This is a genomic window from Raoultibacter phocaeensis (assembly GCF_901411515.1).
In the GTDB taxonomy this organism is placed as follows: domain Bacteria; phylum Actinomycetota; class Coriobacteriia; order Coriobacteriales; family Eggerthellaceae; genus Raoultibacter; species Raoultibacter phocaeensis.
Genome location: NZ_CABDUX010000001.1, coordinates 115344 through 173014, shown reverse-complemented (window position 1 = coordinate 173014; position 57671 = coordinate 115344). Strand labels below are relative to the sequence as shown.

The following is a 57671-nucleotide window of genomic DNA, read 5'->3' as shown; positions in this document are numbered from 1 at the left end:
GCGCACCTCCATTAAGCCGTGGAACTGGGAAGAGGTAATTGACCGTCACCAAAGTGCAGAAAACTTCATCATGCGCATGACGGGAACGTGCACGTACTTGCAGGGGGAGGCCGTCCTCCCACGGTGCTCTTTGCTGTATGAGGAATTCTGCGTTCTTAACGAGTTGAACGGATCACGATGGACGCTTGACGGCGACAAGGAGCCGAGGTTCGACCGCGCTGATCGTGAGGGGATCGTACGCGAGCTGTTCAAGCAGTGCAAGACGGTGTCGTATAAGCGGGTGGCAGACTGGATGTGCCGAACGCATGGGTTTTCGAGCGTGCGCGTATCGGGTGGGCAGGGCGAAACGGGTTTCGAATCGAAATTGGGGTCACATTACTTTTTCTGCAAGGATGTCTTCGGCGTCGACGAGCTGCCCGGCTCCGACATTCCCATGATCGAGGAGATAATCCTGTGGAATACGCTTTTCGAGGATCGAAAGATACTTCGGGAGAAGATCGAGGCAAAATACAGCGACCGGTTGAGCGCTGAGCAGATCAAAACCATCTGCAAAAAACGCTTTACCGGCTGGGGCCGTCTGTCTCGTAAGCTGCTTGTGGGTGTAAGCGTGGATACGAACGACGGGCCCAAAACCATCATGGACGTCCTGCGCGAAGAGCACCCCAATGCGGGGCACGACTCTTCGGGCATGGTGTTCATGGAGGTTCTTCGCAATGATGAGCTGGGATTTCAGAAGCGCCTTGATGAGCTGAACGCGGCGTATATCGAGGGACTCGGTCAGTTTGGCGTGGACGATCTTCCTGGTTCTCCGGCGCTGCGGCGAAGCATTAAACAAGCGCAGCGGATCGTGCGTGAGATTGCATCCATTGCAGGGAAAGCTCCCGAGCACATCTACATCGAGGTAACACGCGATGAAGATCCGAAGAACAAAGGCAAGCGTACGAAACGTCGCTACGACAACCTGAGGGAAGCACTCGAGGCTTTCAAGCACGACGATCCCGATGTATGGAGAGAGCTCAGCGAGCGCGCACCGCAAGACCTCGATGAGAGATTGACGCTCTACTTCATGCAGCGCGGCAGATGTCTGTACTCGGAAAAGCCGATCGATATTGCGCGGATAGCAGGCGATTTATACGAAGTTGACCATATTTTGCCGCAAACGTACATCAAGGACGATAGCTTCGAGAACAAGGCACTGGTGCTGCGGGGCGAAAACCAGAGAAAGACTGATACGCTTTTGATCGATCCGTCCATCCGCCGCGCGCGAAGCTCGTTTTGGAAGAGCCTCCACGATGCCAAGCTCATAGGAGATAAGAAGTTCAAGAACCTCATGCGCACCTCGGTGGGAGAGAACGACATGAAGGGCTTCATCGCGCGGCAGCTGGTCGAGACCAGTCAGGTGGTAAAGATGACTCAGCAGCTTTTAGCGGCGGAATACCAGGATACGAGAATCGTTCCCATCAAAGCGAGTCTTTCGTCTCAGTTGCGCGATGCCAAAAACCTCGTGAAATGCAGGGAAGCTAACGATTTTCATCATGCCCACGACGCGTATCTCGCCTGTCAGATGGGGCGGTTCATCACGGAACGTCATCCCTCCGTCTACGAGAACCCCATCGGGTTGGCCCATGCGATAAAGGCATTGGTGCGTCAGCAGGGAGAGGAATTCCGCAAAACGAGGCAAGCGCCGGGATCGAGCGTCTATCTGGTTGCCAGTTTCCAACATCGCTACATCGATGCCGAGACTGGAGAGATAGTGTGGGACGCAGAAAAGGAAATCAATCGCATCAGAAAATGCCTCAATTACAAAGATTGCTTCATTTCTCGGATGCCCGAGCTCGCTACAGGGGCTTTTTGGGATCAGACGATCTACTCGCCCCGTGGTGGGAAAACTATGGAGTTGCCGGTTAAACAGGGGCTCGATCCTCAGAAATACGGAAGTTTCTCGCGAGAGCAGTTCGCGTATTTCTTCGTGTACGAAGCGATCAACCCCAAGAAGAAGACAAAGCTCTTCCAGTTTGCGCCGGTGCCCGTTCACGTTGCAACGCGATTCGAAAGCGATAGTACTGCTCTGGAAGACTATGCGCGACGCCTTGCTGGGGAAGCAGGACTGGAGTTTACGCGTATCGCTCGAGAAAAGGTATACAAGTACCAATTGATCGAGCTCGATGGAGACAGATTGTACATAACGGGCAAGAAAGAGGTGCGAAACGCCCAGCAGCTTGCATTTTCGCAGAAAGAAACCGCTTTGCTGAAGAGGCTGGTTGAGGGTAAGGAGGCGAGCGAAAGAGATAGGATTGCGCTGTTTGAAAGCGTTGCTGGAAAAATGTTGAAAAGGGCTTCTCGACTCTGGAGGCTGCTTCGTTTCGAGAGTGCTCCGATAGACTTTCGCGATGTTGACGAAACGCAGCAAGCTGGAATTATCCGTTCTCTTATTCAGTCGGGAAACGGGAAAACCAATGCCGTTGACTTATCTTCGGTCGGGTTAGGAAAAATGATGGGGTGCATTCAGCCAACGTTTTCGAAAGAGCTCTCCAGCCCTTCCGTAGAGTTTTATTTCATTGACCAATCGGTAACGGGAATGTTCGAGAGGCGGTGTAGGCTTGAGCTTTAGGACCGTATTCATCGAGAATCCGTGTCGCTGTTCGTACCAAAGCGGATACTTGGTTGTTCGCAAAGAAGACGACACTGCAAAGGTTCATCTCTCCGAAGTGTCGTCGGTGATTTTGCAAACAAACCAAGTGTACATCAGCGCGTATTTGCTCATGGAACTCGCCAAAGCAAAGATATCGCTTGTTGTATCTGACGAAAGCTGCAATCCGATCGGGCAATACTTGCCTTTGTACGGTGCCCACAATGCCGTCAAGCGTATCGGCGAACAGCTGCAATGGGGCGAACCAATAAAGAAGCGCGTGTGGCAGCGGATCGTGAAAGACAAGATAAGCAGCCAGGCACGGTTTTTGGAGGAACGGGAGTATTCGGAGGCCTCCGCCCTCAGGGCGGCTGCTTCTGAGGTGCGTTCGGGTGATACGACGAACAGGGAGGCGCATGCGGCGCGCGTGTACTTTCGCGCGCTGTTCGGCCCGGATTTTTCGAGAGATCAGGATTGCCCTCAAAACGCGGCCCTGAACTATGGGTATGGGATATTGCTTTCTATGGTGAACCGCGAAATCGTGTCGCGCGGGTATCTCACGCAGTGCGGCGTTTGCCATCGTAACGAATTCAACCAGTTTAACTTAGCGTGCGATTTCATGGAGCCTTTCAGGCCGGCGGTCGACCGCCTTGTCATTGACTTTCTTGCGGGTGAGTTCGACTCCGATGTTAAGCATGTGTTGGGTGATCTAGCCGGGAAAGGGGTGTCGTATCGCGGGGGTTCGTACCGTTTGGGTTCGGTGGTGTCTTTGTATGTGCAGGACTGCCTGAATGCTTTGAACAAGAAGATAGCCGTAGAAGACATCGAGGCCTTCGATATCTTATGAGTAAAGACGCGAGGATTCGGTATATGAGATTGATGGTGCTGTTCGACCTTCCTATGGAAACGGATCGGCAGCGAAAAGAATATCGACTGTTTAGAAAGCGCCTTATCAAAGAAGGTTATCTGATGTTGCAGAAATCGGTCTACGCCAAATTGGTGGTGAATGAGGGTGCTGCGAGTTCGGCGATTGTGCGCCTTCGAAAATTCCGACCACCGGAGGGGCTTGTCCAGGTTTTGAAGGTTACAGAAAAACAGTTTGCAACAATGGAGTTTATTGCTGGCAAGAGGGCTGATTTCGAAGAAGTAGACACCATGGAGGAGTTTTTGGTCCTATGAGAATAAGCTTAGCGGGGATGGATCGTCCTATCGATGTGGCGAAAAGCGGTGCCTCCGTTTTGGAGGTGGAGAACACAACGCTCTACGGTCGCATATGTCGATCTTTGATCTCCGGCATGGGTCGAGAGGCGCCTGAGCCGTATTCGCTGTGGGACGAAAACGGAAATGAAGTGCGTGCAAGTAATGCTTTTCTTCCTGTATCGAGTCCATTCGATCTTCCTTGGGATGAACGCACGTTGCAAGCTGGTTGGTATGAGCGTATGAGTTTGATTTTTCTTGAGGACGACGACGTGCGAGCTGAGGTGGAATCCCTTAACGCTCGAATGAATTCTCGAATTGCTGAACTGGGTTTTCAGATGAAATCAGAGTACTCGTTTGCGGTAGAATGGGATGTGGTACGACAGATTAAAGCGCTGGGGTTTGGCGTGCAGCGCTCCGCCAGCGAATCGCTCCTTGACAATCTAATACGGTTTATTTCCTGGACAGTTGATGCAGGGTGTACGAAGACGATCCTTTTCGTTAATCTTAAGACTTTTTTAGCGAAAAAAGACCTTACCGAGCTCTATGAACAGGCATTTTTTCTTGGTTCTGCGTTGCTGTTGTTGGAAAACAAGCGCGATGCTTCGTGCTACGAGCACGAAGTAAAAACGCGGATTGATCAGCACTTTATCGAGTGCTGAAGATGAATGCAGCCAGTATCCCCGTCTTTTTGCAGGAAAGATTTTGCTCCAATAGTTTCGGAGCAGTGGGGTACTGACTGGTAGCAAAACCCAGTTCTGCGCGGGCGTGAACACGGGAGGGTTTCGGAGCAGTGGGGTACTGACTGGTAGCAAAACTTCAGGGAGCACATCAGCATCAGATATCGGTTTCGGAGCAGTGGGGTACTGACTGGTAGCAAAACCTGCCGTCTATGGCTATGCCGTAGCCGGGGTTTCGGAGCAGTGGGGTACTGACTGGTAGCAAAACCGGCTTATAATTTGGATTACAAGGATATGGTTTCGGAGCAGTGGGGTACTGACTGGTAGCAAAACGGTTAGGGCGATACAGTGCTGCCAAGAGGAGTTTCGGAGCAGTGGGGTACTGACTGGTAGCAAAACGCTGCGGTTTTTATACAATCCAAACAGCTAGTTTCGGAGCAGTGGGGTACTGACTGGTAGCAAAACTCCCCGTTGATTCTTCCTCTAACTGCTTCGGTTTCGGAGCAGTGGGGTACTGACTGGTAGCAAAACTCGTGGAAACCTCCGAGCGCATCGAGGGGGTTTCGGAGCAGTGGGGTACTGACTGGTAGCAAAACAAGGTGTTCGGACACAACGTATCGAGCGAGGTTTCGGAGCAGTGGGGTACTGACTGGTAGCAAAACTTTTTTTCCTTTTTTACCAAAGTTTGAAGGGTTTCGGAGCAGTGGGGTACTGACTGGTAGCAAAACAACTGGCTCGGATGCTTCTCGAAGAAATCGGTTTCGGAGCAGTGGGGTACTGACTGGTAGCAAAACGGGGCGCATCTGCTGCGTCCTCACCCGAAGGTTTCGGAGCAGTGGGGTACTGACTGGTAGCAAAACTGCATCGATACCAGCCTATAGCCGTCACCAGTTTCGGAGCAGTGGGGTACTGACTGACAGCAAAACTAAAAGAAATCGCTAATGTCGGCACCAAAGTTTCGGAGCAGTGGGATACTGAGTGGTGGTCGCATATGGTTAGCTGGCGTTATGCTAATACCCGTTTCGGTCTAACGAAATTTAGAACAACGGTCACGCGTACAACGATCAGGGCTATCCAAGGGGCGGTTCGGAAGCCCCATGTAATAGCAATCGTATCGCGGTATATCGTAGTACAACGAAGCCTTGTATCTTGCTTAAGCGAGCCCGCCTTAGGGTATGCATGTGCGTTTATCTTATTGCGCTGCGAAGAAAACGTATGGTAAGAAGAATCCCGTAAACAGCAAAAGAAAACAGTCGAGGAACCGGCGGGCAGGTTGTAAGTCGTATAGGGTGAACGGCTTTACTGCCGAGCGTGGCTACGACGAACGAAGGTCAGACCACAAGCGGTGATCCGGATTAGTGGGGCGATAGGCAGACGGGCAAAGCCTCCTGCTCAATACCTTCAAACGAATTTCAGGTGAATCGCTCGATCCGCACAAGCTATTGTACCGACTTCGGTACTCTCGCAAGGCTAAACCCGACGTAGAATACTACCAACGCTAGATTGTCTGCTGGAAAGAAGCTCGAGAAACCATAAAGTTTGCGAGGCGAAGCATATATGAGACGCGGGTATTTGACCTATGGAACGAAAAATGACGGACAGCTCCTGACGCTTATTGTTGCGACGGACAAAAGTAGTATGAAGATCGTGGAAGTGCGTGGGCTAAAGAAAGTGACGATGAAGGTGTTCTCTTCGCCATCGGTCGAGGTTCTTAAAAGACGCGGTAGCAAACGGAATTGGTTTCGTGCGGGAAATCGTTTCGAGTGGTGGGTGATAATAACCAATTCGGATGGAAGCAGATGGCCTATGAGGTGTCGGAACTCTGGTGACGCCGGGGACATCAAACGGTGGGCCGAAAAACATCAGAAACAATAACTGAGTTTTGGGCTAAATCCATCAGGCTCGTCTCCCAGCAGTTCGCCTTTAGCAGGCAATTGCAGCGAATTCGCATCGCAAGCTGATATTGAGAAATTCGCACTGCTGCGCAGTAGCATTCCCTTGGTGTTCCAACCGCGATACAATGACATAGCAAGTCATATATCGGGGGTGTGCTATGGGTGGCTCTCGCAGGGTGGTGCATAGGCGGCGGGCGGAGTACGGAAGGGCTGCGATTCCCTACCGCTATGCCGTTGCCTCATTGCTGGTTGTTGTTGTCGTGGCAGGCGGCGTATTTGCGCTCACCGGCGTGTTCGGCGGCGAATCCGCTGGCGAACCCACCGGCGATCCTGCGGCTCCCGCAGAGACGGGCGTATCGTTTGAACCTTCCGGCAAACTCGTCGGCGCAACGGAAACGGTGGACGAATACGGCATCGTCCATGGCAAAACGACCGACGGCGTACAGTATCTCTTGTGGGGCCGTGGCTCGCAATCGCTTCAGGCAGATAAGGTCACGCTTGTGGCGGCTGGCGATCAGATAGGCTCCGATCAGGTGCTCGAGCTGACGGATGGCTACGGCGGCACCATGGGCGATGGGGCGTACGATTTCACGCCGTTCTACCAGGAGGTCGCTCCGTTCATTCAGAACTTCGACCTGCGTTTCATCAACCAGGAAACGGTAATGGCCGGTACCGAGCAATACGGCTACTCGGGTTATCCCAGCTTCAACACGCCCGATGCGGCGGCTGACGCCATCTCGGCTACGGGCTTCAACATGGTGAACCTGGCAACGAACCACGTGCTCGATTACGGCGTCGATCTGGCCGATCGCTCGCTCGGCGTTTGGGACAGCCACCCTCAGATCATGACGGCGGGCAGCTATCGCAGCCAAGATGAGCGCGAGACGGTGCGCATGATCGAGCGAAACGGCATGACGTTCGCGTTTCTCGCGTTCTGCTACGGCGATAACTATTACCAGCAAAATCTTCCCAACTCATGGAACCTGTGCGGGTTCGATAAGGCCGCCATCGAAGCCGACGTGAAGCGCGCCCAGCAGGTTGCCGATGCGGTCATCGTGGCCATGCATTGGGGAACCGAATACCAGAGCGAACCAAACGATCAGCAGCTCGACTACGCGTCGTTTCTCGCTGACCTCGACGTCGACCTGGTGTTGGGTACGCACGCCCATACGGTGCAGCCGGTGCGCTTCATGCAGGGCGCTTCGGGCAACGAGATTCCGGTGGTGTTCGGATTGTCTGACTTCATATCGGGTTGGTCGAAGACGGATGCCATCTTAAGCGGGCTTTTCACCTGCGATTTCGTACGTGTGCAAGATGACGGCGCCGACGCGAAGAGCGACCATGCGGACGATAGCGGCTCATGGCATGTCGAGGTGAGCAACCTCGCGTGGCATCCCACTATCGAATGGTCCGATGGCGGCGAAGTGTACGTCCGCTTCCTGAGCGACATGGACGAGCAGACGACGAACGCCAACACACGTACGCCCGACGTGGATAACGATTACGCCTACCTTCGCGAGAGGATGGACGCTATGGGTATGGAAATACCAGTGATCTGGTAGTGCAGCCAGGCGAGGGTGCATCGAACGATAGCTGAGAGCGATACGGGTCGTTACTCGTCCTCTAAGCTGTCTTCGTCGAATTCCAGTATATCGCCTGGCTGGCAGTCGAGCTCGGTGCAAATGGCGTTGAGCGTTTTGAACCGTACGCCGCTCACTTTGCCGTTCTTGAGCTTGGAGAGGTTGCCTTCGGCGATGCCCACCCGCTCTGCCAAGTCTCCGAGCGAGATTTTGCGATCGGCCATCATCCGATCGAGGCGCACTACGATAGCCATGGCCTAAACGATCTCGTTGTTCTCGTTTTGGACGAGAAGGCCGTACTGGAATATCTGCCCGAAGCAGTATACGGTGAATGCGAGGCCGAGGGCGAGGATGCCGTTCTCGTCCAGAATCACGAATGATACTGTGCCGGTCGCAAAGCTTCTGATAGCGTACCCGACCCATTGGGGAAGCACGAAGGCCGCGAACAGAAGGACGCTTGCTGTTTTGATCTCGCGGGGAAGCTGCTTGAAAAACGGCGTTTCTTCTCTGCGTATGCGAAAGAAAACGAATGCCATGTACGCGAGCAGAATCGTGATAAGCGCTTGTCGCAAAAGCCATACGCCCCGGTTGAGCAGTTCGTTGAAGGTGAGTGCCTCAGTGGCGAGGCCCCCTATGCCGTACAGAACAGAGAGGCTCGATACCAGCACAACGAAGGTCAAGATGACCACAATCGCCGTGCTGAGTGCCTTGATCCGACCTTTGACCTCGTTCACGACGCCTCCTTCTCGCTTGGTTGAAATCATACCACGCAATATGACTTAATGCGGCAAATATTTGACGTAAAACGTCATATTCTGAACCTGAATAGAAGCTATCAACGTAATCGGGGTTCACCAAAACGAGCACTCTCAGGCAGGTCGCCATCCTTCGCGTACGAGCGGTCGCGAAGAAAAACGGGCCTTCGATCGGCGCTTCCTTGTGACCGCACCCGCATAAAGTACCCCCCGCTAGTCGAAAAGCGGCCCGATTCGCAAAGAAATATTGGATAATGCACCAGATACGCTTTATTATGATAAAGCGATTGCAACCGTTATAGTTTGCATCTGTGGACTATGCAAGAGGGAGGGATTGGTACCATGAACATCAAGAAGTGGAGTTTGTTCGCCGTAATCGGCATGCTCGTAGCAGCGCTTGCGCTGTTCGGCTGCTCGTCGGGTGGCGATAAACCCGCATCCGACAGCGGCAGCTCCGATAACGCCGGATCTACCGAATCGGGTTACACGCTCATCAACGACGGCAAGTTGACCGTTGCCGCCTCGCTTGACTTCCCGCCGTTCGAGAACCTCAACGGCAGCACGCCCGAGGGCTTCGAAGTCGAGCTCATGCAGGCGATCGCTGAAGAGATGGGTCTTGAATGCGAATACCTGCCGTCGACGAAGTTCGACACGATCGTTCCGCTTATCCAGAGCGGCGGCAAGGCCGATGTGGGCGTATCGGGCCTCACCATCACTGACGAGCGCCTCGAGCAGATCGATTTCACCGAACCGGTTTGCGATGTGAACCAGAGCATCACCGTGCTCAAGGATTCCGGAATCACCGATGTGAACCAGCTCGAAGGTAAGAAGGTCGGCGCCCAGACCGGTACGACCGGCTACGAGTGGGCCGCCGAGAACATCAAAGACGTCGAGATGGTCGGCTTCGACGAGATGACCGCCGTGTATGCGGCGCTCCAGTCGGGTCAGATCGATGCGATTGCCGTCGACTTGCCGGTGGGTAACTACTATGTGAAGACCGCGTACACCGATTGCGAGGTCATCAAGGAAATCCCGACGGGCGAGCAGTACGCCATCGCAGTGAGCAAAGAGAATCCTGAACTCACCAAAGCGCTCAACGAGGCTTTGAAAGCCGTGCGCGACAGCGGAAAGTACGACGAAATCGCGTCTAAGTGGATTCAGTAACGCAGTAACGCACAGATAGGGTGACGATGCATACCGCTTCAGGTTTTTTGCGGAAACGCGTATGGGGCGTTGCGGCGGCGGTTGTCGCTGCAACGCTCGCCCTCTCGTTCGCCTTGCCGATCCAAGCGCATGCCCTCGAAGTGGAGCGCTGGACCGCCAAGCCGAACAAGGACGGCGACAGTACAACGGTTCTCGGCGCTACGGCGACGCGGGTAACATGGCAGGGGCAATCCGACGAGGGAGAATCGGTGGCCAGCGTGACCATCGAGTTTCCCGAGGGGTCGACGGTTGAAGCCGAGAACGTTAAAACAACGGTGCTTTCTGGACTCGATCGTCTCGAGGCGGAAGCCCAGGCGAGCGTCCAGGGCACTGCCGTTGTGGTTACGCTTGCAGAGCCAGCGCCTGCAGGTGCGCTCATCATGATCGAGTGCAACCGAGCTCTTCTACCTGGCGAAGGCGGAACGTTCGGGCTTGCGGGCAGCTACACCACGGCCGACGGGCAGAGCCTCGAAATGCCCGCCACCGATCAGGTTATCACCGTTTCGGGCACCTCGCCGACTGAGCAGGCATCGTCGTGGCTCAGCGAGCAGGAATGGGTCAAGGCGTGGAACTCAAACAAGTTCCTGCACCTTTTCTTCGATCCGTCGCTTATCGTCACCTCGGTTCCGGCTTTGCTCTCGGGCTGGCTCGTATCGCTCGGGCTCGTGATCGTCAGTTTCCCGCTCGCCATTCCGCTCGGTCTCATCTGGTCGTTCTTGCGTATGGCGAAACACCGCCTCCCGCGTGCGATCGGGGCAACCTACATCAACATCGTGCGTGGTACACCTCTGTTCCTCCAGCTCTATATCGCGTTTTTCGGTTTGCCGCTCATGGGCGTGCAGATGGATCCGTTCATGATGGGAGCCATCGTGCTCATCATGAACTCGAGTGCGTATTTGGCGGAGATATTCCGCGCAGGTATCCAGTCCATCAACAAAGGGCAGTCCGAAGCGGCGCGCTCGCTTGGCATGAGCGGCGTGCAGACCATGTTCTTCGTCATCATCCCACAGACCGTGCGGCGCGTCATTCCTACGATGACGAGCGAGTTCATCCTCATGTACAAAGACACCTCGCTTTTGGCCGCCGTCGGCGTCATGGAACTGATGATGTACGCGAAAACCATTACGGCAGCGACCGGCAACGTAACGCCCTACATCGTGGCAGCAGGCTTCTACCTCATCGTAACCATCCCCATGACCAAGTTCATCAACTCGATGGAAGCGCGCATGGCCAACGGGCATCGCAAGCATAAGAAGACAGACGGCGGTTCGGGAGATTCGCCGAGCGCATCGTTTGAGCCCGGTTCCGATGCCGCGGTGGCCCGTTCGATCCGCATGTCCGAGACGTTCGCCGGCCCGGCCGAGGCCGATGCGGCTGCGCAGCTGAAGAAGGAAGCGCAGCTGGGCAGCAACCATATGAGCCATTAGGGGTGAATCGGATATGAGCGAAGAGAACGCCAACGAGATCGTCGTCCGCATCGAAGACTTGCACAAGAGCTTCGGCGACAACGAGGTTTTGCGGGGCATCGATCTGAACGTTCGCCGCGGTGAGGTGGTCGTCATCCTAGGGCCTTCGGGCTCGGGCAAATCGACGATGCTGCGCTGCGTGAACCTGCTGGAAAGGCCTACCGGTGGCCGCATCTTCTTCGAAGATACGGAGATTACCGCCAAGAAAACCGATATCAATGCCGTGCGCGCGAAAGTGGGCATGGTGTTTCAGAACTTCAATCTGTTCCCGCATCTCACGGCCAAGAAAAACGTCATGATCGCGCAGCAGAAGGTGCTGAAGCGCAGCAAGGAAGAGGCGGAACGTATAGCGGTCGACCAGCTGACCAAAGTGGGTCTCGGCGATCGCATCGAGTACAAACCCTCCGAGCTTTCAGGCGGTCAGCAGCAGCGTGTCGCCATCGCCCGAGCGCTTGCCATGGACCCGCATGTTATGTTGTTCGACGAGGCCACAAGTGCTCTCGACCCCGAACTTGTGCGCGACGTGCTCGGCGTTATGAAGGAGCTCGCCCAGGGCGGCATGACCATGATGGTGGTCACGCACGAAATGGGCTTTGCCCGCGAAGTGGCCGATCGCGTCATCTTTATGGACGGCGGCGTGATCGTGGAAGAAGGCACCCCCGAAGCGGTGTTCGATAATCCGCAATCGGATCGCACCAAGGATTTCCTCGGGCATATCTCGTAAGTGCAGGTCGCATGCACGAGGAGGTTTTTCCAGTGACAGAACGCAGCATTCTCGTTGTCGAGGACGATTCCGACATCAACGCCCTGCTCGCCACGATCATGCGGCGGCAGGGTTTCGAAGTCGTGCAGGCGTTTTCGGGAACCGAGGGTTTGCTACGCGTAGAAAGCGGCGTTTTCGACCTTGTGCTGCTCGATATGCTGCTGCCGGGTATGGACGGGGCTGCGTTCATCGAGCGGCTTCGAACCGAGCTCGCATCCAGTGTTCCCGTCATCGTCGTTTCTGCAAAGGTCGGGTTGGCCGACAAGATCGATGCGCTCGCTCTCGGGGCGGACGATTACGTGACGAAGCCGTTCGAGCCCGAGGAGGTTGTCGCACGGGTGCAAGCGGTCTTGCGACGAAGCTGCGGTACCGGGCGCACGGCGGCCGCTGCGGAAGCCGGCGAGGTGTATTCCCATCGGGGCTTGGAGTTAAACGCAACGACGCGCAGGGTAGCGCTCGGCGCCGAGGACGTTGTCCTCACGGCTTCCGAGTTCGATATCCTGCTTGTGCTCATCAAGGCGCCCGACAAGGTGTTTTCTCGCGAATTGCTCTACGAACTCGTATGGAGGAACGGCTACTATGGCGAAGACAACGCGATCAACGTGCATGTGAGCAACATTCGCAAGAAGCTTGCAGCAGTTTGTCCTGACGAGGAGTTCATCAAAACCGTATGGGGTATCGGGTTCAAGCTCGTATGAACGCTTTGGCACGCTGGGTCCCGCACAACGCGCCGACCTCGGCTTCGCCAAGGCATCCCAGTTGGGCTGCGCGTGCTTGCAGGGCGCAATGCGCGTCAGTCTTTACGTTTTCCTTATACTTCCTTGAGGACTTATTTACCGCCCGCATCGTAAAGTTCTCCCATGCAATCGAAAGACATGGGAGAAAGAGAGAATCGGCTGTATGGATGCAGTGATCGAAACAAGGAACCTCACGAAGCGCTACGGCGATTTCGCAGCGCTTCGCCAAGCGAGCGTTACGGTGCGCCGCGGTGATATCTACGGGGTAGTGGGTGACAACGGAGCGGGGAAGACGACGCTGTTCAAGCTCTTGTGCGGGCTTTCGTTTCCAACCGAGGGCGAGGTTCGTCTGTTCGATGCGCATACGCAAAGCGAGCTTGAGCGGCAGCGCTCGCGCATCGGCGCAATCATCGAGCAGCCCGGGTTCTTCCCCAACCTGAGCGTTGAGAAGAATCTGGAGTACTACCGCATACAGAAGGGCGTTCCCGGCAAACAGGCGGTGTCGGAGCTGCTTGAACTGATGAAGCTCACCTATGCGAAAAAACGCTCATGCAAGAACCTCTCGATGGGCATGAAGCAGCGGCTGGGGCTTGCGATGGCGCTTTTGGGCGAACCCGAGGTGCTTGTGCTTGACGAGCCGACGAGCGGGCTCGATCCGAGCGGTATCGTGGAGATGCGCGAGTTGTTGCGAAAGCTCAATCGCGAGAAAGGCATCACCATTGTGCTTTCGAGCCATAACTTGGCCGAGCTTGAACAGCTGGCGACCACGTACGCGTTTGTGAGCCACGGACGCATACTCGAGCAGGTAAGCGCCGAGCGGCTTGCCGCGCGGTGCGCCGATTGCATCGACATCGGCGTATCGGATGCCGAACGCTACACTGTGCTGCTGGAAAAAACGTTCGGGCAGGTGCGGTACCAAGTGCTTCCCGATGCCACCGTACGCATTCTCGATCCGAATCTCGGCATCGAAGCGTACAGCGCGCTCGCTGCCGATGAGGGCATGACCCTTTTCAAACTCGAGCGAAAGCGCATGTCGCTTGAGCAGTACTATCTGGATTTGAAAGAACAGGGGGTTGCGTAATGCTGAACTACATGAAAAGCGAAGGGTACCGCATCGTTCATGGTAGGGAGTTGTACCTGTTAACCGGCATCCTCTGCGCTGTCGTCCTTGCGGCCAACATGATTTTATACGGGATGACTTTCGTGGACGATACGTTTCCCTATGCGACCGTGAAGTTCTCGCTCAGCAACCTTCTGGGCATGCTTCCTTTGCTGTTCGCTTTGGCGGGGCTGCTGGTTGCGCTGCTGTACGCCGACGATCGTAAGAATGGCACGCTCAAAAACGCGATCGTGCACGGGTGCTCGCGTACGAGCGTGTTTGTGGGGAAGTGTATCGTTTCGATTGCCGCAGGATTCGTTTCGATGGCGATCGTGATGGTCGTGTACCTTGCGAGCGCTATGCTTTTGCTTGAGGGGCCTGCTGGTGAACCGGCCAGCATGCTGCTTACGGCAACGGTAGCGGCGTTGCCCTCGATTGTGGCTGCCGTAGTGCTTGCGGTGGGCTTAGACGGGTTCTTCCCGAAAACTACAGCCGCCATTGTGGCGTTCGTCGTCATCGTGTTTGCGATTCCTCAGGTGCTTGCGCTCATCGGATTGCGCATCGAACCCGTGGCGGCATTCGCGCAGTGGTTGCCGGGCAACATATTCGGTAGCGAAGTGAACGAAGTGTTCACCGGCGGGCAACTGCCATGGGATAAGCCCTTCGGGTGGGCACGGTGTTTGCTTGCAGGTTTCCTAGGGTTGGTGCTGTTTGCTGCTATTGGCTTGCGGCGGGCCCGAAAAACGGAACTGTAGGGGGTGTGTATGGCAGACGTGCCGATGATCGTTGCGCTTGTGCTGGCCCTTGCGGTCGGGGGGTACTTCTGCCTACGCTACTTCCTGTTGAAACGTTCGATACGGAGGGCCGATCGCGAATTGCGGGAGATCGTGGAAGATTTGGGCGAGAACCGCATCGTCAAGCTTGCGGCACCTGACGGCGATCTCGAGCGGCTGCTGGGCACCGTAAACCGAGCGCTCGGTTCCATCAGGCGCGAGGCGGTGCTCTACGCGCGACATGAAGCGGAGCTGAAATCCCAAGTTGAACGTATCAGCCACGACTTACGCACCCCGCTCACTTCAATGCTCGGCTATCTGGCGCTTATCGACGAGTCAGGTTTGGACGAGGGTGCCCGTGAATCGCTCGCCATCGTCAAGCGCAAGTCCGAAATGCTGATGCGTTTGATCGGCCAGTTCTACGATCTATCGACGGTGAGGAGCGCGGACTTCGTGCTCGAGCTGACCGAAGTGGAGCTTGGGAGGCTGGTGCGCGAATCGGTCGCCGCCCAATACCGCCTGTTAGACGAGGCGGGATTGGATGTACGTCTTTCCCTGCCGGAGCATGCGGTGGTTGTTCTAGCTGATAGAGATAGCGCTGAGCGGGTGATTGCGAACCTTTTGCATAATGCGGGGAAGTACGCGAAGGGTTGTCTCGAGGTGGGGCTATCCGAGGATACCGAAGAGAGATGCGTGCGAATGACCTTCGCCAATGATACCCAAGCGCTCGATGAGAGCGAGGTTGCCCGGCTGTTCGAGCCGTTCTACACGGTCGACGGGTCGCGCTCGCAGGAGCAATCGGGCCTCGGTCTTGCGATCTCGCGGTATCTCGTCGAGCACATGGGCGGTACGATCGAAGCGCACGTCGAGCAGCGCGACGGGCGGCCATGGCTCAGGTTCGAAGTTGTGCTTTGCCAAGCCGCCCGTCCTTCGCGCTGAGGGCGCTTTGGCTCGTGCGATGATGATGCGCGGATGGGCATGCTCATACCGCAATCCTGCACAAAGGTATTTGCGCAAGAAGGATGGAGGCTCGCCGGATTGCAAGGTTTTCAAAAACACTGCGAGCAGTACGACGGGCTTTTACTGCTCGCGAACAAGAGCCTCGACATCGGGATGGTCGCATTGTTCGAGCATTTTAACCTGATAGGTCGTTTGAAGTCGCAGCCAGAACTCAGGGGTGGTCCCGAGTGCCTTGCCGATGAGGTAGGCCATCTCGGGTGTGATAGAGCGCCTGTTGTGGATAATGTCCGAGACGGCCGACTGGGGTTTGCCGATGGCTTTGGCAAGACGGTACTGAGAAATGCCGAGTGGTTCGAGAAACTCTTCTTTCAAAATTTCTCCGGGATGCGATACATATGCGTTAATGGTAGTCAACAAGCTCAACTCCTTCGATGCCGCTGCTCGTCCATGTGAAGCATAGACGCCATTGCTTGTTCACTCGTATACTGCACTGTCCTAAGCGGTCGCCACCAAGGTGCTCGAGGTGATTGCCCGGAGGTGTGCGAAGGTCGTTCAGACATCTTGACGCATCGGCAGCATCAAGCAACTGAAGCTTTCGGTAAAGCGTCTTTCGTAGCTCCGAAGGTACACGGCGCGGCTTGAATCTCGAACAGTCAAACCAGAAAGCTTCGATATCGCGATCTTTGAACCGCATGTCTACCCCAATACTACTGCGAAACAGAATGCTACTGTATAACGGAAGTAATTGCAACAGCAACAAAGGAAACTGTTTATGACGGCCTTATCGTTTTAGGCATAGAGCACCAAGTGGATTGCTCGTTTGCCGCAACCTACCGCGAAGCGTCGCCGAAAAGCGAGCGATGGAGCGCCCTTCTTTTCGCGCGGAAGGTGGGAGTTTCGGGTGGAAGATCAGCTCCAAGGTGGCATGCGATTACGCGCGACAACTCGTCGAGCGCTTCGGGGTCGCGTATCTGCGCGCAGGTAACGCTGAGTACTGTGGCGTCGGGGTGCGCTTCTCTGTCGAACGGCGATCTTCCGGGATCGTCGATGATGTCGAGCGCGAGGTTTGCTTCGGGCCAGTAGAGGCTCATGGTCTGCTCCTTCGTGAGGGTTCGTATGGTGCAGCGAGCTTACCATGCGCGTTTTGACCGTTCGTCTGCAGGATTTGACGCCGAGTATGCGCAAACCTTGCAGATTTCGGAAGCGAACCTTACGCGGATGGGAAGCGATAGGGAATTGCGGGCGAGCGATGTGGGAATTGCGTTGGAAGGCCGCGCGAACCGCGGGCGACGTGCGAACGAGCTAGCTGCTCCCCAGCGCGGCCAATTTGGCTTAAAGTCGGCGATCCGAGCCTTTGCGGATAATTCGTATAGGCAAAGTAACAAATATATGAAAGTTTGCCTATGGTAACAAAAAAGCGTGCTTTAGACGCTACGATGGCGCAAGACATCCCGAAGAGACAAGGAGCTACCTATGTCTATGATCAACCGCGAAATCGACGATTTCTCCGTGCAGGCTTTCCATGAAGACGACTTCGTTACCGTAACGAAGGACGACGTGCTCGGGGGCTGGTCGGTATTCTTCTTCTATCCCGCCGACTTCACGTTCGTGTGCCCGACCGAGCTAGAGGATCTGGCTGCGCTCTACGACCAGTTCCAGGAGGCGGGTTGCGAGATATACTCGGTTTCGACCGACACGCACTTCGTCCACAAGGCGTGGCACGACACGTCCGAGAACATCGCCAAGCTGCCGTTTCCCATGCTTGCCGATCCCACGCACAAACTTGCCGACATCTTCGATGTGTACATCGAGGAAGAGGGCGTTTCCGAGCGCGGCAGCTTCGTCGTGAACCCCGAGGGCAGGATCGTGTGCTATGAGGTGAATGCAGGTAACATCGGCCGCAATGCTGCAGAGCTTCTCCGTCGGGTGCAGGCGAGCCAGTATGTTGCCGAGCACGGCGATGCGGTGTGCCCCGCGCGTTGGATGCCAGGTGCCGAAGTGCTCCATCCGGGCATCGATCTGGTCGGGAAGCTGTAGACGCCGCCACGCGCCATCCGCTTTTTTGCCACGCTGCACTGTCGGACAAACAAGAGAATAGCGGTTTGCGGCCTGGGCTTGCCCTGGGCCGCAGTACAATAGCCGCGAGAGAAAAGGAACGCCATGTACGATGGAGAACCACTACCTGGACGCAACGACGAATGCTGGTGCGGCAGCGGCAGGAAATACAAGAAATGCCACATCGACTTCGATGAGCGCCTGGAGCTGCTGTACGAGCAGGGTTTCGAAGTGCCCCCGCGAAGCCTTCTCAAATCGCACAAGGATATCGAGGGCATCAAGAAAAGCGCCATTGTGAACATCGGCGTGCTCGATTATGTAGCCGAGCGAATCGGTCCGGGCGTGACGACCGGCGAGATCGATCGATGGGTGCACAACTACACGGTCGAGCATGGGGCCGTTCCCGCGCCACTTGACTACGAGGGTTTCCCGAAAAGCGTCTGTACCTCCATCAACGAAGTTGTCTGCCACGGTATTCCTTCGGATGACGAGGTCCTCGCCGAGGGCGATATCGTCAACGTCGATTGCTCCACGATTCTCGACGGCTACTTCTCTGATTCGTCGCGTATGTTCTGTATCGGCGAGGTCGATCCTGAGAAGAAGCGCCTCGTCGAGGTGACGAAGGAGTCGATCGACAAGGCGCTTTCACAGGTAAAACCTTGGGGCCTGCTCGGCGATGTCGGCCATGTCGTTAACGAATTCGCCAAGGAGCACGGCTACTCGGTCGTACGCGAGTTCGGCGGTCATGGCATCGGGATCGAATTCCATGAGGATCCGTTCGTGAGCTTCGTGGCAAAGCCCAACACGGGCATGGTGCTCGTCCCCGGGCTCGTCTTCACCATAGAGCCGATGATCAACGCAGGTAAGCCCGAGATCGACATGAGCGATCCGAACGGTTGGACGGTTCGCACGAAAGATGGCAGCGCGACGGCCCAGTGGGAAATACAACTTGCGGTGACCGAGGACGGCTACGAGCTGCTTTCTTGGTAAGCGATGTACCATTTAAAGGGCAGCGCTGATGGATGCTATCGTCTCGCGAGATACTTCGGCGTTCGGGGGCCTTTCGATACCGAAATTCGAACCGCAAGAGCTCATCGCTCATCTCGTGTACCAGGAGATCGATTTTTAGGGGACTCCTGATCAGTCAAGCCCGTATCGGCTCTTCGGACCTTTTTCGACCGCTCTATGCTGCGCAAGCCTTGCGATTGCTGAAACGTCGTCGAGCCAAGCCGTACGTTCTCGTGCGAATCATCCCGATTCTCGACTTGCTGGGATGTACGTCATGCTATTATATTGAATATAAATTCAATGAAAGGGCATTCAATGAACAGTATGCGTCAGGAGCAACGGGAGCAGCGCCGCGAGGAGATTCTCCGGGCTGCGCTGCGCCTGTTCGTGCGCAAGGGCTATGCGGGTACGAAAGTGGGCGACATCGCCGAGGCCGTAGGCATGAGCGCCGGACTTATGTTCCATTACTTCGAATCGAAGGAGGCGCTGTACGAGGAGCTGATTGATCTCGGCGTCAAGGGGCCGATGGGCATGGTGGACGACAGGTTCGAGGGCGATGCGATTGCATTCTTCGAAGAGGCTGCAACGAGCATCCTGGCCTTCTTGCACGAGGATCCCCTCATGGCCGATATGTTCGTGTTTATGGGAAACGCGTTCATGGACGATGCCATTCCCCCGCGTGCAAAGGATCTGCTCGCGGGGCTCGACGTGAACACGCCCACAGTCGAGATCATTCGCCGCGGCCAGCGTGAGGGCACTATCCGCCCAGGCGATCCGATGGCCCTCTCTATCGCGTTTTGGGCTGCTATCCAGGGTATCGCTGAAGAATTGGCCGTATATTCCGATATGCCGAACCCGGAGCCAGAATGGATCGTCGACATTGTGAGGAAGAGGTAGGACATGAACAAAAGTGAGAGCGCAGCCGAGCGAGCGAATGCAGTATGCGAAGCATCGGGTGAGCGGGCATCCAACAACTCCCGAAGAAGCATCGCTATTGTGGGAGCCGGCATCGCGGGACTCGCGGCGGGGGTATACGCGCGTCAGAGCGGCTTCAATGTTACCGTCTACGAATCGCACACCGTTCCTGGCGGCGCGTCGACCAGCTGGAAACGCAAGGGCTACCTCTTCGAAGGCGGCATGCACTGGCTCACGGGGTCGTCGCCGAAGACGGCGCTCAACGCGGTGTGGACGGAGATCGGCGCGCTTAATCCGGAGGTTCCCATCTACGTGCGCGATCCCTTCCTCGCCTACGAGTTCGAGGGGCGGACCATCTATCTGTACCGTGACGTCGACCGCCTCGAGGCGCATTTGCTCGAGGTCGCGCCTGAGGACGAGCGTGCGATCCGGCGCCTCACCAAGGACGTGCGCAAGTTCATGAAGGTGGACATGCCCATCTCCGACATCAAGGGAGTGAAGGCGGCCGTGCCGCGCAAGGCGGGCCTGGGGGAGACGCTGGCCATGCTGCCGGCGATGGTGCGCATGCCCTTCTACGCGAACCAGACCGCCCGCTCGTTTGCGGAGCGCTTCTCCAACCCGCTTTTGCGCACCCTGTTCGCGAGCATGGTGGGCGAGGACATGAGCGCGGTGGGGCTCGCGTTCACGCTCGCGACGCTTGCCACGGGTGACGGCGGCTACCCTCTCGGCGGTTCGCTCGCCATGGCGCGGCGCGTCGCAGATCGGCTCGAGCAGCTGGGCGGCCGGATCGAATACCGCAGCCTCGTCGAACGTGTGGTAGTGAGGGACGGCCGCGCGACGGGCGTGATCGTGGACGGCGTGGAGCGGGCGTTCGACGCTGTCATCGTGACGCAGGATCTGCGCATGGCCGTCGACCAGCTGTTCGACCCGCCGCTCGCCGAAGGGTGGGCGGAGCATCTGCGCGAAAACGTGCACCCGATCCTCGACACGTTCGTGAGCCTCGGCATCACGGCCGACCTCTCCGATGTGCCCGAGAACGTCGGCTTCCCCGTGGACGAGCCCGTCTTCTGCGGAGGACAGCGCCACGACGCTCTCGCCTTCAACAACTATGCCGCCTACGAGGGCTACGCGCCTGCAGGCTGTACGGCCATGACGCTGTTCATGAACGGCGACACCTACGACTGGTGGGCCGCCCGCAAAGCCGACGGTACCTACGCCGTGGAGAAGCAAAAGCTCGCCGAAGCGGTGATCGCTGCGGTGTCGAAGAAGTACCCGCAGATCGAGGGCAAAGTGGAGGTGTGGGACGTGGCTACGCCGCTCACCTACGAGCGCTACCTGCGCTCGTACAAGGGTTCGTGGATGTCGAACATGCTCCCCGGCGAGAAGATGCGCAGCTACCCGGCGAAGCCCGAGGGTGTCGCGGGCGTCTACTTCGCCGGCCAGCGCCTTGTTGCCCCCGGCGGCCTGCCCACCGCGGTGGAGACCGCCCGCACCGCCGTCCAGCATCTGTGCAAGGACGAAGGCGCAGTGTTCCAGGGGGCGCAGAACTCGCCGAGGTGGTGAGCTTTCACGCTGTCCTACGCGAATTTCAGGCAGGTGTTGAGATGCGGGTTACGCGAAAGGATAGGATGCGCTTGTATGAGACGGGTGCCTCGGGCGCGAAAGGTTTTCGGGGAACGTTGTGACGCGAAACGAAGCCATGGATCCTACGCCATGCTACACTGATCAGGTCAGATGCCAGAGAGAAAGGATGATCCGATGATCGACCATATGAGCGTCAAGGTGAAAGACTTCGATAAAGCGGCGGCATTCTATACGGCTGCGCTTGCGCCGCTCGGGTATGTGAAGGGCATCGAGTATCCCGGTGGCCTGCAGCTGCACGTCGAAGATGAGCCCGGGGATGTGTGGGTGATGGCGCTCAAGGACGACGAGGCGCAGCTTCCGACCCACATCGCGTTTACCGCGCACGATGCGGACGAAGTGAAAGCATTCTACGAGGCGGCGCTTGCCGCAGGCGGGACCGACCACGGTGCTCCCGGGCCGCGCGATTACCATCCCGGGTACTACGCGGCGTTCGTGTACGACTTCGAGGGCAACAACATCGAAGCGGTAATCCACGACTTCGGCGAATAGGTTCTGCTCGCACGCAAGCGCCCGTCGAAATTGAGGTGCGATCCGCTTGCATGGCTAACGGGCTGCGGATGGCGCGCGAGATCGACGGGCGCTTCGTCTTGTGCGCCGGGTGGCGACTCGCGGAGTATCCTCCCAGGTTACTCACTGTGCGCGGGGCACGTGACTTCCATGGTTGCGAATGCGGCGGCCACGCGGGCGAACCTGTCGGCGTCGTAGCCGATCCGATCCAGTTCGGCGAGGTCCGCAAGGTCTTTTTCCCGATCGGTTGCGACCTTTGCGGCACGTACGGCCTCGATCGTCGACATGCCGACTCGGCTGCCGTCGGGAAGCTCGCGCATCTCGACGAAGTCGTCTTCTTCGAGCCCAGCGGCAGTGGCGAGCAGCAGCGCGTCGTATCCGGCGAACGAAGCGTGGAGCGCGTTGCGCTGTTCGAGCGCGCCGTTCTCGATCGAAAACGGCGCGAAGCTAACCATGACGCTGTCGACGACGGCATGAACGCCGAAATCCGCTCTGCTGGAATTGCATTCCAGGTTCAGGGAGTCGAGCGTTTCGTCGTAGAACCCGCGCATCGCAAGCCAGCTCCGAACCGCCGGCATGTCGGCTGCCCGCACCGAAAAATCGACGTCGTCATGGCAGCGCCCCGAATCGTTGCCCGAGATGATCCAGGGTACCAATCCTCCCTCGAGAAACACGGTGCCGATAAGCTCTGGCGCGCGAAGCACGGCGAGGGCTACCGCTTTCGCATCGGTGAAGCTCGTTGTTTCCATGGGTGCTCCCATCTTTCGAACGGTTGGGGCTCGCGTCGGTGCACGACGGCTGGCGGCGCACATCCTCGGATCGTTTCGGTGTACTATGCGTCGCTCTTCGGACTTGCCATGCGTAACAAGAAATCGGCTTTCTTCGCCGCCTCTTCGGCGCTCAGTTCGGGTGCCTCGAATAGCCATAGGCGGATGATCCCGACGAGGCCCGACGCGACGAAGTGAAAGAGAAACGTCACATCCTGCTTCGGCAGGTTCGGATTGGCGCGCTCCCAGTCGCTGTGGTAAGCGTCGTACAGGTAGGCGATGACTCGATCGATGAAGTTGCCCTGCCCGCGGTTCTCGAATGCGGCGCGCACGAGTACACGATGTTCGGAGGCGAACTCCATGAGCGCAGGCACCATGTCGAACACGTTGTGCGGAAGCTTTTCGACGTAGCGTTCGAACCCGGCGAACAGGTCGTCTTGCATGGCGAGCAGCAGCGCGAACTGATCGGAATAGTACTTGTAGAACGTTTTGCGCGATATGCCCGCTTCTTCGCAGATCTCGCTTACCGTGATATCCGATACCGGCTTCTGCTCGAGCGCGCGCAAAAACGAATCGAAAAGGCACTGCTTGGTGTAGCGTTGCCGCGAGTCTTTCGGTTCGATGAACATAGAGCTCCTTGCCGTTCTCGGTGCAATTGGTTTCTTCAATCGCGCGGTATCGTCCATTATAAGCGCATGCGCAGAGATGCTCGGCGCGTTTTCGGCATCGGTTTCGCACCGGTCTTTCAGCGAAGCTTGTGCGATTGCTTCCGTGATTGCGAGCGCCCTATGCCGCGCAGCAGCTTCGCCTGGGCAAGAAGAAGGCGGGCTTCGTCGTGTGCAGCCCAAAGAACGTATCTGAGCATGCGTTCGCGCTCGACGATTCTGAGGGTAACAGCTGCAGGTGGCTTGCCTGCGCCGATCCGCTTGCCGTATTCGGTGATCGAGTACGCGTTTACCCCGAACGTTCCTTGGGCGAGTGTCGTGGTTGCACAGCCGAACTCCACGAGCTGAACCGGCTGCGTGCGGTGCCCCGCTTCAAGCCGTTTGGCTTCGCGGCTGTTGAACGGTTTGATGGCTATGTGGTTCGCTCCGCTCGCAAACGCGGCTTCGATGCTGTGTTTGAGCTGGTGTGAAGTCTGGCCGGGCTGCGCGAAGGCGAAGGTAAGCGATACGGTTTCGAAGGGGGCTTCTTTGAGGACGCTCAGCATGCCGCATGCGGCTGCATCGGGTGTGTCTACGGGCTTCTGGACGCAAGGCCGGGATGCAACCGTTACGGCGAGGTGCGATATTCCCGCCTCGTACAGCATGCGGAGCTTTTCGCTCTCGAGTTCTGTCGAGGCGAGTTCGAAGCCTATGCCGTGCGTGATGGTGAATCGTTCGCGCACTGCGCATACGATCGATTCAAGCGCAGGGGCGTCGAGCAGGGCCGTGTTTCCTTTGATGAACAGCGTAGTGATGGTCTTGCGGTCGCGCGGGGCGGCCGAGCGCGAATCTTTCCACGCGGCCGAGCCTGCTGAGTGGATAGCCGAAAGCAGGTGCTCGAGAACGGCGCGGCAATCGCTCGCATCGGATTCGCCTGCGCGATCGCTGCCCTCGGGCGCGCACGCGGCAATGCGTGTGGGAATGTGGAGGTACATTCCCAGGTTGGAAACTCCTGCGTAGTCGAAGCGCGAACCCCGCTCATTCGAAAAGCGCAAGGGCTTGATCGAGCTCAGTTTCGTAGAGCGGGCTAGGCATGCATCGACGAGCGAAACGATGGTTCCCATGGTTCCTCCTGCAGTCGGTCGGCTGTGCTGTAGCTATATTATAGACAGATGTTACTAAATATACAAGAGACTACGAAATAAGGACGGAGACGAGTTGCCGAGGCATGCGCGTACTACTCTCGTGTGCGCACGACGCACTTGCCAGCGGCTTCGGCTGGCTGCGTTACCCGAACCGCGCTTTGCCCGGGATCATTTCTTGTGCGGTGAGGCGTGCCATCCCGGCACGTTCGTATGCAGCTCCCATGCACGCGACGCCTCTCGCACGGGAGGTTTCTGTCCGCTGGTATACTTGCCCTCATATACGGCTCCGTTGAGCGCATGGGCACGCGGCGAATGAGAAAGATGGAAGCGAATGAAAGACGTTGGATTCGATACGGCAACACGGCGCATCGCGCTCGGTATGAGCGGGGGTGTGGATAGCGCCGTGTCGGCGGCTGTGCTTATGCGGGCGGGCTACGAGGTCGTCGGTGTGACATGCCTGTTCACCGATGACGAGAAGTCCCGTGCGGCTGCGCGGGATGCAGCCGCCGTGTGCGAGCTGCTCGGCATCGAACATGCGGTTTGGAAGTGCTCGGAGGCGTTCGAGCGCGAGGTAGTCGGCCCGTTCGTGGACGGCTACGCACGCGGCCTCACGCCGAGCCCGTGTGTTTCGTGCAACGCCCGCTGCAAGGTTCCCCAGCTCTTGGCGGCGGCAGACGAGCTTGGATGCGAGAAGGCGGCAACCGGGCATTACGCTCGCATCGCGCGTCTCGAGGAAAGCGGGCGCTTCGTCGTCAAAGCCGCCCTCGACGCATCGAAAGATCAGAGCTATATGCTCTCCCAGCTCACGCAGGAGCAACTCGAGCGCCTCGTGTTTCCCCTGGGCGCTGCGACGAAAGCGGATGTTCGGGTGTTGGCGGCGGATCTCGGCCTCCCGGTTGCCGATAAGCCCGAAAGCCAGGATATCTGTTTCATCGAAGGTGACCATAGAGTGTTTCTCGAGCAGCGGGGCGTCTGCGACGAACCGGGGACTATCGTCGATGCGCACGGCACGGTGCTCGGTCGCCATGATGGTTTGGTTCGCTATACCATCGGGCAGCGCAAAGGCATCGGCATCGCGGCCCCCGAGCCGTACTACGTCATCGGCAAGCGGTTCGATCGCAACGAACTCGTGGTGGGTTTCAAAGATGAGACGCTCATCGATTTCGTTACGGTGGCGAACCCGAATTGGCAGGCGTTCGACGCGTTGGCCGAACCGCTCGACTGCATGGTGAAGCTTCGGTATCGAAGCACGAAGGTTGCCTGCACGGTGCATTCCTGCGATGGCGGGTCGGTGGAGGTCCGCCTTATCAGCCCGCAGCCGACGACGGCACCGGGCCAGCATGCGGTGTTCTACTTGGGCGAGACTGTGCTCGGAGGCGGTATGATCGTTGAGGTCGGAACCGCAGCTCTTTCCGCCTCGGCACGGTAGCCTCGAGCGCTCTCGCCTCCTTCCGTGCGCTTCGCCGTACCGTCGGCTGAAGCAACGCGAAAGCGACGGCAGCAGCACTGTTCTTTCGATGCTCTGCGCGCTGTGATATGATGCGCGATGGAATGATGAGACGTGCAAGGAGGTCATACGATATGAAGAAGATTTTCATCATCGGCGGAATGGGTGCCGGAAAGTCAATGGCCACCAAGGCGCTCGTCGAGCAAGGCCTTCCGTTCATCGACCTCGACGAGGTGGGGCATGAGGTGCTTACGCGCGACTATGTGAAAACCGATCTCGTGGAAGCGTTCGGCGACGATATTCTCGAGGAAAACGGCGAGGTCAACCGTGCTGCGCTCGCTGCGAAAGCGTTCGTGGACGATGTGCATACGAGCCTGCTCAACAGCATCACCATGCCCCGTATCGAGGAAACGTTCTCCGATCGCATCGATGAGCTCGAGAGCGAGGGCCACGAGGCGGTTGTCGTCGAGTACTCGGCTTTCAAGAACCGGGATATTTCGCTTGCCGCGAAAGCCGACTGCATCATCGCCGTGCTTGCGCCGCTCGACGTGCGCATCGAGCGTGCGGTAGCTGCCGGCTGGGACGAGGAAGACGTGAAGCGCCGCATCGCTCAGCAGATCACCGATGCCGATCGTATCGAGGTGGCCGATGTGGTATTCCACAACGACGCCGCGCCCGAGGACCTCAAACAGCAGGTTGGCTCATGGTGGGACGAGTTCAAGAAAACCTGCTAACGGCTCACTTGCGCTGCCATGATGCCGACGGCTTCGATTGATGGTGCTTTCGAAGAGAACTGCTGACGGTTCGGTACTATTTTTACGAACATCTGTTCACTAGACGTGGCTTGTGCTACGATGATTCCCTTATGCGAATGTTCACCTGATCGCTCGGGTGCATGTGCGTCGTGCGTCTTCGGATAAGCTCGCAGCGCGCCGGCCGAGTCGTTCGGTTATTTCAGAAAAGGAGGAGCGATGGCTCACCTTTCGAATATCGAGGGAATGGAAATGGAAGGCAAAACGTCGGAGGTTCGTCTGGCTTCGACGCCGTTTCGCGTGGTGTCTCCCTTCGAACCCGCGGGCGATCAGCCTCAGGCGATCGAGCGGCTCGCGCAAAACGTCGAGTCGGGTATGCGCTACGAGACGCTTCTGGGCGTGACGGGCTCGGGCAAGACGTTCACGATGGCGAAGGTCATCGAGGCCGTGCAGAAGCCTACGCTCGTTATGGCCCCCAACAAGACGCTCGCCGCGCAGCTTGCAGCCGAGCTCAAGGAATTCTTCCCCGACAACTCGGTTGTGTACTTCGTGAGCTACTACGACTATTACCAGCCCGAAGCCTATGTTCCCTCAAGCGATACGTTTATCGAGAAGGACGCTTCGATCAACGAGGAAGTCGAGAAGCTGCGCCATGCGGCAACCTCGGCTCTGCTCTCGCGGCGCGACTGCATCGTCGTGGCGTCGGTATCGTGCATCTACGGCATCGGCTCGCCGATGGATTACGCGGGCATGGCGGTGTTCGTCGACAAGGAAAAGGAGATGGACCGCGATAAGGTCATCCACGAGCTGATCGATATCCAGTACGACCGCAACGATTACGAACTCAAGCGCGGAACGTTTCGCGTGCGGGGAGATAACCTCGATGTGTTCCCGCCTTACGCCGACAACCCGATCCGCATCGAGTTCTGGGGCGATGAGATCGAGCGCATCGCCGAGGTTGACAACGTGACGGGCGAGGTGCTCAACGATTTCGAAGCGCTTCCCTTGTGGCCGGCCTCGCACTACGTGACGGCGCGGCCGAAGATGGACAAGGCCCTCAAAACCATCGGCGAAGAGCTGCGTGACCGTCTTGCCCAGTTCAAGTCGGAAGGCAAGCTGCTTGAGGCCCAACGCCTCGAGATGCGGGTGAACTACGACCTCGAAATGCTTGAGACGATGGGCTTCTGCTCCGGCATCGAGAACTACTCGCGCCACATGGACGGGCGTGAGCCGGGCGAGCCGCCCTACACGCTCATCGATTACTTCCCGAAGGATTTCCTCTGCATCATCGACGAGAGCCACGTGACCGTGCCGCAGATCCGCGGCATGCACGAAGGCGACCGCAGCCGCAAGATCACGCTCGCCGAGCACGGGTTCAGGCTTCCGAGCTGCCTTGACAACCGCCCGCTCCGCTTCGACGAGTTCGAGGAGCGCGTTCCGCAGTTCATTTACGTGTCGGCTACCCCAGGAGATTACGAGCAGAAGGTATCGCAGGATCAGGTTGAGCAGATCATCCGTCCCACGGGTCTGCTCGACCCTGAGATCATCGTGCGTACCTCGGCTTCGCAGATCGACGACATCATCGACGAGGCTAAGGAGCGTGCATCGCGCGAGGAGCGCGTGCTCATCACGACACTCACGAAGAAAATGGCGGAAGATCTGACCGATCACTTGCTCGACCAGGGCGTGAAGGCGCGCTATATGCACTCCGACATCGCAACGCTCGAACGCGTCGAGATTTTGCGCGACCTGCGTCGTGGCGAATTCGACGTGCTCGTGGGCATCAACCTTTTGCGTGAGGGGCTTGACCTGCCAGAGGTCTCGCTTGTCGCCATCCTCGATGCCGACAAGGAAGGGTTCTTGCGCAACCACCGCTCGCTCATCCAGACGATCGGACGCGCTGCCCGTAACGTTTCGGGCCAGGTCATCATGTACGCCGACAAAGTAACCGATTCGATGCGCCTTGCCATCGACGAGACGAGACGCCGTCGCGAGATTCAGATGCAGTACAACCAAGAACACGGCATCGAGCCGCAGACCATCCGCAAGGCCATCAACGACATCATGAATTACGTGAAGGACGAGGTGGGCAACACCACTGCCGAGCAGGTGAACCTCGAACTTGCGGCGCTGTCGCGCGAAGAGGTGCTGCGCATCATTTCTTCGATGGAAGACGATATGGCTTCTGCTTCTAAGAGCATGGACTTCGAGGAAGCAGCCCGCCTGCGCGACCAGGTGGTCAAGCTGCGCGCGCAGGTGGAGGGCTCGAGTGAGGATGACGTGCTCAAGCGGCTCAAGAAGGACGCCCGCAAAGGCAGCGCGTTCGGCAACCGCAAACACGCCGCCTACGGGTCGAGCCAGCGGGCTTAGGCTGAGTCGCTTTGCGTGGACGAAGCCGTTTGCGCAGACGGGGCGCAGTGCGCGGCACAAGGAGCCCCCTGCGTTGCCGAGCGGCCTTGTGCTTGTGCGGAGGCGCTGGCCTGCGCGGACGGAGCGGAGCAAGCAGCTTCGTCCGTCACGTGAGGCTCAAGGGCGCATGGCGTCTGGTTCTGTGAGCCAGGTGCAGCCGGCTTCGGCAGTAAAGCGAACTCCTTGAGGAAATAGCGCACGAGGTCGGAGCGGCTTACCGTGCCCGAAAGCTTTCCGTTCGATACGACGGGCACTTTTTTGATGCGCGGATTCGAGAGCGTCAAGCACACGTCTTCGACGGGTGCATCCGCCTCGATGCAGACGACTTTCTTCGTTGCAAGCTCCATGACGTTCGTTGCAAGGAGGGCGGGTACGCGCTTCGCGAGGTCGCCCTGCTCGGCAATCGCCATGTAGGCATAGAGCGGGTCCATGGCCTTGCGCTCGCCGCCGGTGAGATAGCGCATAATATCGCCGTCGGTAACGAAGCCGACCACATGCCCGCGGTCATCGACGACGGGAACGCCGCCGGTTTGGGTTTTCACGATCGTCTCGAGCGCCTCGAGGACGGTTGCGGTGCTGCCGATCCGGTAGGCGTCCGCCTTTCCGATAAGGGAGAGGATCGGCTGCGGCGAGGTGCGTTCAGGTTCGTCTGCGGATCCTTCTGCAAACGGCTCAGCCTTGATCCGCACGTAATATACCGAGATCAGAAAGCCGATGACGGCGCACACGGTGGCAGCCAGAACGGCGGTCGAGAAGCCTGCGCTTCCGCCCCGACGCGCGTTGAGAAAATGCCGACGAATAAGGCTGGTCCGATACAGGCGGCAATCTGGATGAACAGATTCATGATGGTGACTCCGTTGCCGTTTTGGGAGCGTTCGAGGCTTACCAGCCCAGCGGTTTGCGAGGGGGAGAAGATGAGGCCGACGCCTGCGTATACCAATACTGAACCGATGAGCACGGGAGCCAATTCGATGTTTACCGAAAGCGCGGCGATAGCCGCAAGCCCGACAACGATAACGGCAAAGCCGATCGGGATGAGCGGCCGCGGGCCCTTGCGGTCCATAACCCTCCCCCCGACAATGGCGGTAACCGAATTGACGAGTACCGGCACGAGTATGAAGAGTCCCGAAGCAAGCGCGGTGGCTGCAAGCGATCCCTGATAGTAAAGGGGCAGAAGCACGCTCATCGAAAACGTGGTCATCATGGCAACGATGACGAGCGGACAGGCGAGCGCGAAGCGGGGATTCAGCAAAGGCGAAAGGTCGATCAGGGGATTCGCAAGTCTACGCTGCCTGAGAACGAATGCCGTGATCACACCTGCGCCGACGAGCAGCCCCGCAAACCCGATGACGATATCCGACGTGAACGATGAGAGGCCGAACACGAACGCCGTCAAGCCGAATGCGGCGAGCGCAACCGAAGGCGCATCGAGCGCAGCTTTTTCGGTGTCGAGGATGTCCTTCACGGTGAATACGCCGACGATTGCCGTTGCCGCGATGACAACGGTTGGTAGAAGAAAGATCGAGCGCCATCCCAAATACGTGACCATGAGGCCCGAAACGACCGGTGCGAATGCTGGTCCCAGCGTGATGCAGCAGCTTCCGATGGAGAGATAGGTGCCGAGTTTCTGCTTCGGCGCGATGGCGAGCACGCACGCCATCATCAAGGGGATGAAGATGCCCGTTCCGACAGCTTGCACGAGACGGAAGACAAGCAGCAGCGGAAAACTCGGTGCGACGAGGCAGGCAGCTGATCCGATAACGAGGAACGCCGAACCGGTGAAGAACAACGCGCGTACCGTAAACCTCCTTTGGAGGTAGGCCATGCAGGCGACGATGATCGCCGTAACGATCATGTAGCCGGTGACGAGCCATTGCGCGAGACCCGAATCGATGCCGAACGCAGCGATGATGTCGACGAGCGCGACGTTCACAATGTTCTCATTGATCGTAAGCGCATTTTGTGGAGATTCGCATGGGTTTCGACAGCTGCAGGTCCTGCGCTACTGCGGCGGCTGTGACCGCAGCCCGATCCCGTCTATCGCGGCAAGCGAACCTGGTGCTCAGAGCTACAGCTGTGAGCACCTACGGCAATTCTGTGTTCCCGAGAGGTGAGATTCTGGCACAAAATCCGAGGTTTGACAATTATACAACTAGTTACATATAGAAAACTTGATAAGAGGGAAACAAAACGCCTGTTCGCAAAACTTCAAATCGCCCAAACTAAAATGTATGATGTTCTACAATTGTCAAACCGGAGGTGCGGCAGGAAGTTGGACCGCCGGCAGGCGGTCCACGACCGATCGAGCGGCCCCCGCGGGGGCCGCGAGGAGGGAGCCGCATGTACACGGAAAGGGAGAAGGTCCGCTACGTCGAGACGATGTGGGCCGAGGGGCTCACGCCCCGCGCCGCCGAGCGGAAATGGGGGACCCCGTCCAGGGAGTCGCTGAGGCGGTGGCTGGAGCAGGCCGAGGAGGGCTCCCTGCCGGCGGAGATGCCCAGGGTGAAGGGGCGCGCCGAGCACGCGCCCCACTCCCGCTACCCCGAGGCCACCAAGGCGGAGGCCGTCCGCCTCTACGGCCTCGGGGAGAAGCCCGCGCACATCGCCCGCCGCCTCGGCATCGCCGAAGCGAGCATAATATCGGTCTGGAGCAGGAAGGCCCGCAAAAGCGCTATCATGTCCGAGACCGGCGCGGAGGGCGCGCCGCGCGAGGACGAGGGGGCGAAGCCGGGCATGGGGCAGGCGGCGGGATCGGACGACAGGCGGATCGAGGCCCTCCGGGCCGAGCTCGAGGAGGCGCTCTTCGAGGTGAGCGTCTACAAGGAGCTGATGCGCGACCCAAAAGCCGCAAGCCCGGCGAGCCTGTCGAAGAGGCGGCTCGTCGGGTTAGGCGAGAGGCTGAGGCGGGACTGCGGGTGCTCCCTGGCCCGGATCTCGACGTTCTTGGGAATCTCGAAGAGCACCTACCTCTACCACCGGGCGAGGCTCGATAGCCCGTCCGGCATGACGGACGGGGGCTTCGACGGGGCCGTGGCCGCGGCCTTCGCGGAGAACGGCGGGATCTACGGCTACCGCCGCCCCAGAGCGGCGCTGGAGGCCGGCGGCGTCCGCGCGCCCGAGCGCAGGGTGCGCGAGTCGATGGCGCGCCAGGGGCTCGTCGCCCGGTGCTCCAGGTCGGAGAAGAGATGGAGCTCGTACGCGGGCGAGGTGTCGGACGCGCCCGGGAACCTGCTGCTCGGCGAGCACGGGAGGCACGACTTCTCGGCGGACGCGCCCAACGAGCTGTGGCTCACCGACATCACCGAGATGCGGGGGCGCGACGGCAAGTGCTACCTGTCCGCCGTCGTCGACTGCTTCGACGGCAAGGTCGTCGCCTGGCGCGCCTCGGAGAGCCCCAACGCCGAGCTCGCGAACTCCACGCTCGCCGACGCGATAGCGACGCTTCGGGAGGGCCAGCGTCCCGTCATCCACTCCGACCGCGGCGGGCACTACCGCTGGAAGGGGTGGATCGCGCTGTGCGAGGGGGCCGGCCTCGTGCGCTCGATGTCGCGCAAGGGGCACAGCCCCGACAACGCGGCGTGCGAGGGCTTCTTCGGCCGGGCGAAGGTCGAGGCGTTCCATTCGCTCGTGCGCGCGGGGGCGCCCGTCGCCGAGATATTCGAGGCCGTCGCGCGCTACATCACGTGGTACAATGACGGCCGCCTCAAGACGTTCAGGGAGAACGGGAAGAAGGCCACCTGCGAGACCATCGAGGGCCGCCGCAGGAGGCTCGGGCTGGCGGCCTGAGCAGTCCAAGAATCCTGCCGCACCCCCAACCTCCAATTTTGTGCCAGATTTCGCCAAGTCCGGAACATAGATAAAGGCGCCCTCGTGTCTTTGGTGACAACAAAGCTGCAGCGAAGCGCGGCGCACCTGCGCCTGCAGCCCGATGCAGCACGTCTGCAGCGAGCCCGCAGCGCAATGCAGCTCGGTCAGCAGCCTTAGGTACGAGTGCGCCGCATCGGGTCGATACGGCGCACTCGTACAAATATCGTGTCGGCTTCCCGCGGGCCAGACCGAAGCGCTGCACCCTGCAGGTTGAACGGCTTCCGCAGCTACCCAGCGGCTTCTCGGGTAGCCTCTGCGAGCTGGTTTTCAGGTTGCTACTCTGCCGGAAGCGCGGCGGGTTGTTCGGGAGCAGTAGCTTCGGTGTGGACCTCGCCCGGTTCCGCTTGGTCGAGCGCGCGTACGCTCTTGGGTAGGTAGAGCAGCAGGCCAAGGGCCAAGCACAGAATGCCGTCGACGAGGAAAAACGGTGCGATCCCGATCGCTTCTGCGGCTACGCCGCCTATCGCCACGCCGAGCGGGGAGGCGAGGCCGATGGCAGCTGTGGTCAAGCCGAGCGCGCGGCCCATCTTCTCCTCGGGCACGTTGCGTTGGACGAGCGTAATGAGCGGCCCGTTGAACCAAGCGCAGGCAACGGCCATGACGGCGCAGAGCGCAACGAAGATCCAAAACATGTTCGGGGTCAGCAGACCGCATGCCGCAGTGGACGCTCCCACGATAACTGCGGCTACTGCCATGAGGCCGGCGAGCCGCTTGCCGCCGCCCCAGGCCATGAGGATGCCCGAACCGACGAGCATGCCCACACCGAAGGCCGCTTCGGTGATCGAGGCGGCAAAACCATCGCCTCCGAAGTGATCGTAGGTCATGAGCGGGAACATCGCGCCTAAGGGACCGAACACCATCATGCCAAGCGTAACGCCCACGATGAGAATCATGAGGCCTCGGTTAATAGAGAGCGCCTTCCATCCGTCGCGCATGTTCGCGAAGACATTCTGGTTTTCGGTCGTTTCGTCGTGGACGGTCGGAATCTTCGCGAGCGCAAGGCCCAGAACGGCCATGCATGCCCCGAAGAAATCGAGGAACATGACCGAATGAAATCCGATGACGGTATAGAGGAAGATGCCGAACGCCGGTGCACCGATGCTCGCCATGCTCATGAGCATCTGGCTGAGCATGTTGATGCGCAACAGGTGCTTCTCCGGTACGAGCAGGGGCATGGCCGCCATCATAGCGGGACCATGGAACGCCTGTCCGATGCTGCGTACGATGATCATGACGATGATGAGCGCGAACGATGCCTTTCCGAGCAAAATGAAAATGCCGAGGATGAGCGAGATGATGCCCACGCTCATGTCGGCGACGATCATCACGGTCTTGCGGTTGAACTTATCGGCTATGACCCCGCCGAAGGGAGAGAGGAGCCCCTGGGGGAGATAGGCGCAAATGGTGGCGGCGGCGAGCATGAGGGCGCTGCCGGTTGTTTCGGTGATGTACCACACGGCAGCGTATCCCGCCGCGTAACTCGTTACCATCGAAACGGCTTGGCCTGCCCAAATAGTCGCGATGATCGCGAGCCAGCGCTTCGGGAGCGGTCGGCCCGCTGCGCTGAGTACGGTTGATGATTCCGTCATGGGGTGAAACTCCTTGATCTTGATAGGGGACGAGCGAACTTTCGTTTTCAGTGTGGGGTTGCGGATGCGTCCGTGCCAGCTATTCCGGTTGGAATTTTCCGCAACTATTGGGTGCGAACACGCTGCGCTGCACTGAAATGGTGGCGAACGACCGCAAAACGAGCTTCTGAAATACCTGATTTCGAAGCATGGTCTGGAACCGAAATACGGTAGGGCCGAGGTAGTGCAGGTGATTCGCGCTTGCACGACAAACTGTGCGTCTGGGCGCGGGCAAGTATCCGATAACCCGTTAGGCTATAGAAACAAGCGAAACATCCCTGCCATAATCTCCTCGATTCGTAGTATCGGCACAATGCGTTGCATGCAGCCGAAGGGTGAAATGGATTCAGAGTGTACCATGTCGAGCCGACGGGGAATAGGAGAAATGTCAAGTTGCCTCGAAAAATGTACTGGGCGAGGGGTTCGCATCCTAGAAAGAAAAATGGAAAGCAAGCTTTACATTTGCATGAGATATGCCTATACTGTATGGAAAGCAAGCTTTCCATTTTGCATCGCATGAAAAGGTGCTTCCGCAGCGGTGGCATCCAAAAGTAATCGAAGGCATCCGTGCCGAAGGAGGAATACCCGATGACCGCAAAGAAAAGCACGAAGACGACGGCCGTTGTAACCCTATCGCTTGCAGCTGCATTTCTTCTCATCACCGTGGTGTTCGGTTTCAACATCGGCGGCATAGCCGGCATTCTTCCTACGGCAGGCAAGGCGGTATGGGGCTTTGCCGGATGCACAGTGGCGCTTGCGATATGCGGGGTTGCAGCTCTCTTGCACAAGCCCACGTCGAGCGAATTGGTGAGTGAGGCCGACGAGCGCAACGTCGCTATACGCAGCCGCGCAGCCGAGCGCGCGTTTAATGTGCTCTCTGTCCTCGTTCCCATCGGTGCGCTTGCCCTGTTTGCCTTCGACCAGATCACGATGGCGGGCGTGTTGATCATGGTTGCCGTCGAAGTGATTGCGTTCGTCGCATATCTTGCATGGATCGCAAACCTGCAGAAGAGCATGTAAGGCATAGGCAAAGCCCGGTCTGCGGTTGAGGGTCCGCAAACCGGGCTTTGATTCGAGCAGATCGCTTGGCTGCTTGGCTTATACGGGCCTGCCGCCAACGCGGTTCCCCTTGAGGTCTCGTTCGGGTTTGGGTCGTCGCCCTTACGCGAAGGCGTGCTCCTGCTCGGCCTCGTGAGCGTCGTGCTCGTGGATGTCGGTCTTGGGCTTCTCGAGACCCTTGATCACGATGCCTTCGCGCTCGGCATAATCCCAGAGCGCTGCATGGATCGCCTCTTCGGCTAACAGCGAGCAGTGCACCTTTACCGGCGGCAGGCCGTCGAGCGCCTCCATGACTGCTTTGTTGGTTACCTCGAGTGCTTCCTGCACGGTCTTTCCTTTGACGAGCTCGGTGGCCATCGATGAGGTGGCGATGGCGGCCCCGCAGCCGAACGTCTTGAACTTGACGTCGCGGATTCGCTGATCGTCATCGACGTCGAGGTAGATGCGCATGATGTCGCCGCACTGCGCGTTGCCCACGGTGCCGCAGCCGCTGCAGTTATCGATCTCGCCGACGTTTCTCGGGTTCGTGAAGTGGTCCATTACCTTTTCGCTGTATGCAAAAGCCATAATCTGGCTCCTTCCTTTGGTCGTGCGTGCGCGCTCGAGGTTTCTAGCTCGCCTTCTTGTGAGATTTGACGAAGTCCTCGTACAGGGGGCTCATTGCACGGAGGTTCTCGATAGTTGCTTTCAAAGTATCGATCGTGTAATCGATGTCCTCGCGGGTAGTTTCGCGTCCGAGCGTGAGCCGAAGCGATCCGTGCGCGATTTCGTGGGGCAATCCGATGGCCAGAAGCACATGGCTCGGATCGAGTGAGCCTGAGGTGCACGCCGATCCGCTCGATGCACTGATGCCCTTGAACGCGAGCTGCAAAAGCATGCCTTCGCCTTCGATGAATTCGAACGAGAAGTTCACGTTGTTGGGAAGCCGCTCGCTTCGATGGCCGTTCAGGCGGCTATGCGGAATTTCGCGCTCGATGCGCTCGATAGCGTGATCCCGCAGTTCGGTAAGACGTGCGGTTTCCTCATCCTGCTCGGTAAGAGCGAGCTCGGTTGCCTTGGCGAACCCGACGATTCCCGCCACGTTTTCGGTTCCCGCGCGCAAACCGCGTTCCTGCTGTCCTCCATGGATGAACGCTTTCGTCTTCACTCCTCGCTTGAGGTAGAGAAGTCCGGTGCCCTTGGGCCCGTAGATCTTGTGCGCCGAAGCGGACAAGAGGTCGACGCCCAGCTCTTTCACATCGATCGGCAGATGCCCGAACGCTTGGACGGCATCGGTGTGAAAGAGTGCACCATGGTCGTGTGCGATCTTTGCGAGCTCGGCGATGGGTTCGACGGTCCCGATTTCGTTGTTAGCGAACATGATCGATACGAGGATCGTGTCGGGTCGCATGGCTGCTTCGAGGACGGCGGGCGAGACACGTCCCGTTTCGTCGACGGGAAGGCGGGTGACTTCGAACCCGCGCTTTTCGAGGTATTCTGCGGTATGGAGAATCGCGTGGTGTTCGATGGCGCTCGCGATGATATGTTTGCCCTTCGCCTCGTAGGCTTCGGCTGTGGCGATAAGTGCCCAGTTGTCCGATTCGCTGCCGCCCGAGGTGAAGTACACCTCGCGGTCATCGGCGTTGATGGCGCTCGCAACAGTATGACGTGCTTCGGCGAGTGCTTCTGCGGCTTCCTCGCCGAGCGGATAGATGGAACTTGCGTTGCCGTACGCCACGGTCAGATGCGGCATCATGGCCTCGAGCGCCTCAGGCCGCATCTGCGTAGTAGCTGCGTTATCGAGATATATCTGCTTCATGAGTTGCTCCTTGTGCTTTTGTTCGCGGGGCCGGTTTTAGTCGAAACGATCGCCGCGGCCAACCTCGGTGGTCTAATCCGTCTGAATCATGGACAGGTATCGCTCGCCGGTGTCGGGAAGCACGGTGGCGATGGTTTTGCCGGCAAACTCAGGTCGTTGTGCGACAATCCGTGCTGCTGCTGTGGCTGCGCCCGACGAGACGCCGACGAACACCCCGAGCTTGCGGGCGAGTTCAGCTTGGGTTGCGAATGCATCGGCTGTGGAAATGCGGATGATCTCGTCGTAGATGCTGGTATCGAGGGTGTCGGGAACGAAACCGGCGCCGATCCCCTGGATCTTGTGGGGCCCCGACGATCCGCCAGACAGCACCGGTGATTCTTCCGGTTCCACGGCAATGATCAAGAGGTCGGGGTTCTTCTCCTTCAGGAATCCGCCAGCACCCGAAATCGTACCGCCCGTACCGACGCCAGCTACGAACACGTTGACCGCGCCGCCCGCATCGCTCCAGATCTCGGGGCCTGTGGTTTCGTAATGCACGCGCGGATTGGCGGGGTTTTCGAACTGCCGAGGCATGAACGCCTCGGGTTCGGCCTCAAGGAGCTCCTCGGCTTTCGCAATGGCTCCGGGCATACCTTTTGCGCCCTCGGTGAGCACGAGTTCGGCACCGTAGACGGCCAAGAGCTTCCTGCGTTCGATGCTCATCGTTTCAGGCATGACGAGGGTAAGACGGTATCCGCGCGCGGCGGCTAGCATAGCAAGTCCGATACCGGTGTTTCCGCTCGTCGGTTCGATGATACGTCCACCCGGAGCGATAAGCCCCGCCGCTTCGGCTTCGTCGAGCATCGCTTTGGCGATGCGGTCCTTGATGCTGCCGCCTGGATTGGCGGCCTCGAATTTCGCGAGAATCGTCGCGTTGGCGTTTTGACCCTCGATGCCCGAGATGTCAAGCAGGGGAGTATTGCCGATAAGGCTTTCTATGCTGGATGCTTTCATTGTTCGTGCTCCTCGTCGTTTCTGCATTCGGTCCCGTCTATAAATCCTAGTAATATACTAGGAATAAGATACTCGATCGGGAGATAAAGTCAAGAGGTGTTACCGAATGGATATAAAACCTAGTTGTATAGTAGGGTATTATAAACCTCTGTGTCGGGAATTCGTGCCGTATACGTGGTTTGTAAGGGAGCCGACACGCGATATGAGTACAATGTGCACATGCGAATTACGCTTTCCGAAACGGTCGGGGTGGGCATATCCGGGCGACTGGGAGGCGTCGGCGCACTACGAATTGACGACGACGGAGGTCTGCCATGATGATTTCGACCAAGGGCCGCTACGCCCTTCGTTTGATGATCGATATCGCCGAGCAGGGCGAGGGGAGCCGCGTGCCTCTGCGCGAGGTAGCCGAACGGCAATCCATCTCCATCAAGTATCTCGAGCAGCTTGCAGGAAGCCTTGTGCGGGTTGGCTTGCTCAAGAGTATGCGCGGTGCGCGCGGCGGGTACGTGCTCACCCGTCCCGCTCTTGAGATAACGGCAGGCGATATCCTGCGTGCCGCCGAGGGCAGCTGTGCCCCCGTGGCATGCCTCGAAGACGATTTCGGCGTCTGTCCTCGCAGGGACGAATGCAACACCATCTCGTTTTGGGAAGGCCTCGACCGTACGATCGAGGAGTACGTCGACGGTGTGTCGCTTGCCGATCTTGTGAAACGCCACGAGTGCCACGCGTGATCCTATAAAAATCGAACGGATGTTTCACGTGAAACATCCGTTCGTTTAGATGCGCTTTTGAGCTGAGAGTATCCCGCATCAAGCGAGAGTGTCGTTATTGCGCTAGAACGGCGCAATCATTGCTTTTCACTTAGACCCTATATCGCAAACACGCTCTGAGTCTTTCCAGATCCTGATGTACAAGATGCGTCGAATGTCCACCCTGCTCTATTGCTTACGGATGCAATACTGCACTCAGGATTGCATCGCGATTGAGCACTTCAGAAGAAATTGCCTTTTCCATCAGCATTTCAAGCGTTTCCACGAGGTCGACTGCGCAGAACAAGCGATGTTTCGAGAGGTGCGAGATCTCGCGGATGATCCCCATATCGGAAAGTTCTTTCATGGCGTTGTTCGTCGCAGAGAACCCGCGTCCGATTTTTTCCGATGCAATTGCGATCGTGAGGCAGGGCCATCCGAGAAACAGTTTGGCGAGACTCAGCGTTGCTGAGTCGCTCCGCGTCTTGCTGAGGCTTTTTTGCCATTGCTGCCAATAGGTTGTAAGGATGCTTTGACAGAGGTATGCGGTTTTTGCGGCAGCCTCAGCGCAATAAGAGCTGTGGCGGAAATCGGCTTGTAGGTTCGGTTCGGAATCTTTATTATTCACGAGGCCTTCCATATTTGAGACGAGCGATTGGACGTGGCGGGTAACGTTTCTTGCGGGCCCGATAGCGAGCGGGACGACGCTGTCGGTGAGAACGCCTCTTCGGTAGAAAACCAAGTGCGAGAACACTCGCTCGTAGGCGTCAAGATTGCCCTCGTAAGGTTTAATTAGCTGTAGTTGAGCGTGCGATATTTCTGCTTGGGCCGAAGGAGTGAGCACGTTCGAATTCAAAAGATCGATGTAGTCGTTGATGAGGAATTCTTTTCTGGGTGTTTGCCGTCTCGTTCCTATGAGTTCTTCTTTGGTGCGCAGCGCCTGTCGGCGGGGATGGCCGGTCGGTTCGGGGTTGGCAATCGCTTCGATCTCGTTTTCGTTATACAGGTTTCGTATCGTTTCGAATATGCTTGAGCTGATGACGGCGTCCTTTGTGATGGTGCAGGCTATCCAATCAACGGTTCGCATATACCGATACGACACGACGGCTCCAGAAACGTCTTCAAGCTCCAGCTTGCTTGCGAGGCGGTAGAGCCGAGTGCAATCATCGTCGGTGAACGGTGCATTGAGTATTGCTGCCTCTAGCTTAAGAAGGTCAAGGTATCGTACGCGTCTTCCGTCGATGCTCGCAGAAGAGAGGGCTTCGACTCGTAAAAGCTGCTGTCTGATTTCGCGTGCACAGTGGTTTTTCGAGACTAGTGCGTCGAATCTCACCAAATCCATCTCCGAGGATGAGAGGAGGCCTGCTGTGTACCCGTCGATGCAAATAGAATCATACCGAGATGAAGAGCGCGTCTGCATTGGCTTTACCCCCTAAGACAAATGCATGCGAGCATGGTCGTCCGCATCCGCTCGCATCATTATAGTGCTCCTTAAGGTAATAAGCTACAACATTGCAGGTTATGCCCCGTTTCTGCAATGTAAACCGCAAGGTCACCATTATTCCAGAATTGCTATAAACAACTCTTCTAGATGGGAATATATGCTCCGCACTGTAATGGAAAACTCGGAGTAGATAAGGGGGAATAATGTCAAAAGAACGCGTAATCGACGATCTTTCTGCACTGCACGACAACACTGCAATCAAATACACCTGCTGTGCACAGAACGGATGTTGGGACGCAAGCTGTATTGTCCGATGCGAAACGAAAGACGGGAAGCTCGTCTCGCTTTCTGCGGACGACAGCATTAACGCTGGCTTGGCTCGCGAGGATGTGAGCGAAGAAGCGCTTCGACAAGGTATGGTGCAGATGAGGCCGTGCGCTATGGGCCATGCTTGGAAGGGGGAGCTTGAAGCTGAAACGAGAATTCTGCATCCGCTGAAGCGCGTTGGTGGAAAAGGGCCGGGGAACGGTCACTTCGTGGAGATACCATGGGAAGAGGCCCTCGACACCGTTGCCGACAAATTGAAAGAGTTCAAGGAGAAATACGGCCCGTATTGTATAGCCCATAGCGTTGACGATGTATTCGAGGACTGCGGTTTCAAGCTTGCTCCGTGGTTCGGCATGGGTATGGCTGCTTGGGGGGATAGCTCCTGTTCGGGAACTACGTGCGGCGAGAAAATGCATCTTGGCTTCGATATGGTGGGAGCGTTTCACGGCAATACCGACGTGTGCGTGGGATTCGAGGCTCCAGACCTGTTCAATTCTAACCTCATTGTATTGTGGGGTTTGGATCCGCTCGTTGGATGGTATGGATCCGTTTCCTACTACATGAAGCTTGCTGCGGAGCGCGGGGCGAAGGTCATCGTTATCGACCCTCGGTACACCAACAGCGCCGAAACGCTCGCCGACCAATGGCTTCCCATCCGTCCAGGTACCGATATCGCCATGCTCCTTGCTATAGCTTACGTGCTTTACAGCCAGGACCTTTACGACCACGAATACGTCGAGACATTGGTCGAGCCTGAAGGATTCGAAACGTGGCGCCGCTATGTTATGGGGCAGTCCGACGGTATCCCGAAAACGCCGGAATGGGCGGAGCCTATCACGGCTCTCCCCTCCGAAACCATACGGGGTTTCGCGGAGCTGTATGCGAACAGCAAGCCTGTGCACCTCCACTTTTACTATGCTCCCGCAAAACGACATCTTGGCGAGTACGCTGCGAATGCGGCAATGCTTCTTCAGGCCATGACGGGCAATCTCTCCATCCCGGGGGGCTGCGAAACCGGATGCAGCCTGATTACACCTCCGAGAATGCCGTTTCCCGCCGTCGATTGGCGGCAAGCGGCACCTGAATACAATCCCCCCGTCTGTTACAACATTCAAAAAATCGCCGAAGCCATCATCCAGCGTCCGAATTTTGACAAGGGGATAATCGACGAGGATACCTATCGCAGTCTCATTGGCTCTCCTCCAGGGTCGCCTCTTCCAAATATCAAGATGATGATCGTCGAAAATCAATATCCTATAAGTCACCATGAAACCAACAAGCGGATGAAATCCCTTGAAATGTGCGAGTTCAACTGGGGATTTCAGTGGCATTACGGTCAGGCGTCGTTGGACTTCATGGATATCGTCTTTCCGGGCGTTAACATGATGTTCGAGTCGCGTGACAACTACCAGCTTGGTTCGGAGCGGTTCATGTATGGCCCTAACGGCATGCGAAATTACTTTCTGTACGCCGATAAGGTATGCGATCGTCCAGGCGACGTTCGCCCGATACACTGGGTACATACCGAAATCGCGAAACGGCTCGGTGTTGCGGAGAAGTTCAACCCCCGCCTTGCGCATGTTTCTCTCGATGAGTGGGACGATGCGGTGCACGAGCTTTACCATGAGGCGTATGACACTTGGGCGGCCGATCCGACTGGCGAGCTGAAGGCGCTCGGTATCGAACCAAAACCCTGGGACGAGTTCTTGAAGATGCCCGTCGTACGTATTCCGATCGACGAACCCTTTTACCCCTACAAGAACTACATGGAAGCGAGCGAGCCGAAGAGCCCGTTTGCCACCCTGAGCGGCAAAATTGAATTTTCTTCAAAGACCGTCGAATTGCTGGACATGAAGACGCAGTCTTGGTACAGGGGAGGCCTTGAGCCGATTCCTGTGTACGATCCGACCTATATGGAAGGTAAACCGGCAAACGACAGCTTCTACAATCCGAAAGCCGAGCGCTATCCGCTCTCGCTCGTGACGCCCGTCTCCGCGTACCGCCAACATGCGTGCCTCGATGCAAATCCCCAGTTACGCGACGAGTGCTACCGCCATGCGATTTGGCTAAGTTCCGTTGATGCGAAGAGGCGAGGCCTGAAAGACGGCGACAGCGCCCGTGCGTACAACGAATTCGGGGAGGTTCGCATGCCCGTATACGTGACTTCGCGCATGATGCCGGGTACGGCCGCCGTGTTCCATGGTGCGTGGTATGCGCCTAAGTGCGAAGAGAAAACGGAAACCATGCCCTACGGCCTCGATATGAGGGGAACGCCCAACTTCCTTATCGGCGACGAACACGCTCCTCACATCGTTGGAGCGCTTCTGACCGCAGGCCTTATCGAGGTCGAGAAAGTTGGGAGGTAGCGATATGACCCAGTATGGATTTTTCTTCGATCAGAGCAGGTGCTACGGTTGCCAGGCATGTGCGACGGCGTGCAAAGACTGGAACAACATAGCTCCCGGCCCCGAGAAGTGGATGACGGTCTACGAATGGGAGACGGGAGCGTTTCCTCTCACGAGATTGCACACCTTAGCATTTTCCTGCGGGCATTGCGAGCATCCCGCCTGCATCTCCGCGTGTCCTGAAGGGGCAATTCTCAAAGAAGAGCAGTTCGGTGCCGTTCTCGTTGACGGCGAGAAGTGCGTCGGTTGCCGTGAGTGTGCCAAAGCATGCCCTTACGGAGCACCGAAGTTCGCTTCAGATAGGGAAGGCGAAACGATGAGCAAGTGCACAATGTGCATAGATAAGCTCATTAAAGGAGATCAGCCGCAATGCGCGCTCGCCTGTCCAATGCGCGCGCTCGATTTCGGCCCCCTGGTCGACCTCGTCGCGAAATACGGTGACGGTCGAGCACTTGAGGGGATGCCCGATACAAGCGAGCTTAAGCCCGCCATGGTTTTCAAGGCGATGGCCGAGCGCAAGGAGCTTGTGCCGTTCGATGTCGGAAAGATCATCGAGCTCAATGCGAATCGAGGGGATTTGCCGCGTCTCTTCGAGGAAGGTGTCGAGGTTACCGAGATACCAGAGGGGATCGTGCTTCGTAACGATCTCAAGATGAAGCATAGCTCGGCAGACGACCTGATGCGGGCGACGAGAAACGATTTGGGATAGCGGTCAAACACGGCCAGCAAATAAGCAGATTTCAACGTTGAAAGGGGAGTACGTGGAAACATCGAAGAATATCACTCATGGGTATAATCCGCGGGTTGCATGGCTTGCGCTGATAGGCGGAGCTGCGATTTATTTCGTTAATAGCGCCGCCCAGTACAAAATTCCGCCCATAATGCTCGAACTCAACCAAGCTTTAGGCCTTACTTTATCGGAATCCGCCTGGCTCATGTCCGTTATGAGTCTCTTCGGCTTGATTTTGGCATTGCCGGCTGGCGGCATTATCATGAAGCTCGGCGTGAAATGGACGACGGTTATAGCCGCCGGTTTTCAGCTCGTGGGCTCTCTGATCGGCACGTTCGCCACTGGTTTTGAGCTTATGCTGGTCAGTCGCGCACTCGAGGGTGTTGCCCTCGGCCTGTGTAACGTCGTCTCCTTTGCAGTTGTAACGTCGTTTTTCCCAGCGGAAAAACGCGGTGTTCCGAACTCGTGTATTACTGCGCTATTCACTATTTCGGTGTTCATGATGATGAATGTCGCCGTTCCGTTGGACATCAGTTTCGGCTGGCAAGGCATTTGGTGGTTTGTAAACATTCTCAGCGTCCTTGCGGTTTTAGCGGCCCTGTTTCTGATCCCCAGTAAAGACAAGGAGGTCAATTTCGACGACGATGCGGAAGTGTCGGATTTGAAGGAAAAGATAAATTACAAAAAGCTTCTTTCGACCCCTGCGATCTGGATCCTTCCCCTCGTGTTCATTGCATTCAACATCGGATACTACGGAATATCGACGTACATGCCGACGTATCTTGTCGAAGGCGTAGGTGCCGATCAGGCTACGGCGAACTTTGCGGTGAGCTGGAACTCGCTCGTTGGCCTTCCCGCCGCCCTTATTATTGGCGTGGTTTTGAACAAGGTTAAAATCGAGCATCGTAAGTACGTGACGGCGGTTACCATGTTCGCATTGGCTGTGTGCTACTTTGTAGCATTTGGCATGCCAACGGTTGAATCCGCTGCGTTTCTGCTCATTTTCATGGGATTCATCTGCACCTTTGTCCCCATCTCGCTCTATACGATCGGGCCTGACGTCATTCCTTCGGCGGCCTACGCGGCAATCATTCTTGCTATCGTCACCTTCGGCCAGAATCTCGGTATGACTCTTGGTCCGCTTGTTGTCGGATACATCGTCGACGCAGCTGGGACCTTCGCAGCTTGCTCTATGCCTCTTGCGGTTATCGCCGTGATAGGCGGACTCATCATGTTCTTCGTCAAGGTGAAGAAAGCATGAGCTTGATTCGATGCTTGGCGCGAACTGTTTATCCGTACGGTTACTGACGAAAGGATTTCCTTGTGTGCTTCAGACCTTCAAGCGTTTCAGCGGCGGAGTCAAACGTCTGCCCCGAATGCGGAAAAACCATTCCTCTGCTCGGTGGTGTCGTGCTGATGGAATGTCCGTTTTGCAAATGCGATTTCTCTCCTTACATTAACCCCGATGGGACGCCTAAGATGGCTGTTCCGGAAGCGCCAAATGCGCCGGGTTCGCCAGGCATGCCGAAAGCTCCGGGCGCACCTGGCGCTCCGAAGCCCCCTTCCGCCTAAAAGTGTATTACTCGAGGTTAGTCGATAGATGGGTACCGTCGGAAGTGAACGCTCGTACTAGGTCATCCTGCGCGTTGCGTTGAGGGTGTATTGAAACCAAAATGGGGAAGCTCGATTCGCAATCTGATGAATCGAGCTTCCCCTGTTGTGTACGCGGAGGAGCTCCTGCTTGTTGGATAAAAGTGAATATGCGAACCGCTCTTCTAATCTGTCGAACGTTGCATGGACATAATCGGATTCGCCCTAGAACTCCCGCTTCGCGTACAGCTTCATCGAGAGCACGCAGGAGAGCGCGTAGATGACGGTGCCTACGGCAATGACGACTCCTGCGATCGCGAGCGTTCCCGGGATGGTTTCCATCATCGAGGCAACCGTAGAGAGAAACGGCATGACGGCGGTGAAATCGAAGGTGAAAATCTGACCCGAGCCAACTACGAACAGTATGATGACGAGGAAGAACACGGGCACGTAACGCACGGCCTTCGTCATGCCGAACCGTGCGATGAGCGGCAGCGTGATAGACAGCATGACGGCGATCATGCCGATGGGCGCAACCGTGCTGAGGATGATTTCCTGTGCGCTGAAATTCGCCGAAAGCCCGAAGCGCTCCGGTATGCCGGGCACGAGCGTCGATATCCCGATCACCACCAAGCACGCCGCCAAGCCGAGCACGATGCCGAACAGCAAGACGATCGCCAGGCTCGCATACCTGCCGGCGATGACGTTTTTTCGGGACAGCGGCAGTGCGAGGCGAAACTGCTCCCAGTTGTTGCGCTCATCGTAGGCGAGCAGCGTGAACGCGAGGGAAAACGGCATCATCACGCCGAGGAACGGCACGATCATATAGAGGTTTCCCATGAATACCGAAAGCGCGATGACGATGACGGTGTACAAAAGCGCCTGCTGCCTCATGTATTTCTTCACCGTGAGAAGGTCCGAGAGGATCATTGCTTTCATCGGGTTTCTCCTTTCAGCATCAAACCCATGTAGGTGTCGATGTCCGCCTTGTCGAGTGCGATATTCTTGAAGTTCTCGGCGAACGCGAACCGGTCGGGTACAAGCACGGAGATCCCGTAGGTATGGTGCAAAAAGCGCATCTCGCCAGGGGCGAAGTATCCGCTTGCTTGAAGGGTTTCGAACTCGGAGGCGCGGCAATGCGCCACACCGGCGACGTCAGTAATCGCGTCCTTTTCAATCGAGAACACGACGCGTCCCCCGTCGATGCAGACGATGTAATCGGCGATCTTTTCGAGATCGGAGGTTATGTGGCTTGACATGAGGATGCCGTGACGTTCACTTTTCATGAAACCGCGCAACACATCGAGCGTCTCCTCGCGGGCCAGTGGATCGAGTCCTGCCGTTGCCTCATCGAGGATGAGCAGCTCGGGGGCATGCGCAAGGGCGCAGGCGAGCGAGAGCTTCATGCCCATGCCGCGGGAAAGATCCTTGACGGTTTTGGTGCGGGGAAGCTCGAAATGGTCGAGGTAGCCTTCGAATACGGTGGGGTTGAAGGCGCTGTAGCAGTAGCTCATGAGCTTACCGACGTTTGCGACGGTCATCTCTTCGGGAAACGAACAGGTATCGAACACGACGCCGAGGCGCTGCTTCACGGCGACGGTTTGGCCGGAAGGGGTGCGCGGTCCCATGCGTTGGCCGAACACGTCGATCGAGCCGCCGTCGGTATCGATGAGGCCGAGTATCGCCTTGATCGTAGTCGTCTTTCCCGCGCCGTTCGAGCCGACGAATCCGACGACGCTTCCGGCGGGAACGCTCAGGCTGACGTTCTTAAGATCGAAGCCATCGTAGTGCTTCGACACGTTTCGTATGTCAAGCAGGTTATTCATGGTCGTTGCTTTCTATCAAGAGGGCGAGCATGTCGTATAAGTCGGCAGGATCGACATCGGCGCTGCGCGCTTCGTCGATCGCCTGGGAGAGAAGCTCTTCGATGTGCCGGAGCCGCTCTTCGCGCAAAAGCTCGAAGTTGCCGCCGGCAACGAAGCTGCCCTTTCCCTGCACGGTCTCGATGAAGCCTTGGGCTTCGAGATCGGCGTAGGCGCGCTTGGTGGTGATTACGCTGATGCGCAAATCGCTCGCAAGCGCGCGGATGGAGGGGAGCTGTTGGCCTTCTGCGAGGACACCGCTTACGATGAGATCTTTCATCTGCGTGGTAATCTGCTCGTAGATAGGCTTGTTGCTCGAATTCGATATGATGATGTCCAATAGTGCTCCTCGGGTACCGTGTGCGGTGAGACGACTGGCGTCCCCGCCGTCTCGGCGGTCGGTGGCAGCGTCCTGCTTCCGACCCGATGGCGCCGACCACGTTCGCCGATGCCATCAACGAGTATAGTGTATATACCCGATATGCACACTATACCCACGATATGCACAGCCGTCAAGACACGCTGCGGGACATTTTTCAGAAAGCGTCTGACGGTTTGCGTGCTTCCTTGACAAACGAGCTCGATTTGTTTCTAATGTGCCTACGTGAGCGCGCTCGGGCGCGCATTTCGCTCGGCCGTGGGGTACGTTCGGGCGCTGCCGATCTCACATGATCGGTCGGATGCGCGTTTCTGACGGGCGCCTGTTCCAGACGATTCGCTTTCGCTTGCAAGGGGGAAACCATGTCCACCGCTACCGATGCCGACCAACAGCAGATGCTTTTCAGCAGAAGCGGCGTAACGCTGATCGCGGGCGTACTTTCGCTTGCCGCTTATTGGGGTTGGATATTCTCGATGTTCTCTTCGACGGTTATCAACCCGTTCGGCCCCGCGGGGATTCACGATTATCTCGCTCTGCTTGTCGTCGCGGCGGGATCGTCTGCGCTCTGCATGCTCATGACCGCACTCGTTCCCGATAAAGTGGAAGCGTTCTTCCGCGGCACGAGCGGCACGGTCATCCTCGCGGTGCTGTCTCCCATCGGCTGCATTCCTGCGTTTTTGGGCAGCGTCGGTATCGAGATCACGTTTGCGCAAGCGGTCGTCCCCTGGTTCGTTTCGACGTTCGTATCGTCGCTCGTGTTCCTGCGCACCGGCGCGTTTTTCGTGTGGCTCAGGCGCGCCAAGCTGTCCCGTTGCATTGCGCTCAGTTTTCTCTTGGCGGCGATGCTGTACGCGACATCGCTTCTTTTAGAGCCTGCGGCGGGCGTGTTGTTGGTGATGGCGCTTCCCGTTGTTTCCTGTATCTGCACCTTTGCGGCTGATCGCTACATGGCCGTCGAGAAGCCCGCGGACAAAGGCAGCCGTGCCGTGGTCGATAAAAGGAAGGAATCGTTCGGCTCGCGCATAGCCGAGCTCAAGCACTTCGCTCCGTTGACACTCATCTACACCGTTTCCTTCGGTATCGTGTCGAGTGTCGTGCTCTACCTTGCATCAGCGAACGGCCTGATCATAGTCATTGCGCTTTCCATTTTCGTCTCTTCGGTATTCGCTGCCGTGAGCGCGTTCGTCTTCCGTGCGAACTTGGCAGCCGAGCGCGTTCGCAGGATGTTGCTGCCACTCATCGCGGTGGCACTGCTGCCGTTTCCGTATCTGACGCCGGTTATGAAAGTGGTGTTCTTGTCGGTTGCCGTGTTCGGGTTCACGTGCTTCGATGCCATCGGGTGGGGCGATTTGGCCGATGAGGTTCGCGATCGGGGGCTCAAGCTCTTCGGCTATCTCAGCGCAGCGTCGGCTATCAACTTCGCGGGCATTTTCGCGGGATGGGCGTCGGGGTATCTGCTGCTTTCGCTTTTGGGCGATCAGGGCTACGAAACGGGGTTCGGCATCATTTCGATCGTGCTCGTCATCCTCCTCATCCTCAACCTCGTCATGGACCGAACGGAGGGCGGCGAGGGCGGCGGCGTTGCGAAGTCGACGGAGTTTCGCGACTCGTGGAAGGAGCGCTGCGAAAGCGTTGCGAAAAGCCATACGCTCACCAAACAGGAAGAACGTGTATTCGTCATGCTCGCGCGCGGTCGCAACTACCAGCATATCTCGGATGAGCTCTACGTTTCAGTCCATACGGTGAAGACCCACGTGTACCACATCTACAAGAAGCTCGACATCCATTCTCAACAGGAACTCATCGACATGGTGGAAGCTGAGCTGTGAAAACGGTTTCTCATACTCGGTGTCATACCGCGGTTTAAGGGGAAAATGGCGACGGCGGTTCGATGCGCCGCATGCGTTTCGCGTCCCATACTTGCACGCAAGGAAGTGTTGCGGAAAGGGGAGCAGTATGCGTCGCAAAGCTTGGATACCCGTATGGGCGATCATCATCGCCAGCATCCTGATCGCCACCCAGTATGGGAAAGTTCCACCGTCACAGCCGTCGATGATCGAAACGCTTGGCCTCTCGTACACCATGCAGGGGCTCTTAATGACGGCGTTTTCGGCGTCGGCACTCGTTATGGCGCTGTTCGGGGGAGCACTCATCGATCGGTTTGGGGCGCGCAAGGTGGTGAGCGCGGCGCTTACCGTATCCGTTGCGGGAACGGTCATCGGCATGTTCATGGCAAGCGATGCCGGTTTGCTCGCATCGCGTGTGCTCGAGGGCGCAGGTTACGGTGTGACGATGACTGCGGGACCGGTGATCATCGCCGCGTGGTACGAGCCCGCGAAGCGCGGCCTTGTTTCGGGAGTATGGGGAGCGAACGTGGGCATCGGCATGCTGATCTCGCTCGGTGCCGCGAATCCTATCTTGTCGTCGGCCGATTGGACGGGCATGTGGGTGTTCTCGCTCGTGTCAACGGTTGCCGCCGCCCTGCTCGTTATCATCTGCGTGCGCATGCCCGTCGATGCCGAAAGGCGTGATCGAGCGGAAATGGAGGCCGAACGTGAAGGCAGGAAGCACGGTGTGCTGTGGGGCTACATGGCACCGCTCGCCATGCTTACGGCGTTCATGTTCTTTCTGGTCGGCGGCGCTACCGATGCATTCAACAGCTTCACCATCACGTATTTGAACCTCGATCTCGGGCACAGCTACGAGGATGCCAACATGGCGTCGATGATCGCCTCGTTCGGTATGCTCGTCGGGTCCATCATCGTCGGTGTCGTGTTCGCGCGCGTGCGCGATAAGGGTATGGTGCTCATCGTGAACATCATCCTCTGCATCATCGTGCAGTTCGCCTGGTTCAACCTCGACGCCTCCCTGCCCGTCATGTACGCAGTCGCGTTTTTCGCCGGATGCGCGCTCGGTGCCGCCCCGGCGATCTTCTTCGCCATACCGCCGTTTGTCGCACGTTCCTCGACGACGGTGGGTGCAGCTGTTGCGCTTGTGGTGCTCGGTCAGAACCTGGGGACGCTTGCCGTACCTACGCTCGTTGGCTCGGTGCTCGACACCGTGGGCTACTCGGCGGCAGCGCTTGTGATGGGCGGGCTTTCCTACATCGCGCTCGTGGCGGCGTTCGTGTTCAGGGCGCAGTTCCGCAAGCGCGAGCTTTCGGGAGAGATCGAACAAAACCGCTGATCAAGCGTATTCATACCAGAGGTCATACCGCGCGCTCCGTATACGATCATCACCGGATTCCGTTCGAAATACGAACGTTGGCCGATTTCAAACAGCGCAGCCTTGCGGCAGTATCCGAAGCGCACGCCAGACATGATGCAAGCAAGGAGTTCAGAGGAGGAGACATGGAAGACAAAAGGGAATACGCCCTCGTCGATCATCAGAAGCCGTTCAAATACGACGAAGACGGCCTGCATGTGACGCGCGGAAGCGCATGGTCGGGACCGGGGTGCCATCTCGGGTGCGGCCTGCTCATGTATACCGATGACGAAGGAAGGCTCGTTAAGGTGGAGGGCGATCCAGAGAATCCCTTCAACGAGGGAAGGCTCTGCTGCCGGTGCCTCGCGCTGCCTGAGGTCGTCTATCACGAGGATCGCGTCCTCTACCCGATGAAGCGCGCTCGGGAAGACCGCGGTAAGGATGCTTGGGAACGCATCTCGTGGGATGAGGCGCTCGACACCATCGCCACCACGTTTCTGGATCTCAAAGAACAGTACGGGCCTGAGTGCATCGCGTTCTATTCCGGCACCGGTCGCGATATTGGGCAGTACATCACGCGTTTGAGCTGGGGATTTGGTAGTCCGAACTTCGTGTTCGCCATGAGCGGCCAGTCATGCTATTCGCCGCGTGTTGCGGGATGCTTCGCAAACACGGGTGCGTTTTGGCTCGGCGACTACTCGCAGCAGTTCCCCGATCGCTACGACAATCCCAACTGGGTGCTTCCTGAATGCATCGTCGTGTGGGGCAACAACCCGCTCGTCTCGAACTCCGACGGCCTGTACGGTCACTGGGTCGTGGATTGCATGAAACGGGGAAGCAAACTCGTGACGATCGACCCGCGCCTCACGTGGCTTGCTGCCAAATCGGAGATATTCTTGCAGATCAGGCCTGGTACCGATGCGGCGCTTGCGCTCGGCATGATCAATTACATCATAGAGAACGATCTGTACGATCACGAGTTCGTCGATCTGTGGTGCTACGGCTTTGACGAGTTGGCAGCCCGTGCGGCCGAATTCCCGCTTGCCGAGGTGGCCGCCATCACGTGGGTGCCCGAAGAGGACATCGTAGCAGCAGCCCGTTTCATCGCCGAGGCGAACAACGCGATTCTCCAATGGGGCGTCGCGATCGACCAGACCAAGGAAACCATCCCGACCGCGCAGGCGCTTCTGGCCGTCTTCGAGATCACCGGCAACATCGACAAGCCAGGCGCGATGGTGAACCCGCCCTCCATCCTGTACTACGCTGCTGGCTGGGGCGCCGAGTTCCTGACCGAAGAACAGTACAACAAGCGCATCGGCCTGCCCGAGTACCCGCTTCTGAACCTAGGCTTTCAGGAGTGCGCCACCGACGTGCTCATCGAGACCCTCGAGACAGGCAAGCCTTACAAACTGCGGGCGGCGTGGCTGCAGACCACCAACATCCTCGCATGCACGAGCCCCGATCCCGAGCGCACGCTCGCGGCTCACAACGCCTACGAGTTCATCGTGTGCGTCGATCTGTTCATGACGCCGACCGCGATGGCGCTCGCTGATATCTTCCTGCCCGCGACGACGTTTCCCGAACGCAACGGCCTGCGCATCGGCGACGGCATGCAGCGCGGCGAGACCATCAACCAGGTGATCGAGCCGCTCGGCGAGTGCAAATCCGACATGGAGATCGACCTTGAGATCGGAAGGCGCATCTCGCCCGAGGCGTGGCCCTGGGAGAGCGTCGAGGATATGTACACGAGCATTCTCGCCGAAACCGGCTACGATTTCGAAGAGATGCAGAAGGTCGCTCCCGGGTTTCCGCCGTTCGAATACCACATGCACGAAAAGGGCACGCTGCGCGAAGACGGCCAGCCTGGATTCCAGACGCCGACGGGCCGCATCGAGCTGTGGTCGCACTACTACAACCACGCCGACCTCGACCCGCTGCCGTACTTCGAAGAGCCCTCGCCGGGTCCCGGCGCGACGCCCGAACTGCTCGACGAGTATCCGCTCGTGCTCACCACGGGTGCCCGCATCTGGAGCATGTTCCATTCCGAGCATCGCCAGATCCCGCATCTGCGCGCACTCCATCCCGATGCGATCATCCAGATCAATCCCAAGACGGCGGCGAAACACGGCGTGAAGTCAGGCGATTGGGTGTGGGTCGAGAACCAGCGCGGACGGTGCAAGCGCCGCGTCGTCGAAACGCCGGTCATGGACGAGCGGGTATGCAGCACCGACCATGCCTGGTGGCTGCCTGAAGCGCCCGGCGAACTCGAAGACGGCCTGTACGGCATGTTCGACCTCGATATCGGCAACCTGATCGAATACAAGTGCGGTAAATCCGGCTTCGGTGCCAACTACAAAACGCTGCTCTGCAAGATCTACCGCGTAGAGGAAGGGGAATAGACCATGAAAGCGTACGGTTTGCTCATCGATTACCAGTGGTGCACCGGCTGCCATACCTGCGAAGTCGCGTGCCAGATGGAACACGGCTTTCCCGTCGATCAATGGGGGATTAAGCTGACTGAAGTAGGGCCGTGGGAATACGCCCCGAAAACGTGGCAGTACACCTACCTGCCCGTACCCACCGACCAGTGCGACCTGTGTGCTACGCGCACGGGCAAGGGCAAGCCCCCGACGTGCGTCCATCATTGCCAGGCGAAGTGCCTGTCATACGGCCCGATCGACGAGCTCGCGCAGAAGCTTGCCGAGAAGCCCAAGCAGTCCCTGTTCTGCCCGACCGAAGTAAGCGAGGGGTAGCCGCCATGAAAAAGCACGCGTGGATTCCCGTGTGGGCGATCATCGTCGCCAGCATTCTCATCAGCTTCGAATACGGTAAAGTGCCGCCGTCGCAACCCTCGATGATCGAAGTCTTGGGCCTTTCCTATACGATGCAGGGCCTTCTCATGACCTCGTTCTCCATTGCGGCTATCGTGATGGGCCTTGTAGGCGGTACGCTCATCGACCGATTCGGCGCTCGCAAGATCGTGAGCATCGCGCTTGTGGTATCGGTGATCGGAAACGTGCTGAGCCTGTTCTGGACGTCCGATGCGGGTCTTTTGGTGTCGCGCGTTATGGAGGGCTTCGGGTACGGTGCCGTGATGACGGGCGGGCCGGTGATCATATCGGCGTGGTACGCGCCTGCTAAACGCGGGCTCGCCTACGGCGTGTGGGGCGCGAATGTGGGCGTGGGCATGCTCATCTGCACGGGTGCCGCAAACCCGATCCTTGCGGTGTCAGACTGGTCGGGCATGTGGGTGTTCGCGCTTATCGGCGCCGTCCTCGCTCTGCTCATGGTTGCCATCTGCGTTTGCATGCCGCCCGACGATCAGCGCCAAGACCTCTTCTTGGACGATGGATCGACAGCGGAAGCAGGCGAAAAGCACGGAGTCTTATGGGGATACCTCGCTCCGCTGCCCATCCTTGCTGCGCTCATGTTCTTCCTCGTAGGCGGCGCGACCGATGCGTTCAACAGCTTCACGATCACCTATCTGAACGTCGAGCTCGGCTACGACTACGGCGCGGCGAACCTCTGCTCTTTCATCGCATCGATCGGCCTTTTGGTGGGGGCGGTCATCATGGGCTTCGTGTTCGCGAAGGCGAAGGACAAGGGGCTCGTGCTCATCGTGAACATTGTGCTTGCGGCCATCGGCTTGTTCGTATGGTTCAGCATCGATCTTCCCCTTGAGGCGACGTACGTGATTGCGTTCTTCATAGGCTGTGTGCTCGGTGCTGCACCTACGGCGTTCTTTGCGGTTGCGCCCATGACGGCGCGGTCGAAAGACACGGTTGGATCGGCGAACGCCGTGATCGTGCTCGGGCAGAACATGGGCACGCTGATCATTCCCACCGTGGTCGGCATGGTGCTCGATGCCTCGTCGTTCATGATGGCGGCGATGGTGATGGGCGGCGTGTCGGTTGTGGCCCTTGGCATATCGTTTGCGTGGCGCAGCATCTACCGCAAGAAGATGGCGGCTGCGAAATAGTGCGAGTCTGATGCGCCCGCGCGTGCGCCCTGCATACGGGCGACCGTGCGTGCTTGCCGCGCATGAAGAAACTGGAAATCGGGCAGGCGTTTCGGCGCCTGCCCGTATCGATGCGAGGAGCGAACATGTGCTACCCCTGCCGTGGGTGCGGAAAGTGCCGGCCCAAGTTCACGATGCAGACCTGTCCCAGCTGTTGGAAGGAAAACGAGGTGGGCGCAACCGTGTGCGCCTTCTGCGGGTATGCGTATCCGCCCATAGCTGGATCGTCGGCTCGGGAGGCGAAGGGGATAGACGGGCGCGCAGCGGTTCGACTACAGGTATTGCAAAACTTGTAATACTGTATTACAATACCAATAAGATGAAGCTCGTTATTTCGAGACGGAGGTAGGCATGGATGCAACCGTGACGGCACGGGTTCCCGTGGAAGTAAAGGAGCAGGTAAACGGCATTCTCAAGGATATCGGATCAACTCCCACGGAACTCATAAATACGGCGTATCGTTACGTGCTGCATTCAAAACGACTTCCGGATACGCACGTTCCCGCTGGGAAAAAGATTCTCAATCTAACGGACGATGAAAAAAGTAGTCTGAAAGCTTTTCTCGATCGTTCGGCAGTAAAAGCCCCTGCTTCTTGGGAAGGCAAAACGTATAAAGATCTTCGAGAAGAGGCAATGCGGGATCGATACCCCGATTTCCTCGCTGAGGCGTAAGGGGCAGATATGCGGCTTATGCTCGATACGAACGTCGTGCTCGACATGCTTGCCGAACGGGAGCCTTTCCGCCGAACCGCGTCTCTCATAAAAGCGCTTGGGTTTGTCGGGGAAATCGAAGTGTGGGTTTCGGCTAAATCGTTTACCGACATCTTCTATATCATGCGGAAAAATTTTACGAGCGAAACGATTCAGGAATTATTCCTCGAAAACCTTCTCGCTGTTAAGGTGTGCTCCATCGATGGCGACGATATTCGGACAGCTTCGAAGCGATCTTGGCCCGATTTCGAAGACTGCCTTGTTTCAATTGCCGCCGAGAAAGTCAAAGCGGACTATCTTGTGACTCGAGACCGGTTGGGGTTCGCGCAGGCGAAAACCGCCGTATGCTCACCAGATGAGTTTTTTGATATGCTCGAAAGAGACCATGGATTGAGCTACGAGGAAATCGACTTTTAAACCTTACAGCTCGTCGGTATCAAGCCACACCGTGAACGGCCCCTCGTTCACGAGCGCAACATCCATCATCGCGGCGAATATGCCGGTTGCAACGTGCGGCACTTCTGTGCGTGCGAGGCCCACGAAGTACTCGTAGAGTCGGTTGGCCTCATCGGGCTTTCCCGCATCGGTAAACGAGGGGCGGTTGCCCTTTTTACAAGAGGCGAACAGCGTGAACTGCGAGACGACGAGCACGTCTCCGCGCACATCGGCAAGCGAAAGGTTCGTTTTCCCTTCGCTGTCCTCGAATATGCGGAGTTTTGAAATTTTGGTCCAGAGCTTATCGGCCTGCGCTTCGGTATCTTCTTGGCCCACGCCGAGCAGGATCACAAGCCCCTTTCCGATGGCCCCGACCGTTTCGCCGTCGATATCGACCTGCGCGCGCGACACCCGTTGAATGAGAGCCCTCATGCTTTTGCCTTCCTCGTCGTGAATCTGCGGTGCTTTATTGTGCCACAACGCACACGCCGCGCCGCCGCATACCCCCGCATTCGTAAGGTACGCGCGCTCATCGCCATGCGGAACGCGCTGTGCCACCGCGCCTATCTACCGGCAAGTACGGGGTTGACGTAGCGTCCGCGCGCCTCGGTTTTCTTGCCGTACTGGATGGCTTTGAAGGGACAGCGATGGAGGCAGGCAAGGCATTGGGTACAACCCATTTCGGCCCAACGGGGGCGCTCGTCGATGATGGTGATCGTATTCGTCGGGCAATTTTCGGCGCACCGGCCGCAGCCGATGCAGGTATCGAGCGTATAGAATTCAGCCGTCGAACGAGGCTTCTCGTCGCTTTCGGTGAACTTCGATAACAGCATGCCGATCGGATTGCGTTGCTCCTCGTGCACGACAGCTCGCTCTTTCACCTGTTCGGCGATGCGGTACGATTTCGCAAGCGCATCTTCCAGAAGCTTCTCGCGTTTTTTGCCCTCGGCGGGAGCGTACAGGTACGTGCAGTTTCCTACCGATTTCACGCTGAACGACGCGTCGAGGTTGATGGCTTGGGTTCGTCTGAGTTCGTCGGCGAAGAACCGCGCGGTATTGCCCACGAATGCCCCACACGTCAAGACGACGTAGCAATATCCCGGCATGAACGGCTTTCCATCGCGTCCGGTAAACCGAGCGCGCTTGAGGAACGCATCGATGATGGGAGGCGTGGTCCAGGCGTAGACGGGAAACACGAACCCAAGGTTCTGCCCCTGGATCATCGTAAAATCGAACTGCTTATATTTGTACGACGCGCCGATATCGACGATTGCGTCATTCGTTTCGTCGCCGAGAATCTGCGCCGTGGCAAGCGAGTTGCCCGTGCCGGTGAAATAGAAGATCATCGTTGTCCTTCCTGGATACTTGGTATCAGTATAAACACCGGCACCGGATGCGGCGTTTCGTGTGACCTACTTGTTGAAAAGGCAAAGGGCCGA

The 57671-nt window shown here is 57.7% G+C and carries 53 protein-coding genes and 1 CRISPR repeat array (1 of these 54 only partly in view); of the genes, 33 read left to right on the top strand and 20 right to left on the bottom strand.

The window, feature by feature from the left end; all coding sequences use genetic code 11:
* From cas9 to FJE54_RS00735, 5 genes are all read left to right on the top strand, one after another.
* A protein-coding gene (gene cas9 / locus FJE54_RS00755) for a type II CRISPR RNA-guided endonuclease Cas9 (protein WP_139650642.1) crosses the window boundary here: on the top strand, positions 1-2611 show its 3' portion. It extends 1517 nt beyond the left edge of the window; only the last 2611 of its 4128 coding nucleotides appear in the window; the start codon falls outside the window, past its left edge; it ends in the stop codon at positions 2609-2611.
* Complete coding sequence (gene cas1, locus FJE54_RS00750; RefSeq protein ID WP_139650641.1) at positions 2601-3476, top strand: type II CRISPR-associated endonuclease Cas1; 876 nt, start codon at positions 2601-2603, stop codon at positions 3474-3476. Before cas9 ends, cas1 begins: the two co-directional genes overlap by 11 nt.
* A 23-nt stretch (positions 3477-3499) precedes the next feature.
* Positions 3500-3808: a CRISPR-associated endonuclease Cas2 gene (cas2, locus tag FJE54_RS00745; RefSeq protein ID WP_139650640.1), complete on the top strand. Its 309-nt coding sequence runs from the start codon at positions 3500-3502 to the stop codon at positions 3806-3808.
* Positions 3805-4488, top strand: coding sequence for a type II-A CRISPR-associated protein Csn2 (gene csn2, locus FJE54_RS00740; RefSeq protein ID WP_139650639.1), 684 nt, complete (start codon positions 3805-3807; stop codon positions 4486-4488). The genes cas2 and csn2 overlap by 4 nt, the downstream gene beginning before the upstream one ends.
* Positions 4489-4541: 53 nt before the next feature.
* Positions 4542-5432: a CRISPR direct-repeat array (repeat unit 37 nt; unit sequence GGTTTCGGAGCAGTGGGGTACTGACTGGTAGCAAAAC).
* 1127 nt (positions 5433-6559) lie between these two features.
* Positions 6560-7963: a CapA family protein gene (locus FJE54_RS00735; RefSeq protein ID WP_139650638.1), complete on the top strand. Its 1404-nt coding sequence runs from the start codon at positions 6560-6562 to the stop codon at positions 7961-7963.
* Between the two features lie 50 nt (positions 7964-8013).
* Here FJE54_RS00735 and FJE54_RS00730 read toward each other — a convergent pair whose 3' ends face one another.
* Complete coding sequence (locus FJE54_RS00730; RefSeq protein WP_139650637.1) at positions 8014-8235, bottom strand: helix-turn-helix domain-containing protein; 222 nt, start codon at positions 8233-8235, stop codon at positions 8014-8016.
* 3 nt (positions 8236-8238) lie between these two features.
* Positions 8239-8715, bottom strand: coding sequence for a hypothetical protein (locus tag FJE54_RS00725; protein WP_139650636.1), 477 nt, complete (start codon positions 8713-8715; stop codon positions 8239-8241).
* 363 nt (positions 8716-9078) lie between these two features.
* Here FJE54_RS00725 and FJE54_RS00720 point away from each other — a divergent pair, with 363 nt between their 5' ends.
* The 7 genes from FJE54_RS00720 (at position 9079) to FJE54_RS00690 (ending at position 15716) form a co-directional block, all read left to right on the top strand.
* Positions 9079-9900, top strand: coding sequence for an ABC transporter substrate-binding protein (locus FJE54_RS00720; RefSeq protein ID WP_139650635.1), 822 nt, complete (start codon positions 9079-9081; stop codon positions 9898-9900).
* A 26-nt stretch (positions 9901-9926) separates the two neighbouring features.
* Positions 9927-11366 carry an amino acid ABC transporter permease gene (locus FJE54_RS00715; protein ID WP_139650634.1) on the top strand — a complete coding sequence of 480 codons (1440 nt, stop codon included), beginning with the start codon at positions 9927-9929 and terminating at the stop codon, positions 11364-11366.
* Positions 11367-11379: 13 nt separating this feature from the next.
* Positions 11380-12129: an amino acid ABC transporter ATP-binding protein gene (locus FJE54_RS00710; protein ID WP_139650633.1), complete on the top strand. Its 750-nt coding sequence runs from the start codon at positions 11380-11382 to the stop codon at positions 12127-12129.
* Between the two features lie 32 nt (positions 12130-12161).
* Complete coding sequence (locus FJE54_RS00705; protein ID WP_139650632.1) at positions 12162-12866, top strand: response regulator transcription factor; 705 nt, start codon at positions 12162-12164, stop codon at positions 12864-12866.
* Between the two features lie 202 nt (positions 12867-13068).
* Positions 13069-13986: an ABC transporter ATP-binding protein gene (locus FJE54_RS00700; RefSeq protein ID WP_139650631.1), complete on the top strand. Its 918-nt coding sequence runs from the start codon at positions 13069-13071 to the stop codon at positions 13984-13986.
* Entirely contained in the window at positions 13986-14759 is a 774-nt protein-coding gene (locus FJE54_RS00695; protein WP_139650630.1) for a DUF2705 family protein, read from the top strand. Before FJE54_RS00700 ends, FJE54_RS00695 begins: the two co-directional genes overlap by 1 nt.
* Positions 14760-14768: 9 nt before the next feature.
* Entirely contained in the window at positions 14769-15716 is a 948-nt protein-coding gene (locus FJE54_RS00690; protein ID WP_139650629.1) for a sensor histidine kinase, read from the top strand.
* Between the two features lie 141 nt (positions 15717-15857).
* Here FJE54_RS00690 and FJE54_RS00685 read toward each other — a convergent pair whose 3' ends face one another.
* The 3 genes from FJE54_RS00685 to FJE54_RS00675 form a co-directional block, all read right to left on the bottom strand.
* The gene (locus tag FJE54_RS00685) at positions 15858-16154 is read right to left on the bottom strand and encodes a HigA family addiction module antitoxin (RefSeq protein WP_139650628.1); all 297 of its coding nucleotides are present in this window, start codon (positions 16152-16154) and stop codon (positions 15858-15860) included.
* Entirely contained in the window at positions 16138-16431 is a 294-nt protein-coding gene (locus FJE54_RS00680) for a type II toxin-antitoxin system RelE/ParE family toxin (RefSeq protein ID WP_139650627.1), read from the bottom strand. Before FJE54_RS00680 ends, FJE54_RS00685 begins: the two co-directional genes overlap by 17 nt.
* A gap of 136 nt (positions 16432-16567) precedes the next feature.
* Positions 16568-16828 carry a hypothetical protein gene (locus FJE54_RS00675; protein WP_139650626.1) on the bottom strand — a complete coding sequence of 87 codons (261 nt, stop codon included), beginning with the start codon at positions 16826-16828 and terminating at the stop codon, positions 16568-16570.
* Positions 16829-17210: 382 nt separating this feature from the next.
* Between FJE54_RS00675 and ahpC the strand changes: the two genes are divergently transcribed.
* From ahpC to FJE54_RS00650, 5 genes are all read left to right on the top strand, one after another.
* Entirely contained in the window at positions 17211-17774 is a 564-nt protein-coding gene (ahpC, locus tag FJE54_RS00670) for an alkyl hydroperoxide reductase subunit C (protein WP_139650625.1), read from the top strand.
* Between the two features lie 123 nt (positions 17775-17897).
* Positions 17898-18782, top strand: coding sequence for a methionyl aminopeptidase (locus FJE54_RS00665; protein WP_139650624.1), 885 nt, complete (start codon positions 17898-17900; stop codon positions 18780-18782).
* 333 nt (positions 18783-19115) lie between these two features.
* Positions 19116-19697 (top strand): TetR/AcrR family transcriptional regulator, encoded by a 582-nt coding sequence (locus tag FJE54_RS00660; protein ID WP_255467143.1) that lies wholly within the window; start codon positions 19116-19118, stop codon positions 19695-19697.
* 3 nt (positions 19698-19700) lie between these two features.
* Complete coding sequence (locus FJE54_RS00655; protein WP_139650623.1) at positions 19701-21278, top strand: phytoene desaturase family protein; 1578 nt, start codon at positions 19701-19703, stop codon at positions 21276-21278.
* Positions 21279-21473: 195 nt separating this feature from the next.
* Positions 21474-21848 carry a VOC family protein gene (locus tag FJE54_RS00650; protein ID WP_139650622.1) on the top strand — a complete coding sequence of 125 codons (375 nt, stop codon included), beginning with the start codon at positions 21474-21476 and terminating at the stop codon, positions 21846-21848.
* A 137-nt stretch (positions 21849-21985) separates the two neighbouring features.
* Here FJE54_RS00650 and FJE54_RS00645 read toward each other — a convergent pair whose 3' ends face one another.
* The 3 genes from FJE54_RS00645 to FJE54_RS00635 all read right to left on the bottom strand — a co-directional run bounded on the left by FJE54_RS00645 (position 21986) and on the right by FJE54_RS00635 (position 24401).
* Positions 21986-22615 carry a hypothetical protein gene (locus FJE54_RS00645; RefSeq protein WP_139650621.1) on the bottom strand — a complete coding sequence of 210 codons (630 nt, stop codon included), beginning with the start codon at positions 22613-22615 and terminating at the stop codon, positions 21986-21988.
* Between the two features lie 83 nt (positions 22616-22698).
* A complete protein-coding gene (locus FJE54_RS00640) occupies positions 22699-23262 on the bottom strand; it encodes a TetR/AcrR family transcriptional regulator (protein WP_180326479.1) in 564 nt (187 codons plus the stop codon).
* A 116-nt stretch (positions 23263-23378) separates the two neighbouring features.
* Positions 23379-24401 (bottom strand): hypothetical protein, encoded by a 1023-nt coding sequence (locus tag FJE54_RS00635; RefSeq protein WP_139650619.1) that lies wholly within the window; start codon positions 24399-24401, stop codon positions 23379-23381.
* A gap of 352 nt (positions 24402-24753) precedes the next feature.
* Here FJE54_RS00635 and mnmA point away from each other — a divergent pair, with 352 nt between their 5' ends.
* The 3 genes from mnmA to uvrB all read left to right on the top strand — a co-directional run bounded on the left by mnmA (position 24754) and on the right by uvrB (position 28991).
* Complete coding sequence (gene mnmA / locus FJE54_RS00630; protein WP_139650618.1) at positions 24754-25851, top strand: tRNA 2-thiouridine(34) synthase MnmA; 1098 nt, start codon at positions 24754-24756, stop codon at positions 25849-25851.
* Positions 25852-26003: 152 nt separating this feature from the next.
* Positions 26004-26603, top strand: a complete 600-nt coding sequence (gene coaE, locus FJE54_RS00625; protein WP_139650617.1) for a dephospho-CoA kinase — start codon at positions 26004-26006, stop codon at positions 26601-26603.
* 237 nt (positions 26604-26840) lie between these two features.
* Positions 26841-28991, top strand: coding sequence for an excinuclease ABC subunit UvrB (gene uvrB / locus FJE54_RS00620; protein ID WP_139650616.1), 2151 nt, complete (start codon positions 26841-26843; stop codon positions 28989-28991).
* Here uvrB and FJE54_RS00615 read toward each other — a convergent pair.
* A complete protein-coding gene (locus FJE54_RS00615) occupies positions 28988-29719 on the bottom strand; it encodes a CBS domain-containing protein (RefSeq protein WP_139650615.1) in 732 nt (243 codons plus the stop codon). The two genes, uvrB and FJE54_RS00615, sit on opposite strands and share 4 nt — an antisense overlap.
* 14 nt (positions 29720-29733) lie before the next feature.
* Positions 29734-30966, bottom strand: coding sequence for an MFS transporter (locus tag FJE54_RS00610; RefSeq protein WP_255467281.1), 1233 nt, complete (start codon positions 30964-30966; stop codon positions 29734-29736).
* 404 nt (positions 30967-31370) lie between these two features.
* Between FJE54_RS00610 and FJE54_RS00605 the strand changes: the two genes are divergently transcribed.
* Positions 31371-32816, top strand: coding sequence for an IS3 family transposase (locus FJE54_RS00605; protein WP_139650613.1), 1446 nt, complete (start codon positions 31371-31373; stop codon positions 32814-32816).
* A 356-nt stretch (positions 32817-33172) separates the two neighbouring features.
* On the opposite strand, the gene FJE54_RS00600 is transcribed toward FJE54_RS00605, so the two are convergent.
* On the bottom strand, positions 33173-34486 hold the full coding sequence (locus FJE54_RS00600; protein WP_139650612.1) for an MFS transporter: 1314 nt from the start codon (positions 34484-34486) through the stop codon (positions 33173-33175).
* A 627-nt stretch (positions 34487-35113) separates the two neighbouring features.
* Between FJE54_RS00600 and FJE54_RS00595 the strand changes: the two genes are divergently transcribed.
* Positions 35114-35545, top strand: a complete 432-nt coding sequence (locus FJE54_RS00595; RefSeq protein WP_139650611.1) for a hypothetical protein — start codon at positions 35114-35116, stop codon at positions 35543-35545.
* Between the two features lie 141 nt (positions 35546-35686).
* Here FJE54_RS00595 and nifU read toward each other — a convergent pair whose 3' ends face one another.
* From nifU to cysK, 3 genes are all read right to left on the bottom strand, one after another.
* Entirely contained in the window at positions 35687-36151 is a 465-nt protein-coding gene (nifU, locus tag FJE54_RS00590; protein WP_139650610.1) for a Fe-S cluster assembly scaffold protein NifU, read from the bottom strand.
* 43 nt (positions 36152-36194) lie between these two features.
* A complete protein-coding gene (gene nifS / locus FJE54_RS00585) occupies positions 36195-37382 on the bottom strand; it encodes a cysteine desulfurase NifS (protein ID WP_139650609.1) in 1188 nt (395 codons plus the stop codon).
* Positions 37383-37454: 72 nt separating this feature from the next.
* A complete protein-coding gene (gene cysK / locus FJE54_RS00580; protein ID WP_139650608.1) occupies positions 37455-38375 on the bottom strand; it encodes a cysteine synthase A in 921 nt (306 codons plus the stop codon).
* A gap of 314 nt (positions 38376-38689) precedes the next feature.
* Between cysK and FJE54_RS00575 the strand changes: the two genes are divergently transcribed.
* Entirely contained in the window at positions 38690-39109 is a 420-nt protein-coding gene (locus tag FJE54_RS00575; RefSeq protein ID WP_139650607.1) for an RrF2 family transcriptional regulator, read from the top strand.
* 214 nt (positions 39110-39323) lie between these two features.
* Here the strand turns inward: FJE54_RS00575 and FJE54_RS00570 are convergent, their stop codons facing one another.
* Positions 39324-40547 carry a hypothetical protein gene (locus FJE54_RS00570; RefSeq protein ID WP_139650606.1) on the bottom strand — a complete coding sequence of 408 codons (1224 nt, stop codon included), beginning with the start codon at positions 40545-40547 and terminating at the stop codon, positions 39324-39326.
* A 227-nt stretch (positions 40548-40774) separates the two neighbouring features.
* Here FJE54_RS00570 and FJE54_RS00565 point away from each other — a divergent pair, with 227 nt between their 5' ends.
* From FJE54_RS00565 to FJE54_RS00555, 3 genes are read left to right on the top strand one after another with little or no spacing between them, the layout of a single operon-like run.
* Positions 40775-43264 (top strand): molybdopterin-containing oxidoreductase family protein, encoded by a 2490-nt coding sequence (locus tag FJE54_RS00565; protein ID WP_139650605.1) that lies wholly within the window; start codon positions 40775-40777, stop codon positions 43262-43264.
* A gap of 4 nt (positions 43265-43268) precedes the next feature.
* The gene (locus FJE54_RS00560; protein WP_139650604.1) at positions 43269-44012 is read left to right on the top strand and encodes a 4Fe-4S dicluster domain-containing protein; all 744 of its coding nucleotides are present in this window, start codon (positions 43269-43271) and stop codon (positions 44010-44012) included.
* Between the two features lie 52 nt (positions 44013-44064).
* Positions 44065-45294: an MFS transporter gene (locus tag FJE54_RS00555; protein ID WP_139650603.1), complete on the top strand. Its 1230-nt coding sequence runs from the start codon at positions 44065-44067 to the stop codon at positions 45292-45294.
* Between the two features lie 554 nt (positions 45295-45848).
* Here the strand turns inward: FJE54_RS00555 and FJE54_RS00545 are convergent.
* From FJE54_RS00545 to FJE54_RS00535, 3 genes are read right to left on the bottom strand one after another with little or no spacing between them, the layout of a single operon-like run.
* On the bottom strand, positions 45849-46562 hold the full coding sequence (locus FJE54_RS00545) for an ABC-2 transporter permease (protein WP_139650601.1): 714 nt from the start codon (positions 46560-46562) through the stop codon (positions 45849-45851).
* On the bottom strand, positions 46559-47449 hold the full coding sequence (locus tag FJE54_RS00540) for an ABC transporter ATP-binding protein (protein WP_139650600.1): 891 nt from the start codon (positions 47447-47449) through the stop codon (positions 46559-46561). The genes FJE54_RS00545 and FJE54_RS00540 overlap by 4 nt, the downstream gene beginning before the upstream one ends.
* Entirely contained in the window at positions 47442-47825 is a 384-nt protein-coding gene (locus FJE54_RS00535) for a GntR family transcriptional regulator (RefSeq protein ID WP_139650599.1), read from the bottom strand. The genes FJE54_RS00540 and FJE54_RS00535 overlap by 8 nt, the downstream gene beginning before the upstream one ends.
* A 401-nt stretch (positions 47826-48226) precedes the next feature.
* Here FJE54_RS00535 and FJE54_RS00530 point away from each other — a divergent pair, with 401 nt between their 5' ends.
* From FJE54_RS00530 to FJE54_RS00500, 7 genes are all read left to right on the top strand, one after another.
* Entirely contained in the window at positions 48227-49693 is a 1467-nt protein-coding gene (locus tag FJE54_RS00530) for a helix-turn-helix transcriptional regulator (protein WP_139650598.1), read from the top strand.
* 127 nt (positions 49694-49820) lie between these two features.
* A complete protein-coding gene (locus tag FJE54_RS00525) occupies positions 49821-51050 on the top strand; it encodes an MFS transporter (RefSeq protein ID WP_139650597.1) in 1230 nt (409 codons plus the stop codon).
* 164 nt (positions 51051-51214) lie between these two features.
* Positions 51215-53467, top strand: coding sequence for a molybdopterin-dependent oxidoreductase (locus tag FJE54_RS00520; protein WP_139650596.1), 2253 nt, complete (start codon positions 51215-51217; stop codon positions 53465-53467).
* Between the two features lie 3 nt (positions 53468-53470).
* The gene (locus tag FJE54_RS00515; protein WP_139650595.1) at positions 53471-53821 is read left to right on the top strand and encodes an oxidoreductase; all 351 of its coding nucleotides are present in this window, start codon (positions 53471-53473) and stop codon (positions 53819-53821) included.
* A gap of 5 nt (positions 53822-53826) precedes the next feature.
* Complete coding sequence (locus FJE54_RS00510) at positions 53827-55047, top strand: MFS transporter (protein WP_139650594.1); 1221 nt, start codon at positions 53827-53829, stop codon at positions 55045-55047.
* A gap of 390 nt (positions 55048-55437) precedes the next feature.
* Complete coding sequence (locus tag FJE54_RS00505) at positions 55438-55758, top strand: hypothetical protein (protein ID WP_139650593.1); 321 nt, start codon at positions 55438-55440, stop codon at positions 55756-55758.
* An 18-nt stretch (positions 55759-55776) separates the two neighbouring features.
* A complete protein-coding gene (locus FJE54_RS00500; protein WP_180326477.1) occupies positions 55777-56214 on the top strand; it encodes a PIN domain-containing protein in 438 nt (145 codons plus the stop codon).
* A 3-nt stretch (positions 56215-56217) separates the two neighbouring features.
* Here FJE54_RS00500 and dtd read toward each other — a convergent pair whose 3' ends face one another.
* Positions 56218-56664 (bottom strand): D-aminoacyl-tRNA deacylase, encoded by a 447-nt coding sequence (gene dtd, locus FJE54_RS00495; protein WP_139650591.1) that lies wholly within the window; start codon positions 56662-56664, stop codon positions 56218-56220.
* A 131-nt stretch (positions 56665-56795) separates the two neighbouring features.
* Positions 56796-57578, bottom strand: a complete 783-nt coding sequence (locus tag FJE54_RS00490) for an EFR1 family ferrodoxin (RefSeq protein WP_139650590.1) — start codon at positions 57576-57578, stop codon at positions 56796-56798.
* Positions 57579-57671: the final 93 nt, after the last annotated feature.

What these genes read in the sequence shown, in the direction of transcription:
- FJE54_RS00570 (WP_139650606.1), bottom strand. Translation starts at nt 40,547, where the DNA reads ATGCAGACGCGCTCTTCATCTCGGTATGATTCTATTTGCATCGACGGG.
- FJE54_RS00660 (WP_255467143.1), top strand. Translation starts at nt 19,116, where the DNA reads ATGAACAGTATGCGTCAGGAGCAACGGGAGCAGCGCCGCGAGGAGATT.
- FJE54_RS00700 (WP_139650631.1), top strand. Translation starts at nt 13,069, where the DNA reads ATGGATGCAGTGATCGAAACAAGGAACCTCACGAAGCGCTACGGCGAT.
- FJE54_RS00540 (WP_139650600.1), bottom strand. Translation starts at nt 47,449, where the DNA reads ATGAATAACCTGCTTGACATACGAAACGTGTCGAAGCACTACGATGGC.
- FJE54_RS00600 (WP_139650612.1), bottom strand. Translation starts at nt 34,486, where the DNA reads ATGACGGAATCATCAACCGTACTCAGCGCAGCGGGCCGACCGCTCCCG.
- FJE54_RS00665 (WP_139650624.1), top strand. Translation starts at nt 17,898, where the DNA reads ATGTACGATGGAGAACCACTACCTGGACGCAACGACGAATGCTGGTGC.
- FJE54_RS00735 (WP_139650638.1), top strand. Translation starts at nt 6,560, where the DNA reads ATGGGTGGCTCTCGCAGGGTGGTGCATAGGCGGCGGGCGGAGTACGGA.
- FJE54_RS00575 (WP_139650607.1), top strand. Translation starts at nt 38,690, where the DNA reads ATGATGATTTCGACCAAGGGCCGCTACGCCCTTCGTTTGATGATCGAT.
- FJE54_RS00500 (WP_180326477.1), top strand. Translation starts at nt 55,777, where the DNA reads ATGCTCGATACGAACGTCGTGCTCGACATGCTTGCCGAACGGGAGCCT.
- FJE54_RS00595 (WP_139650611.1), top strand. Translation starts at nt 35,114, where the DNA reads ATGACCGCAAAGAAAAGCACGAAGACGACGGCCGTTGTAACCCTATCG.
- FJE54_RS00545 (WP_139650601.1), bottom strand. Translation starts at nt 46,562, where the DNA reads ATGAAAGCAATGATCCTCTCGGACCTTCTCACGGTGAAGAAATACATG.
- FJE54_RS00710 (WP_139650633.1), top strand. Translation starts at nt 11,380, where the DNA reads ATGAGCGAAGAGAACGCCAACGAGATCGTCGTCCGCATCGAAGACTTG.
- FJE54_RS00605 (WP_139650613.1), top strand. Translation starts at nt 31,371, where the DNA reads ATGTACACGGAAAGGGAGAAGGTCCGCTACGTCGAGACGATGTGGGCC.
- cas2 (WP_139650640.1), top strand. Translation starts at nt 3,500, where the DNA reads ATGAGATTGATGGTGCTGTTCGACCTTCCTATGGAAACGGATCGGCAG.
- FJE54_RS00525 (WP_139650597.1), top strand. Translation starts at nt 49,821, where the DNA reads ATGCGTCGCAAAGCTTGGATACCCGTATGGGCGATCATCATCGCCAGC.
- FJE54_RS00690 (WP_139650629.1), top strand. Translation starts at nt 14,769, where the DNA reads ATGGCAGACGTGCCGATGATCGTTGCGCTTGTGCTGGCCCTTGCGGTC.
- csn2 (WP_139650639.1), top strand. Translation starts at nt 3,805, where the DNA reads ATGAGAATAAGCTTAGCGGGGATGGATCGTCCTATCGATGTGGCGAAA.
- mnmA (WP_139650618.1), top strand. Translation starts at nt 24,754, where the DNA reads ATGAAAGACGTTGGATTCGATACGGCAACACGGCGCATCGCGCTCGGT.
- FJE54_RS00515 (WP_139650595.1), top strand. Translation starts at nt 53,471, where the DNA reads ATGAAAGCGTACGGTTTGCTCATCGATTACCAGTGGTGCACCGGCTGC.
- FJE54_RS00510 (WP_139650594.1), top strand. Translation starts at nt 53,827, where the DNA reads ATGAAAAAGCACGCGTGGATTCCCGTGTGGGCGATCATCGTCGCCAGC.
- FJE54_RS00505 (WP_139650593.1), top strand. Translation starts at nt 55,438, where the DNA reads ATGGATGCAACCGTGACGGCACGGGTTCCCGTGGAAGTAAAGGAGCAG.
- FJE54_RS00655 (WP_139650623.1), top strand. Translation starts at nt 19,701, where the DNA reads ATGAACAAAAGTGAGAGCGCAGCCGAGCGAGCGAATGCAGTATGCGAA.
- FJE54_RS00680 (WP_139650627.1), bottom strand. Translation starts at nt 16,431, where the DNA reads ATGCGGTTCAAAGATCGCGATATCGAAGCTTTCTGGTTTGACTGTTCG.
- FJE54_RS00675 (WP_139650626.1), bottom strand. Translation starts at nt 16,828, where the DNA reads ATGAGCCTCTACTGGCCCGAAGCAAACCTCGCGCTCGACATCATCGAC.
- ahpC (WP_139650625.1), top strand. Translation starts at nt 17,211, where the DNA reads ATGTCTATGATCAACCGCGAAATCGACGATTTCTCCGTGCAGGCTTTC.
- FJE54_RS00635 (WP_139650619.1), bottom strand. Translation starts at nt 24,401, where the DNA reads ATGGGAACCATCGTTTCGCTCGTCGATGCATGCCTAGCCCGCTCTACG.
- FJE54_RS00695 (WP_139650630.1), top strand. Translation starts at nt 13,986, where the DNA reads ATGCTGAACTACATGAAAAGCGAAGGGTACCGCATCGTTCATGGTAGG.
- FJE54_RS00640 (WP_180326479.1), bottom strand. Translation starts at nt 23,262, where the DNA reads ATGTTCATCGAACCGAAAGACTCGCGGCAACGCTACACCAAGCAGTGC.
- FJE54_RS00520 (WP_139650596.1), top strand. Translation starts at nt 51,215, where the DNA reads ATGGAAGACAAAAGGGAATACGCCCTCGTCGATCATCAGAAGCCGTTC.
- FJE54_RS00530 (WP_139650598.1), top strand. Translation starts at nt 48,227, where the DNA reads ATGTCCACCGCTACCGATGCCGACCAACAGCAGATGCTTTTCAGCAGA.
- nifU (WP_139650610.1), bottom strand. Translation starts at nt 36,151, where the DNA reads ATGGCTTTTGCATACAGCGAAAAGGTAATGGACCACTTCACGAACCCG.
- FJE54_RS00650 (WP_139650622.1), top strand. Translation starts at nt 21,474, where the DNA reads ATGATCGACCATATGAGCGTCAAGGTGAAAGACTTCGATAAAGCGGCG.
- uvrB (WP_139650616.1), top strand. Translation starts at nt 26,841, where the DNA reads ATGGCTCACCTTTCGAATATCGAGGGAATGGAAATGGAAGGCAAAACG.
- FJE54_RS00565 (WP_139650605.1), top strand. Translation starts at nt 40,775, where the DNA reads ATGTCAAAAGAACGCGTAATCGACGATCTTTCTGCACTGCACGACAAC.
- dtd (WP_139650591.1), bottom strand. Translation starts at nt 56,664, where the DNA reads ATGAGGGCTCTCATTCAACGGGTGTCGCGCGCGCAGGTCGATATCGAC.
- FJE54_RS00720 (WP_139650635.1), top strand. Translation starts at nt 9,079, where the DNA reads ATGAACATCAAGAAGTGGAGTTTGTTCGCCGTAATCGGCATGCTCGTA.
- FJE54_RS00715 (WP_139650634.1), top strand. Translation starts at nt 9,927, where the DNA reads ATGCATACCGCTTCAGGTTTTTTGCGGAAACGCGTATGGGGCGTTGCG.
- nifS (WP_139650609.1), bottom strand. Translation starts at nt 37,382, where the DNA reads ATGAAGCAGATATATCTCGATAACGCAGCTACTACGCAGATGCGGCCT.
- FJE54_RS00560 (WP_139650604.1), top strand. Translation starts at nt 43,269, where the DNA reads ATGACCCAGTATGGATTTTTCTTCGATCAGAGCAGGTGCTACGGTTGC.
- FJE54_RS00730 (WP_139650637.1), bottom strand. Translation starts at nt 8,235, where the DNA reads ATGGCTATCGTAGTGCGCCTCGATCGGATGATGGCCGATCGCAAAATC.
- cysK (WP_139650608.1), bottom strand. Translation starts at nt 38,375, where the DNA reads ATGAAAGCATCCAGCATAGAAAGCCTTATCGGCAATACTCCCCTGCTT.
- coaE (WP_139650617.1), top strand. Translation starts at nt 26,004, where the DNA reads ATGAAGAAGATTTTCATCATCGGCGGAATGGGTGCCGGAAAGTCAATG.
- FJE54_RS00490 (WP_139650590.1), bottom strand. Translation starts at nt 57,578, where the DNA reads ATGATCTTCTATTTCACCGGCACGGGCAACTCGCTTGCCACGGCGCAG.
- FJE54_RS00645 (WP_139650621.1), bottom strand. Translation starts at nt 22,615, where the DNA reads ATGGAAACAACGAGCTTCACCGATGCGAAAGCGGTAGCCCTCGCCGTG.